The sequence below is a fragment of the Streptomyces sp. NPDC006602 genome, from assembly GCF_042870385.1.
GTDB lineage: Bacteria > Actinomycetota > Actinomycetes > Streptomycetales > Streptomycetaceae > Streptomyces.
Genome location: NZ_JBIAHG010000034.1, coordinates 24,908 through 76,174, shown reverse-complemented (window position 1 = coordinate 76,174; position 51,267 = coordinate 24,908). Strand labels below are relative to the sequence as shown.

At 69.0% G+C, this 51,267-nt stretch carries 38 protein-coding genes and 1 pseudogene; 27 read left to right on the top strand and 12 right to left on the bottom strand.

All coding sequences use genetic code 11. The features are described 5' to 3' along the window. Positions 1 to 171: 171 nt before the first annotated feature. Positions 172 to 2,949: an AAA family ATPase gene (locus tag ACFYO2_RS41520; RefSeq protein ID WP_388360403.1), complete on the bottom strand. Its 2,778-nt coding sequence runs from the start codon at positions 2,947 to 2,949 to the stop codon at positions 172 to 174. A 791-nt stretch (positions 2,950 to 3,740) separates the two neighbouring features. Between ACFYO2_RS41520 and ACFYO2_RS41515 the strand changes: the two genes are divergently transcribed. Further along, positions 3,741 to 4,481, top strand: a complete 741-nt coding sequence (locus tag ACFYO2_RS41515) for a response regulator (protein WP_388360400.1) — start codon at positions 3,741 to 3,743, stop codon at positions 4,479 to 4,481. Between the two features lie 117 nt (positions 4,482 to 4,598). Next, a complete protein-coding gene (locus ACFYO2_RS41510) occupies positions 4,599 to 6,257 on the top strand; it encodes a DHA2 family efflux MFS transporter permease subunit (RefSeq protein WP_388360397.1) in 1,659 nt (552 codons plus the stop codon). Positions 6,258 to 6,510: 253 nt separating this feature from the next. On the opposite strand, the gene ACFYO2_RS41505 is transcribed toward ACFYO2_RS41510, so the two are convergent. Continuing rightward, complete coding sequence (locus ACFYO2_RS41505; RefSeq protein ID WP_388360395.1) at positions 6,511 to 7,095, bottom strand: hypothetical protein; 585 nt, start codon at positions 7,093 to 7,095, stop codon at positions 6,511 to 6,513. A 1,106-nt stretch (positions 7,096 to 8,201) separates the two neighbouring features. Further along, positions 8,202 to 8,702 (bottom strand): PaaI family thioesterase, encoded by a 501-nt coding sequence (locus tag ACFYO2_RS41500; protein WP_388360392.1) that lies wholly within the window; start codon positions 8,700 to 8,702, stop codon positions 8,202 to 8,204. A 104-nt stretch (positions 8,703 to 8,806) separates the two neighbouring features. On the opposite strand from ACFYO2_RS41500, the gene ACFYO2_RS41495 reads away from it, so the two are divergent. Continuing rightward, positions 8,807 to 9,274: a winged helix-turn-helix transcriptional regulator gene (locus tag ACFYO2_RS41495; RefSeq protein ID WP_388360390.1), complete on the top strand. Its 468-nt coding sequence runs from the start codon at positions 8,807 to 8,809 to the stop codon at positions 9,272 to 9,274. 508 nt (positions 9,275 to 9,782) lie between these two features. Here the strand turns inward: ACFYO2_RS41495 and ACFYO2_RS41490 are convergent. From ACFYO2_RS41490 to ACFYO2_RS41480, 3 genes are all read right to left on the bottom strand, one after another. Continuing rightward, positions 9,783 to 10,700, bottom strand: a complete 918-nt coding sequence (locus ACFYO2_RS41490) for an alpha/beta hydrolase (protein ID WP_388360387.1) — start codon at positions 10,698 to 10,700, stop codon at positions 9,783 to 9,785. Between the two features lie 66 nt (positions 10,701 to 10,766). Further along, positions 10,767 to 11,831 (bottom strand): alkene reductase, encoded by a 1,065-nt coding sequence (locus tag ACFYO2_RS41485; protein WP_388360384.1) that lies wholly within the window; start codon positions 11,829 to 11,831, stop codon positions 10,767 to 10,769. A 262-nt stretch (positions 11,832 to 12,093) separates the two neighbouring features. After that, entirely contained in the window at positions 12,094 to 12,885 is a 792-nt protein-coding gene (locus ACFYO2_RS41480; RefSeq protein WP_388360380.1) for an SDR family NAD(P)-dependent oxidoreductase, read from the bottom strand. A gap of 392 nt (positions 12,886 to 13,277) precedes the next feature. Here ACFYO2_RS41480 and ACFYO2_RS41475 point away from each other — a divergent pair, with 392 nt between their 5' ends. The 3 genes and pseudogenes from ACFYO2_RS41475 (at position 13,278) to ACFYO2_RS41465 (ending at position 14,409) form a co-directional block, all read left to right on the top strand. Then, positions 13,278 to 13,844: a TetR/AcrR family transcriptional regulator gene (locus tag ACFYO2_RS41475; protein ID WP_388360378.1), complete on the top strand. Its 567-nt coding sequence runs from the start codon at positions 13,278 to 13,280 to the stop codon at positions 13,842 to 13,844. Between the two features lie 84 nt (positions 13,845 to 13,928). Continuing rightward, a pseudogene (locus ACFYO2_RS41470) lies at positions 13,929 to 14,126 on the top strand (ABATE domain-containing protein); the annotation flags it as partial. Continuing rightward, the gene (locus ACFYO2_RS41465) at positions 14,050 to 14,409 is read left to right on the top strand and encodes a CGNR zinc finger domain-containing protein (RefSeq protein ID WP_388360375.1); all 360 of its coding nucleotides are present in this window, start codon (positions 14,050 to 14,052) and stop codon (positions 14,407 to 14,409) included. The pseudogene ACFYO2_RS41470 and the gene ACFYO2_RS41465, both read left to right, overlap by 77 nt. Positions 14,410 to 14,461: 52 nt before the next feature. Here ACFYO2_RS41465 and ACFYO2_RS41460 read toward each other — a convergent pair whose 3' ends face one another. Beyond that, complete coding sequence (locus ACFYO2_RS41460) at positions 14,462 to 14,863, bottom strand: winged helix-turn-helix transcriptional regulator (protein WP_388360372.1); 402 nt, start codon at positions 14,861 to 14,863, stop codon at positions 14,462 to 14,464. Between the two features lie 270 nt (positions 14,864 to 15,133). Here ACFYO2_RS41460 and ACFYO2_RS41455 point away from each other — a divergent pair, with 270 nt between their 5' ends. Further along, on the top strand, positions 15,134 to 16,147 hold the full coding sequence (locus ACFYO2_RS41455; protein ID WP_388360370.1) for an NADP-dependent oxidoreductase: 1,014 nt from the start codon (positions 15,134 to 15,136) through the stop codon (positions 16,145 to 16,147). Between the two features lie 434 nt (positions 16,148 to 16,581). On the opposite strand, the gene ACFYO2_RS41450 is transcribed toward ACFYO2_RS41455, so the two are convergent. Further along, complete coding sequence (locus ACFYO2_RS41450; RefSeq protein ID WP_388360367.1) at positions 16,582 to 17,592, bottom strand: enoyl-CoA hydratase/isomerase family protein; 1,011 nt, start codon at positions 17,590 to 17,592, stop codon at positions 16,582 to 16,584. 68 nt (positions 17,593 to 17,660) lie between these two features. After that, positions 17,661 to 18,821 carry an iron-containing alcohol dehydrogenase gene (locus ACFYO2_RS41445; RefSeq protein ID WP_388360364.1) on the bottom strand — a complete coding sequence of 387 codons (1,161 nt, stop codon included), beginning with the start codon at positions 18,819 to 18,821 and terminating at the stop codon, positions 17,661 to 17,663. 128 nt (positions 18,822 to 18,949) lie between these two features. Between ACFYO2_RS41445 and ACFYO2_RS41440 the strand changes: the two genes are divergently transcribed. The 3 genes from ACFYO2_RS41440 (at position 18,950) to ACFYO2_RS41430 (ending at position 23,325) form a co-directional block, all read left to right on the top strand. Continuing rightward, positions 18,950 to 19,912 carry a LysR family transcriptional regulator gene (locus ACFYO2_RS41440; protein ID WP_388360361.1) on the top strand — a complete coding sequence of 321 codons (963 nt, stop codon included), beginning with the start codon at positions 18,950 to 18,952 and terminating at the stop codon, positions 19,910 to 19,912. Positions 19,913 to 20,357: 445 nt separating this feature from the next. Beyond that, complete coding sequence (locus ACFYO2_RS41435) at positions 20,358 to 21,269, top strand: alpha/beta hydrolase (RefSeq protein ID WP_388360358.1); 912 nt, start codon at positions 20,358 to 20,360, stop codon at positions 21,267 to 21,269. A 166-nt stretch (positions 21,270 to 21,435) separates the two neighbouring features. Then, a complete protein-coding gene (locus ACFYO2_RS41430; RefSeq protein ID WP_388360356.1) occupies positions 21,436 to 23,325 on the top strand; it encodes a propionyl-CoA synthetase in 1,890 nt (629 codons plus the stop codon). Between the two features lie 507 nt (positions 23,326 to 23,832). Here the strand turns inward: ACFYO2_RS41430 and ACFYO2_RS41425 are convergent. Further along, on the bottom strand, positions 23,833 to 24,240 hold the full coding sequence (locus ACFYO2_RS41425) for a hypothetical protein (protein ID WP_388360353.1): 408 nt from the start codon (positions 24,238 to 24,240) through the stop codon (positions 23,833 to 23,835). Between the two features lie 1,113 nt (positions 24,241 to 25,353). Between ACFYO2_RS41425 and ACFYO2_RS41420 the strand changes: the two genes are divergently transcribed. The 4 genes from ACFYO2_RS41420 to ACFYO2_RS41405 all read left to right on the top strand — a co-directional run bounded on the left by ACFYO2_RS41420 (position 25,354) and on the right by ACFYO2_RS41405 (position 30,754). Next, positions 25,354 to 26,586 (top strand): class I SAM-dependent methyltransferase, encoded by a 1,233-nt coding sequence (locus tag ACFYO2_RS41420; protein WP_388360350.1) that lies wholly within the window; start codon positions 25,354 to 25,356, stop codon positions 26,584 to 26,586. A gap of 110 nt (positions 26,587 to 26,696) precedes the next feature. After that, on the top strand, positions 26,697 to 27,038 hold the full coding sequence (locus tag ACFYO2_RS41415) for a hypothetical protein (protein ID WP_388360347.1): 342 nt from the start codon (positions 26,697 to 26,699) through the stop codon (positions 27,036 to 27,038). Positions 27,039 to 27,126: 88 nt separating this feature from the next. Continuing rightward, complete coding sequence (locus tag ACFYO2_RS41410; protein WP_388360344.1) at positions 27,127 to 28,980, top strand: amino acid adenylation domain-containing protein; 1,854 nt, start codon at positions 27,127 to 27,129, stop codon at positions 28,978 to 28,980. After that, entirely contained in the window at positions 28,946 to 30,754 is a 1,809-nt protein-coding gene (locus ACFYO2_RS41405; RefSeq protein ID WP_388360341.1) for a hypothetical protein, read from the top strand. Before ACFYO2_RS41410 ends, ACFYO2_RS41405 begins: the two co-directional genes overlap by 35 nt. Before the next feature lie 60 nt (positions 30,755 to 30,814). Here ACFYO2_RS41405 and ACFYO2_RS41400 read toward each other — a convergent pair whose 3' ends face one another. Then, on the bottom strand, positions 30,815 to 31,888 hold the full coding sequence (locus ACFYO2_RS41400; protein ID WP_388360338.1) for an AIR synthase-related protein: 1,074 nt from the start codon (positions 31,886 to 31,888) through the stop codon (positions 30,815 to 30,817). A 148-nt stretch (positions 31,889 to 32,036) separates the two neighbouring features. Between ACFYO2_RS41400 and ACFYO2_RS41395 the strand changes: the two genes are divergently transcribed. From ACFYO2_RS41395 to ACFYO2_RS41335, 13 genes are all read left to right on the top strand, one after another. Then, the gene (locus ACFYO2_RS41395) at positions 32,037 to 32,708 is read left to right on the top strand and encodes a DUF402 domain-containing protein (protein ID WP_388360335.1); all 672 of its coding nucleotides are present in this window, start codon (positions 32,037 to 32,039) and stop codon (positions 32,706 to 32,708) included. Between the two features lie 174 nt (positions 32,709 to 32,882). Continuing rightward, positions 32,883 to 33,938: a nucleotidyltransferase family protein gene (locus ACFYO2_RS41390; protein ID WP_388360332.1), complete on the top strand. Its 1,056-nt coding sequence runs from the start codon at positions 32,883 to 32,885 to the stop codon at positions 33,936 to 33,938. 116 nt (positions 33,939 to 34,054) lie between these two features. After that, the gene (locus tag ACFYO2_RS41385) at positions 34,055 to 35,398 is read left to right on the top strand and encodes an MFS transporter (RefSeq protein ID WP_388360330.1); all 1,344 of its coding nucleotides are present in this window, start codon (positions 34,055 to 34,057) and stop codon (positions 35,396 to 35,398) included. 16 nt (positions 35,399 to 35,414) lie between these two features. Then, positions 35,415 to 36,671: a DegT/DnrJ/EryC1/StrS family aminotransferase gene (locus tag ACFYO2_RS41380; protein WP_388360327.1), complete on the top strand. Its 1,257-nt coding sequence runs from the start codon at positions 35,415 to 35,417 to the stop codon at positions 36,669 to 36,671. Between the two features lie 88 nt (positions 36,672 to 36,759). After that, complete coding sequence (locus ACFYO2_RS41375; RefSeq protein WP_388360324.1) at positions 36,760 to 37,320, top strand: isochorismatase family cysteine hydrolase; 561 nt, start codon at positions 36,760 to 36,762, stop codon at positions 37,318 to 37,320. Then, positions 37,317 to 39,467, top strand: a complete 2,151-nt coding sequence (gene nrdE, locus ACFYO2_RS41370; RefSeq protein WP_388360322.1) for a class 1b ribonucleoside-diphosphate reductase subunit alpha — start codon at positions 37,317 to 37,319, stop codon at positions 39,465 to 39,467. The genes ACFYO2_RS41375 and nrdE overlap by 4 nt, the downstream gene beginning before the upstream one ends. Before the next feature lie 41 nt (positions 39,468 to 39,508). Continuing rightward, positions 39,509 to 40,519: a hydrogenase expression/formation protein HypE gene (hypE, locus tag ACFYO2_RS41365; protein ID WP_388360320.1), complete on the top strand. Its 1,011-nt coding sequence runs from the start codon at positions 39,509 to 39,511 to the stop codon at positions 40,517 to 40,519. Beyond that, entirely contained in the window at positions 40,519 to 42,858 is a 2,340-nt protein-coding gene (hypF, locus tag ACFYO2_RS41360; protein WP_388360317.1) for a carbamoyltransferase HypF, read from the top strand. Before hypE ends, hypF begins: the two co-directional genes overlap by 1 nt. A gap of 24 nt (positions 42,859 to 42,882) precedes the next feature. Continuing rightward, positions 42,883 to 43,851 (top strand): class 1b ribonucleoside-diphosphate reductase subunit beta, encoded by a 969-nt coding sequence (gene nrdF / locus ACFYO2_RS41355; RefSeq protein WP_388360315.1) that lies wholly within the window; start codon positions 42,883 to 42,885, stop codon positions 43,849 to 43,851. A gap of 15 nt (positions 43,852 to 43,866) precedes the next feature. Beyond that, entirely contained in the window at positions 43,867 to 45,282 is a 1,416-nt protein-coding gene (locus ACFYO2_RS41350) for a hypothetical protein (RefSeq protein ID WP_388360312.1), read from the top strand. Further along, positions 45,279 to 46,718, top strand: a complete 1,440-nt coding sequence (locus ACFYO2_RS41345) for an MFS transporter (RefSeq protein WP_388360310.1) — start codon at positions 45,279 to 45,281, stop codon at positions 46,716 to 46,718. The genes ACFYO2_RS41350 and ACFYO2_RS41345 overlap by 4 nt, the downstream gene beginning before the upstream one ends. Before the next feature lie 451 nt (positions 46,719 to 47,169). Continuing rightward, positions 47,170 to 48,072 (top strand): LLM class flavin-dependent oxidoreductase, encoded by a 903-nt coding sequence (locus ACFYO2_RS41340; protein WP_388360418.1) that lies wholly within the window; start codon positions 47,170 to 47,172, stop codon positions 48,070 to 48,072. Positions 48,073 to 48,885: 813 nt separating this feature from the next. Continuing rightward, positions 48,886 to 50,067: a PP2C family protein-serine/threonine phosphatase gene (locus ACFYO2_RS41335; RefSeq protein ID WP_388360415.1), complete on the top strand. Its 1,182-nt coding sequence runs from the start codon at positions 48,886 to 48,888 to the stop codon at positions 50,065 to 50,067. 117 nt (positions 50,068 to 50,184) lie between these two features. On the opposite strand, the gene ACFYO2_RS41330 is transcribed toward ACFYO2_RS41335, so the two are convergent. Next, positions 50,185 to 51,129 carry a MerR family transcriptional regulator gene (locus ACFYO2_RS41330; protein WP_388360412.1) on the bottom strand — a complete coding sequence of 315 codons (945 nt, stop codon included), beginning with the start codon at positions 51,127 to 51,129 and terminating at the stop codon, positions 50,185 to 50,187. Positions 51,130 to 51,267: the final 138 nt, after the last annotated feature.

Below are 51,267 nucleotides of genomic sequence, written 5' to 3'. Positions count from 1 at the left end.
GGTCGTACGGTTCCAGCACCGGGGCGCGGAGTGGCGTGACCGGGTCACCGCCAACCGGGCGGTGGCCTACCGCATCCACCACGACACCGGGCGCGACCGTGACGGAGACCTTCCCCACGCCAAGAATCCGAGCATCGGCGAGCCACCCCGGCTGCCCCGGGATACCGCCGGTCATCCCATCAGACGCAGCCCGTCCTCGAAGTCGACGCGCGCGAGGTCGGCGCGCGAGACGATACCGAGCTTGGGGAACACGTTGCCCAGGTGATGGGCCACCGTACGAGGACTGATCAGCAGCTGTGCCCCGATCTCCCGGTTGGTGAGTCCCTCCGCGGCCAGCCGTACGACTCTCAACTCCTGCGCGGTGAGGGTTGTTGGGGTTTCCTGCGCCCGTGCCCGCGCGGAGTCCCGGCACGGTTGCTGCCCCGTCAGCTCCTGTTCGGCCCGGGTGCGGGCAAGCAGGGGCGCTGCGTCCAGTCGCCGGAAGATCTCCGCGGCTTCGGCGAGCTGGGTCCGGGCGTCGGTACGGCGGCGGGCCCGCCGCAGCCACTCGCCGTACAGCAGGCGGGTGCGGGCGTAGTTGAAGGGCCGCGACCGGGCTCCGGGGACCTCCAGCGCGAGCCAGAACTGCTTTTCCGCGTCCGCTCCGGAGGCCAGCAGGGCATGGACAAGGTGCGTCGCGGAGATCGCCCACGCCGCCCCGGTCCGTTCGGCCCACCGCCGCAGCAGCCGCGCCTGTTCCTCGGCCGTCGCCCGCTGCCCTGTTTGGAGGGCGGCCTCGGCGGTGTCCGCAGCGGCGAGCACGGCGATGGTGGGGTGTGCCGCGTGGTGCCCGTGCTCGGTCAGCCGGACCAAGCGGTCCAGCGCCTCCTCGGCCCGGCCGGCGAAGAGCGCCGTCATGCCGAGGTTCCACTCCGCGCCTGCGCTGAAGACGCGCACCCCACGCGGCACCCATACCTCGATGAACCGGGCGGCGAAGTCTGCGACGGTCTGCTCCTCGCCTCGCGCGGCCGCCAGCCATCCGAGACCGGCGCGGCACTGCGCCGCCAAGTGGTCGTCGCCGGTCCCCTCGGCCACGTGGAGCCCCTCCAGGGCGTTCGCCGTGGCCGAGGTCCAGGAACCTTGCGCGATGTCGGGCGCCACGGTCTGGGCCAGCGCCTGGGTCAGGGCAGTGACCTGGTCCGTGTGCCGCAGCGTGTCGATTTCACGGCGAAGCGCCTCCTGCAGGGCGGACTCGATTCCCCAGGCCACCGCCAGCGGTGCCGGTGGCATCAGGAGCCAGGAACTGCCGCTGAGCCGGGTGAGGATGTCAGCGACGGGGGCCACGACCTGGTCGCGGTCATCGGTGCCGCCGCCCCGGTCCTCCGTCCACCATGCGCGCAGCAACGGCAGCAGATCGGCGTTCGGGAAGTTCCCTTGCGGGAGCCGCCGCTCGAGCCGCTGGAGCGCCTCGCGCTGAAGTGCGCCATGACCGGCCGCCCACGCCGCCCGCAGCGCCATACTGCCGAGCCTGAACGCCTGCCCGGGATCGGCCACCCGCTCCATGTCCCGGGTCAGCTGCCGGCAGGCGGTTTCCAGATCGCCGTGCGCGAACTCGATCAGCCCGCGCAGCCCCTCGCTGAGATCCGCGACCGTGGACGCGGAGGAAAGCCCTTCGGCCCGCTCCAGCATTGCCCGCGCCACGTCGACGTGGCCGGCCTCCCAGGCCGCCTTGGCCCCGTGCGCCAGTCGTCTGGCCGCGTCGTCCGTCGAGGGGGACAGCTTCGCCGCACGCCGCAGGGCACGAGCCGCCGTGGCACAGCCACCGCGCGCCCAGGAACGGTGGGCCGACCCTTCCAGCAGCCGGGCCACCTCCTCGTCGAGTCGGCCCACGGCTTCCAAAGCCGCGGCGAGGTGCCAGGGGCGCAACTCGTCGGCGTTCTCACCCGTCAGGACGGAGGCGAGCGCATGATGCACGGCCTGGCGGTTCGCGGGCGGCGCCTCCTCGTAGACCACGGCCTCCATCAGTTGGTGGCGGAAGCAGATCCGCCCGTCAGAGCGCGTGGTGAGCAGGCCAGAGTGCATCGCCTCGTCCCACGCGCCCACGTCGAGGCCGAGCACAACCCCGGCCTGGCGCAGGGTGTTGCGATCACTACGGTCGTCGGCGGCGGCGAGAAGGAGCGCGGTGCGGGCAGGCGCGGACAGCCTCTCGATCCGGGCGCGGAAGGCACGGCGCAGGCGTGGCCCGACGGCGATCTGCTCATCGGCAAGAGGGTTCGTCGAGATGTCGCCGGCCGCCACGGACGGGGTCAGCTCGTGGAGTGCGAGGGGATTTCCGGCCGCCACGCGAACCGTGCGGCGGATCACCGCCTCGTCCACGTGCGGAGCGACGGCACGGGCAAGGAGCCGGGCGTCCTCGTCGCCCAGCTCCCGGACCTCCATGGCCGCCAGCTTCTCCCAAGGACCCTCACCGGGATCCTCGTGTCCAGTGAGGAGCATGACCACGGGCTCGTTGTGCAGTCGGCGCGCGACGAAGGCCAGGCACTGTGCGGAGGACTCGTCCAGCCACTGGGCGTCGTCGGCGACGATGAGCACCGGCCGTTCCCTGGCCAGCTCGCCGACGAGCGTCAGTACGGCCACGCCGATCAGAAACCGGTCCGCCGCGTCGCTGCTGGTACCGAGCGCCCCGTTCAAGGCGTTGGCCTGCGGCTCCGGGAGCGTACTGATCCGCTCCGTCACCGGCCACAGCAATTCGTGCAGCGCGGCGAACGTCAGCCCCGACTCCAGGCGGGTGCCCCCGCATCGCAAGACGGTGAAGTCCGCAGCGGCGGACTCGGCCACGTATTCCAGCAGGGCGGTCTTGCCGATGCCGGGTTCGCCCCACAGCACCAGCGTTGCCCCGTCGCCTTGCCGAGCACCGTCAAGGATCCGGTCAAGGGCTGCCTGCTCCTGGCGGCGTCCGTACAGGTCCATTTGCTTGAAACCTTAAAGGGCTACGGTCGCCCGGAGCCACTCCCGGTACCCGCGTTCCACCAGATTTGGCAGTTCCATGACCGATACGGTGACGGATCCGCTGCCATCCCTTCATCAGTAGGGTCGGAAACCTGATCAGCGCCTTCGCGAAACCGCCCTACGCCGTCGGCCCGACCACCGGAGGCATCAGCACGCTCCACCATGTCGTTCCCGCCCGGGACTTCGACAGGCAACTCCGCACACTCAACCGGCCGGCCGATGTCGACCGCGAAGCAACCACCAAGATCTCGAAGCAACGGCAGCAAGGAGAAGTACGCCGCTCACGCCGTCTGTCATCCGCGACGACGGCGAGAAGCCGGACGACACCCCGTACACATCCCAGTCGGGCCTGGTCGACCTCGACGCCCGGTTGCGGTGGGCCCACGCCGCCGGCCCCACCGCAACCCCGCACACCGAGGGCGGCACGGCATGCCTCATCCTGTGCCCCGGCTCGCCGTCCACCGCATCGTCCTGTAAGTCCTGACCAACGTCGCCAAGTACGCCGCCCCCGTACACCGCGGCGCACGTCATCGGCACCCCGGCCCTCGACGCGGTAGACGTCACCGCCGAGGGCACCGGACCGTCGTGCACCCCACGGGTGGACGGCCATGACGGCGGCGACCAGAGGCCGGTCGGCATACGCGAGCGGGCCGCCCTCTGCCACGGAGAGGTCACCGCGGGGCCCAACTCCCGCGGCGACTGGACCGTCCGTGCCCTTCTCGTCCCCACCACCGCCCACACGGAGACTTGGCATGACCACCGTTCTCATCGTCGACGACCGCGCCCTTCAGCGCTTCGGCTTCCGGATGCTTCTGGAACAGCACCCCGATATGACCGTGGTGGGCGAGGCCGCCCATGGCGCCGAAGCGGTCCGCAAAGCCGCCGAACTGCGCCCCGACGTCGTACTCATGGACGTACGGATGCCCGGCATGGACGGCATCGAGGCCACCCGCCGCATCGTGGAGTCCGGAGGCCGCTCCCCTGTCCTGGTCCTGACCATCTTTGACATCGAAGAGCACGCCTACGACGCCCTGAGCGCCGGTGCCAGGGGGTTTTTGCTGAAGGACGCGCTGCCCGACGCACTCGTCGCCGGTATCCGATCCGTTGCCGCCGGGGACGTGGTCATCGCCCCCGGCCTGACGCGCGAGCTCATCGACGCCTTCTCCGACCGGCTGCCCGGCCGCGCCCCCGGCCAAAAGCGGCAGCTCGCTTTCCTGACCCAGCGCGAGCCCTTGACCCAGCGCGAGCGCGAGGTACTGATCGCCATTGCCTCCGGCTGGAGCAACCTCGAGATCGGCGAACGGTTGTCGTTGGCCGAGTCCACCGTGAAGACCCACGTCAGCCACATCCTCGCCAAGATCGGCGCCCGCGACCGCGTCCAGGCCGTGATCTTCGCCTACGACACCGGACTGGTCAGGCCCGCACGACCAGCACCGCCGCCCGCAGTCATCGCCGACCGCAGAGGTCCTGACGCTCTGCCCGCAGCCGGCTGAGGTCCAGTCACGCGGGGATCCGCACTCAGCCTGCCGCTGACGGGGCTCGGTTTCACGCTGAGCCCCGGCGGCGTCATCCAAATGATCAATTACCAACCCAGTCCGTCAAGGGAAGTCATGGAACAGCAAAGCCAGCAACCGGCCCGGCGCGGCAGCGCCGTGTGGGCCGTGGTCATCACCAGCGCGGCGGGATTCATCACCGCGCTCGACAACCTGATCGTCACCACCGCTCTGCCCTCCATCCGCGAGGACCTCGGCGGTGGTCTGGAAGACCTCGAGTGGACGGTGAGCGCGTACACGCTCACCTTCTCCGTGCTGATGATGTTGGGCGCTTCCCTGGGTGACCGTTTCGGCCGCCGACGGCTGTTCGTCCTCGGGCTGGGCATCTTCACCGCCGCCTCCGCCGCGGCCGCGCTCGCACCGGGCATGAACGAACTGATCGCCGCCCGCGCGGTGCAGGGCTTCGGCGCCGCGATCATCACCCCGCTCACCCTGACCCTGCTGTCGGCCGCCGTCCCTACCGAGCGGCGCGGTGTCGCCTTCGGCATCTGGGGCGCGGCCAGCGGCATCGCCGTCGCCATGGGACCACTTATCGGCGGCGCGCTCACCGAGCACCTCTCCTGGCAGTGGATCTTCTGGGTCAACGTCCCGACCGGCCTGGCGCTGATACCGCTCGCCCTGCTGCGCCTGAACGAGAGCCATGGCCCCAACCCGAGCCTGGACCTCCCCGGCACGTTTCTGGCCAGCGGCGGTCTGTTCGGCATCGTCTACGCCCTGATCCGCGGCAACGCCGAGGGGTGGACCAGCACCCTGGTACTGGGCGGCCTGATCGGCGGCGCTCTCCTGCTGGTCGCCTTCGTCGCCTGGGAACAGCGCGCCAAGCACCCGATGCTGCCGATGCGCCTGTTCCGTCACCCCTCGTTCAGCGCCATCAACGCCGCCAGCCTGCTGATGTTCCTGGGCATGTTCGGGTCGATCTTCCTGCTCAGCCAGTATCTGCAGACGGTCGGCGGCTACTCGCCGATGGAAGCCGGCGTGCGGATGCTGCCCTGGACCGCCATGCCCATGATCGCCGGACCGCTCGCAGGGGCGCTCTCCGACCGCATCGGCGGCGGACCGGTCGTCGCGGTGGGGCTTGCCCTGCAGGCCGTGGGCCTGGGCCTCTGGGCGCTGGCCGTCGAGCCGCAGGTGTCGTACACCGCTCTGCTGCCGGCGCTGATCGTCTGCGGAATCGGCATGGGCATGTTCTTCGCCCCCACCGCCAACCTCGTCATGAGCACGGTCCACCCGGAGGAAGAGGGCATCGCCTCCGGCGCCAACAACGCCATCCGAGAGGTCGGCGGCGCCATCGGTGTCGCGTCCCTGGCGGCCATCTTCTCCGCCCAGGGCGGCTACGAATCCGCTTCCCGGTTCGTGGACGGACTGATTCCGGCGCTCTGGTTCGGCGCCGGTGCGCTGGTCGTGGCGGCGGCACTGACGTTCCTGATCCCCAGTCGGCGCAAGACCGGTGGCCCAGCTGCCGACCTGCCCCAGGGGATACTCCGGCCCGCGCCCCAGCCGCCACCTGAGCTTCGCCCCACGCCCAGCGCGCCTCGTACGCCCGCATCGTCGAGGATATCCAGACCGCCGCCGACGCACGGCTATGCCGGACAGACACCGGATCGTGTGGATCACCTGCCGGTGGCAGTAACCCTCCGGCGCGAAACGTGGCCCGCGACTCCGAGCGCGGGCCGACGCGATCCCCGACCCGCTGTTCACCGGTGTGTCGGCCGGTAGGTGCCTCAAGGCCCGCAGCAGACGCTGCGGGCCTTGAGGCACCTCACACCTCCCCCTCCGTACGAACTCGCGGCATTCCGCCCGGCTCCCAGCCGTCGCGTCCGACACACCGCAGTGCGCAGGTGATGGACGCCCTGGTTCCCCGACTCGGTGCCCACCTCGCCTTGCCGGTGGGAAGGTTCGGCTGCGGGACCTACGGGGCCTCACTGGAGGCGGCGGTCATCGGCGAGGGAGACGCTGTCGGACGGTTTACTCACAGTGCCGGTACCGGGAAGAGCAGCGACACATTGGCCCCCGTTTCCCGTGCCGGCGCCGGGCTCATGGCCCGCACCGTGGTCCGGGTCCGGCCACCGGCGAAGACGAACACACGCAGCACCAGGAAGCGCCCGGTGCCGGCGAGCCCGGCGGCGGTGAGGTAGACGACCTGCTCGTAGAGCACTCCGGCCGCCGGCTGCACGAGGTGCAGGACGAGCACCGCGGTGGAGGTCACCACGTAGGCGGCCGTGGCCGACCCCGCGGACTGCCAGTGCTGGCGCCATCCGGCATGGCCTGCCCCGAAGGTGAAGCGTGCGTGGAGCTCCGTACTGAGGAGAGTCGAGGCGACGGTGATCACAGCGTTCGCCACAGCCCATGGCATCAGTCCGGCAAGCCCGGCCACGGCAATGCTGGACGCGACCCCGACACCACCACCGAACAGGACGAACCGGGCGAAGGAGGCGAGGGGACCGGGGGCACCCGGGCTCCGTCGCGCCGCGGCCGTCTCGGTGTCCGTCCGTTCCGCACCCCGCGCCTCGTCCACTGCCCCAGGCGTCGTCTTCGGCAAGACCAGCGACTTCATGGGAAGTCCCTTTCGACTGAGAGAGTGCTGGGCCTCTTTGGCCCTCGGGTTCGCAGGACGCGCCGCCCGCACGCTCATTGAGCTTTACATTACGACCATACGATCATAAGAAAGGGGTCGGCCTGCGAACAAGGGTCTGATCAGACTTTAGATTATGACCGTACTCACATGAGTGGCGGGAAGCACGCTCACCACGGCGCTCGCGCCCGGTGCGATGACCGCTCAGCACTGCGAGGCCGCCGGCCCGGGTGGCCTCGCATCCCTGCCCGCGGCTTCTCTCCGATGCCCCTCCTTGCGCAACCTGCCGCGGCACGGGAACAGGGCTGCCGCCGAACCGGGGAGACTCCGCTACCGACCGCCGCACGCAGCGGCCCGCGTGACGCCCTCGCCCAGCTCTCTTCGCGCCCCTCTTGCGCGGCGGCATGAGCAGGCGGATGCCTACGCCCATCTCACGGCCCTGCCACGAACGGCCTCCTCATCTGGACGTCACGCCGCATGAAAGGCCGGACGAGCCTGACTTGGCCGGGTCAACTGACCCAACGCGAAACGGAGGCCCAGGTGGCGCCGGTTCTGACGGCGCTCTGGTGCACCGGACCCCGAATTCTGCGCCTCCTCGGCTTCGGCTCGCCCCTCCCCTCTTTCCAAGACCTGCGCCGCCCCGGGAGAAACCCGCGAGACCGGAGTAACTCGTCCCGGCCCAGGCGCGCCAGGACGCGGGACCCGGGTGCGCAGCACTTTGCAGGTGACGAGGCCCTGTAACGGGAGGATGTTCGCAGGCGTGGGAGGTGAGCCGGCGCTCGACGGAGTGGCGCTCGCAGGCTACAAGGACCTGCCATGCCCCGGCCGGCACCGACATCGCACCAACACCTTCTACGGCGGCGGCGCTGCCTGCTCCACCAACCACCCGTCCACGCCGCCTGAGCACAGCACGAGGCGCCCGAGGGGGGCATATCCCCCGGGGCGCCCAGGCATGTCTGCGACACACACCGGCCTCACAGCCGACGAGCCACCAAGGGGCAACGGGCCGCCGCCGAGTGGAACGTCGACGCACCCTCTGTTGTGCCGGCTCCCCACGGGCCCACGGACGGAGGGCCCTGCCCGCGGAGTCACACCCGAGGGGCGGGCACCGGGAAGAGCATGCAGCTGCTGGTGGCGTGGGCGAGCAGTCGGTCCGTCGCGTCGACCAACTGGGCCTGGGCGAGGGCGGTTTGGCGGCCCTTGTTGACCACCGTGCCGATGGCGCGCACCGGGCCCGTGTCCACGGTGATCGGTCGCAGGAACTTCACCGTCAGGTCGAGCGAGGTGTACGCCATGCCCAGCGGGAGGGTGGACTGGACGGCGCAGCCCGCCGCCGAGTCGAGCAGGGTGGCGAAGATGCCGCCGTGCACGCTGCCGATCGGATTGTAGTGCTCCTCGCCAGGCGTCAGGGAGAAGACCGCCCTGCCGGGCTCCACCTCGTCCAGGGAGAAGTCGACGGTGTGGCTGATCGGCGCCCTCGGCAGTCGCCCCGCCTGCACCTCGCGCAGGAAGTCGATGCCGGCCATGCGCCCGGCGGCCTCCGCCGAGATCGCGGGATCGTCCCAGTGATACGTACGCGTTCGCCCCACGGTCCAGCGCCCTTCCCTCTGATTTTCTGCTGACTTTTTCCAGCGAAGCTAGGCTTTGGGTCACCTGACTGTCAATGGCGAAGGCAGACCCTTACGATGGCGGGATGGAGTGGCTTGAGGCGAGCACGGAGAACTGCCCCGTCCAGCGCACGCTCGACGTGATCGGGGAGAAATGGACGCTGCTGATCCTGCGTGACGCCGTCAATGGTGTCCGCCGCTTCGACGACTTCCACCGCCACATCGGCCTGTCGGAAGCCGTTCTCAGCGACCGCCTCCGCAAGTTGACCTCGGCCGGCATCCTGAAGACCGTCCCCTACCAGGAGCCCGGCAGCCGCTCCCGCAACGAATACCGCCTGACCCGCAAGGGCTGGGACCTGTGGCCCGTCCTGATGGCGCTCAGCCAGTGGGGCGAGGCATACACCCTCGGCTCCGAGGGGCCTCTGCTGGACGTCCGCCACACCGAGTGCGACGCCCCGGTCCGCGTCGTCGTGGAGTGCTCCACGGAACACTCCACCCTCAGTCCCCGCGACGTCACCGCCCGGCTGGGAACAGGTGCCCGCCTCCGGTCGTGAGCCATCGACCTCGCGGTCGTGGGCCAGGCAGCGGTGAGACATCAGCCGAGTGCCGTGCACTCCGCCGCCCGTTGCCCCGCAGGACATGATCGACTTCGCGCCCCGCCGAACCGACCTCGATGGCCTCCCGCGTATACGCCCGGGCCTCACCCGGTCGCCGAGACGTGATCCCGGGCTGAGCGGACGACAGTGGAACCAGGCTCGGATTGCCGACGGCTGCGGCGACGTCATTGTCGCTGTCGCTGCCGCTGTCGCTGTCGCTGTCGACCGGACGAGACGGATCCACGGCCCGGACGGCGACGGAAGTCGGCGAGCTACGCGCGCGACGATGCGCGCGCATAGCTGAAGCCGCCGTCTTGGTCGGCAGTCCGGACCGTCGCCTGCCGGACCGGGACGAGGCCGCGGGCGCAGCGGACCTGCGCGCCGCTGCAGGCCATGCCGGCGTCCGTCCACCGTCCCGATCCGGCAGGCGCGCAAATCGTGCAACTGCCGCGCCGGTACCATTCGGTCAGATCTTCGTCTTCTCCCGGACCCACGCGCCGATCTGGGCGATGGCGGCGTCGGTCTCCGGAATCCGGCCGGCACCGTAGACGTACGAGTGCTGGCCGCCGGGGACCACCACGGTCGCCGTGTCGATTCCGGCGTCCTTGACGCGGGCGGCGAACTCCTCGTCCTCGCCGGCCAGGACCTCGTACGTGCCCCAGGAGACGAGGGTCGGGGGAAGACCGCTCAGGTCCGCCCGGTTCAGATTGATCCGGGTGTCCGTGAACTCGATGCCCGTGCCACCGATCCAGGCGTCCCGGAAGAACTCCAGCAGGTCCTTGCTGAGGATCTTGTCCGTCCCGGCGTTGGCCGCGATGGTCTCGTTGGCGATCTCGAGGTCGCACCAGGGGGAGATCGACACGATGGCGCCGGGCAGGGGCTGCTTCTTGTCGCGGAGGCGAAGCGCCAGGGCGACGGCGATGAACCCGCCGATCGAGTGGCCGATCGTGATGATGTTCCCCGGCTCGTACCCTTCGGAGAGCAGCCAGTTGAAGGCCGCCTCCGCGTCGTCCACCTGAGCCGGGTACTTGTGTTCCGGTGCCCGCCGGAAGTCCAGGACCAGTACGGGGGCACCGGCGGCCTTGGCGATATGGCCTGCGAGCTTCCGGTCGACGACCGCCGACGAAAATACGGAACCCCCGGCGTGACTGTGCAGGAGGACGTAGTCGGTGTTGGAGCCGACGGGTTCGCACCAGATACCCAGCACGCCACCCGCGTCCACCTCCCGATAGGTGACACCTTCCGGCTCCCGTGCCATGAGATGGGAGCTCTCCACCCGGGTGCGCGTCGCGTCCAGTTCGGACTCGGGAATCACCATCGCGGCGAAAAAGTCCGCGAATTCGATCGCTTCCGGGCTCAGTTCAACAGCAGCGTGCTCAGACACGTGGTTGCCTCCATGGGGCCATTTGGGCGTACCGGCCCCGCCAGGACCGGTATGGCGGGGGTTTTGTCAGGCGGTGTGGGTGGGGTAGTCCGTGTAGCCGGCCTCGCCGCCGCCGTAGAAGGTGGCGGGGTCGGGCGTGTTCAGCGGCGCGCCGGTGCGTATGCGCTCGACCAGGTCGGGGTTGGCGAGTGCCATCGAGCCCACGGTGATGACGTCGGCGATGCCGTCTTCGACGTCCTTGGCGCGGGTGGCGATGTCGGTGCCGGCCCGGTTGAGGACCAGGGTGTTCGGCCACAGCTTGCGGAGGGTGGCAAGGAGTTCGTCGTCGCCGCCGTGGTTTCCGATGTGCAGGTAGGCGAGGTTGAGCGGGGCGAGGGCGCGCACGAGGGCGGGGTACAGCTCGTGGGTGTCGCTCTCGGCGATGTCGTTGAACGGGTTGCCGGGGGAGATCCGGATGCCGGTGCGGCTGGCGCCGATCTCGTCGGCCACGGCGGTGGCGACCTCGACGGCAAAGCGGATGCGGTTCTCGACGGAGCCGCCGTACTGGTCGGTGCGCTGGTTGGTGTTGGTGGCGAAGAACTGGTGCAGGAGGTAGCCGTTGGCACCATGGATCTCGACGCCGTCGGCGCCCGCCGCGACGGCGGCCGCGGCGGCGCGTCGGAAGTCCTCGACCGTCGCGGCGACTTCCTCGGTGGACAGTTCGCGCGGTACCGGCATCTCCTGGAGCCCTGAGGCGGTGAACATGGTGCCCGCCGGCTGGACCGGCGAGGGGGCGACCGGCTGCCGGTGGTGGGGGGTGTTGTCGGGGTGCGCGATCCGTCCGGCGTGCATGAGCTGGATGACGATGCGTCCGTCGGCCTTGTGCACGGCGTCGGTGACCTTGCGCCAGCCGGCGATGTGCTCCTCGGTGTAGATGCCCGGGGTCACCGGGTAGCCCTGGCCGTCGGCGCTGGGCTGGGTGCCTTCGGTGATGATGAGGGCGTGCGAGGCGCGTTGGGCGTAGTACTCGGCGTTCAGCTCGGTCGGCACACCCTCCGGGGTGGACCGGTTCCGCGTCAGGGGGGCCATGGCCAGCCGGTGCGGCAGGGAGATCTCGCCGGCGACGATCGGGTTCCACAGGGCGTTCAACATGGATGTTTCCTCAAATAAAGGGTGAGAGAGAGCTGCGAGGTGGCGGGCTGCCTGCCCCGCGGGGTAGCGCGTAGGCGGTGACCGGCCGGATGGGTCCAGTGACCTTCCACCGTGGAAGGCGGACTGCGGTGGAGGGGCAGTCGACGGTACGGCGGGATTGCCGCGTACATGACTGCCCCACGCCACAGGGCGCATCAGTCGTGTGCGGCAGCGGCCGGGCCGTTGTCACAAAGGGACTGCCGCACCGGAGTCGGTGCGGCGGTCAGCCGCGGTAGCGAGCGGCCGGGACCCGCCGCGACAGGTTCGGGACGAGCGTCTGCCGGGCCTTCTCGAACGACTCCCAGTCGCTGATCTCCGGCAGTGACGGGATGGTGACGGGCTCCCCGGCGTCCAGGCCCGCGAGCGCCGCGTCGACGGCGTCGTCCACGCTCATGATCCACTCGTCGGGGAACGCCTCAAGGTCGGCGCCGGAGCCGTCCCAGAACTCCGAACGGACAGCGCCCGGCAGCACGGCCTGCACCGTCACGGGGCTCTCGGCGAGCTCCTGCTGCAGAGCCTGGGTGAACGTCAGCACGTAGCTCTTGGTGCCGCTGTAGACAGCGCTGACGGGCAGGATGTTGAGAGCCAGGGCAGAGGAGACGTTCACCACGGTGCCGTGCCCTCGGGCCGTCAGGCCCGGCAGGACAGCGGTGGTCAGCCTGGTCAGCGAGGTCACATTGAGGTTGATCAGCGCCTCGGAGGCCGCGGCGTCGGAGGTTGCCAGCGGGGTGAACAGCCCCCCGCCGGCGTTGTTGATCAGTACCTCGATGCTCTCGTCGGTGCGCAGACGCTCCTCGACCACGGCGATCTGCGCCGCATTGGTGAGGTCGGCGGTGACGACGTCCACCGCACGGCCCGTGCGGCTGCGGATGTCCGACGCCAGCGTTTCCAGCCGCGCGGTGTTGCGGGCCACCAGGATCAGGTCGTAGCCCCGGTCGGCAAACCGCTGCGCGTAGGCGGCACCCAGGCCGGCGGATGCGCCGGTGACGACAGCGGTCTTGTTCTGCATGGACATGAGGTGGAACTCATTTCTGGGCTGGCGGATGAGTAGGGGCCGAAGCGTCGACCCCGCTTTAGATTACGATAAGTATCTAACGCGGTCCAGTCAACGGCCCCGACGCCCCCAGTGACCGCCCGCGGCCGAAGACTGCTCGACGTGCACCCGTGGCTACAGGGTTGGCGGCCGATCAGATTCGGATGGAGACTCCTCGGGCTCATGGTCGCCGTGGACCACCGCCCTCAGAGGCATCACACGGCCGAAAGCCGCTCCAGGTTCGGATGCGGACCCACGAGCTCCTCGCCTTGCGACCGCGAGAAAAAGCCGTACGGAAAGAGGGCACCGCGACCGCCCGCCCGCACGTCGCGTATGATAGATGCACTTCACTATCTAACATGGGCAGGTGACTGATGAGTCGCGTTTCGCAAGCACAAGCGATGGAGAACCGCAGGCGCGCGGTCGCCGCGGCCTCCCAGCTCTTCCGGGAGCGCGGCGTGAACGGCATCAGCGTCGCCGATCTGATGAAGTCCATCGGCCTGACCACGGGCGGCTTCTACAAGCAGTTCCCCTCCAAGGAGGCCCTGGTGGCCGAGGCGGCTGAGGCCGCTTTCGGGGACCTTGACCTGCTCCTGGCTTCGTTCGATACGGCCCACGGCGATCACGACACCGCGCGCGGCGCCCTCGTCGACTTCTACCTGTCGGCCGAGCACCGCGACCAGCCCGGCACCGGTTGTCCCACCGCGGGATTCGCAGGGGACATGGCTCGCGAGCCCACAGCTGGGGAAGTGCGCGAAACGTATGCGGCCGGAGTCGAGGAATTCGCCGGGTGGCTGTCTACCGACGCCAACGACGGCCTTCCCATGGTGGCCACGCTGGTCGGCGCAATCCTGCTTGCCCGAGCCACGGCGGGCACAGAACTGTCGGAGAAAATCCTGGAGTCGACCCACAAAGCCCTGACCGCACCGCACCGGCCTTGACCGAAATCCTGGACACGGGGTGTGCGGCTGGGCCCAACGCCAGGTAGTGAAGGGCGTGTTGGGCCCGTCAAGGGGATTGGTTCCATGCGTCGGCAAGGACGTACTTCCCATAACCGATCTTGCGGAGCCCCGCCCGCTGCCGCCGCCCCGACGTCGGGCCGACGACTGCGCGAGGCGGTCGACCGAGCCGTACGCGCGGCTGCCGGTGGCCGGCTACCCGCATCCAGCGACGTCACAACGCTCAACCGAGCAGCAGCCGAGGCCCCGACCCACCCTGCACATAGCCATCACGGACGGACGCCTGGAGCCTGCCGGCACCACGAGCATCGCCACCGGTCCCGCAGCCGCGCCGGCACTGATCACCCAGGACGCCGTCGACCTGCTCCTGTCCGCCGAGATCCGGCGCGTACGCGTCCGCGGCGCGGACTTGTGCGCCGCACGCCTCCTGGACCGCTCCCCCGCCCACAACCGCCGCTGGTGCTCCATGTCCCGCTGCGGCAACGGCACGAAGGTCCGCCTCCACCAGGCCAGGGCCAGACGAAGTGGGCACACCCCGGCAGGCTGAGCCCACCGGCAGACTGAGCCCACCACGAACTCCTGGCGCAACCGCGCTCAGCTCACTCGACGGTCCTCATCCGAAACGCAGGGCCGGGGACGCTCTCGATGTCTTCCGCCTGCACGGCGTGGCCCCGTTCGCAGCGGATCTGGGCGTCGACGTGCGCGCCGCATCCGCGGTGTCGCGCCAGCACGGCCGGGCCCTCCGGGTCGGCGCGATAGCGGTCGCCCCACTGCAGGAGTCCCGTCACGGCCGGGACCAGATCCACACCCTTGGGTGTGATCACGTACTTCGGCCGACCCCGCGAGCCCGGTTCCTTGTAGGTCTCGGTGGCCAGGATCCCTTCCTCCACGAGCATCCGAAGCCGCGCCGCGAGAAGATTGCGAGGACAGCCGAGGACGCGTTCGAAGTCGCTGAAGCGGGACGAGCCGTACCAGACCTCGCGCAGGATCAGGATCGTCACTTCTCACCCACGACCTCAAGGGTCCGGGCGATCGAGCAGTTCGACATGTCCCGGTCGAGACGGGAGTCCATGCCGGCGTCCTGAAGCGCTTCGGCCCTCGCCTTCATGGGGGTGACCTTAACAGCACCTGAGTTTACTTTTCTATACTCAGTAGGTAGCGTCATGACCAGCACATCAACCCGGCCGCACGCGAGAAACGGGCGCGCAGGGGGACCTGCGCGAAGAATCAATCGACACCACCAGAAACACCCACATGGAAAGGCGGCCGGCATGAAGGCATTCGTCGTCGAGAAGTACGGCAAGGACGGCGCACGCGCCGCAGAGGTTCCCGAGCCCACCGTCGGAGACCGCGACGTCCTGGTCAAAGTGAGCGCCGCCAGCATCAACCCGCTGGACAAAATGGTCCGCAACGGGGAGTTCAAACAGCTCCTGAAGTACAAGCTACCGTTCGTGCTCGGCCACGACGTGGCCGGAATCGTGACACGGGTCGGCTCCGCCGTACACGGCCTCAAAGTCGGCGACGAGGTCTACGCCCGTCCGCGCGACCTGCGGATCGGAGGCTTCGCGGAGTTCATCGCGATCGACATGGACGACGTCGCGCCCAAGCCGACCTCCCTCACCCTCCAAGAGGCAGCCGCAGTGCCGCTGGTGGCCCTGGCCGCCTGGCAGGTTCTCGTTGACCGCGCCCATGTGAAGCCGGGTCAGAAGGTACTCATCCACGCCGGTGCCGGCGGCCTCGGCTCGACAGTCATCCAGCTCGCCAAGCACCTCGGCGCCACGGTCGCCACGACCACGAATACCGACACGGAGAAGCTGGTCAGGAGCCTCGGCGCCGACGTCGTCGTCGACTACACCAAGGAGGACTTCTCGAAGGTGCTGTCCGGCTACGACCTGGTGCTGGACTCCCTGGGTGGAGCGAACCTCGAGAAGTCGCTGACCGTGCTGAAGCCCGGCGGCCTGGCCATCAGCGTCGTCGGCCCGCCGGACGCCGGCTTCGCCAAGCAGCTCGGAGCCCCATCGTTCATGGGCGTGGTCATGAACGTACTCAGCCGCAAGATCCGCAAGCAGGCCAAGGCACTGGGGGTGCGCTACCAGTTCTTCTTCATGCAGGCCGACGGCTCCCAGCTGCGCAAACTCGGCGCCCTCTACGACAGCGGGAAGCTCCGCCCGGTCATCGACAGCACCTTCCCGTTCGACCAGACACTCAAGGCGATGGCACACGTCGAGCAGGGCCGCACCAAGGCCGGCAAAGTCGTGGTCTCGATGGTGCCCGACAACGACTGAGACCGTGCCGGCCACAGCCCCTCCGTCCGGCACGGTCACCCGAGGGGCGACGACAACGTCGGCGATCCAATGTCGACTACGGTCGCCGAGAGCCGACGCTGTAGGCGTCTCGATGCCATTCCGCCCGCCAAATGGCTCGCGACACAGCGCTCCACACGGCTCTACGGCGCCCCGAGCCCTGGTCAAGGCCCCGCATCCGCTGGGTGTCAGGAGAGTGATCACGCCGGACGAACCGCCACGCCCGCCTGAGTTCGCCCGGGCAGAGAGACGAGGATTTGCCAGGTCGGGCGACACGCACCGACGGCTCGCAGCTCTCGACGCTCACGACGGACGCATGACTGACCAAAGCGCCTTCCGCTCCCGCGCACGAGACAACCAGTCGGCGGGGCCCGCGCTCCCGTCTCGTTGAAAAGTCCTGCTCACGGCGGACTTGCTCAGGACGGCAGCGTCGGTCCGCCGAGCGACGCACGTCGCCAGTTGGGGGTGCGGTCCTTGTCGACCAGAGCGGCGCGGACGCCCTCCAGGAAGTCCGAGGTGCGGATAGTGGTGCGCGTGAGGGCGAGTTCGGCGTCGAGGCATTCGCGCAACGTGCGCTGCCTGCCCCGGGCCAGCAGAGCGTGAGTGATCTCCAGGCTCTGCGGCGATGCGGACTCCAGGGCAGCCAGCGCGGCTGCCGCCCACGGGGTGTCGAGGTGGCGCAGGCGTTTCTCGATCTCGCCGAGGGTCGGCGCGCCGAACGCCCAGTCCACATCCCCGCGTACCTCCGCCAGCCTGCTCTCCGCGACCGGGGAGCGGCCGGCAAGGCGGTTCAGGACGACGTCCACCGGGTCACCTGGGTTGTCGGTCAGGGCCTCCCCGACCGCCTCGAGCCCGTCCGCGGGGACGAAGTGCGTGGCCAGCCCCGCGTACAGGGCGTCGGCCGCATCGAGTCGGTGCCCGGTCAGTCCCAGGTACATGCCGATCGCGCCGGGCAGCCTAGGCAGAAAGTAGCCGGCCCCGACGTCGGGAAAGAACCCGATCCCGGTCTCGGGCATCGCCAGCACCGCGCGCTCGGTGACGACGCGGAACATGCCGTGGACGGACAGACCGAGGCCGCCGCCCATGCACAGGCCGTCGATCAGCGACACGATCGGAACGGGATACTCGGCGATCCGGGCGTTGAGCCGGTACTCGGAGGCGAAGAACCGCTCGCTGGCCTCGGCATCCCCGGCGAGGCTGTGCTCGCGGATCGTGCGGATGTCCCCGCCGGCGCAGAACGCCTTCGCGCTGGTACTGGCGAGCACCACAGCGGACAACGGTATGTGCTCCCACCCGGCGAGCGCACGGTCGATGGCGGCGACCATGCCTGTCGTCAGGGCGTTGAGCGCCTTGGGCCGGTTCACAAGGATCCGGCCGACGCCCCGGTGGACGTCGGCGAGAACCTCGGCCGCGGCGGTATCAGTCATCGGTCGTCATCTCGTCTCCGCGCGGACCTGGCTGTCCTGGCCATCAGGGTTTCCTCACTCGCCGGGTGTCAGGCGTAGATCTGCGCGTAGAGATCCTGGATCTCGACCACGGTGGGTACGACGGGGTTGTTGGCGGGGGATCCGGACGCGAGCGCCTGCTCGGCCATGAGGGGCAACAGGCGGAACCACTCGTCCTTGTCGATGCCGTGGGCTTGAGGGGTGGGCACCTCAAGATCCTGGCACAGGGCTCGGAGCGCCTCGACGAGCTTACCGGCGGCCAAGGCGTTGCTGTCGCCGTCGGTGGCGGCTCCGAGGGCGCGGGCGCAGTCGGCGTACCGGCTCTCGGCGGCGGGCGCGGAGAACGCGGTCACCGCGGGGAAGAGCATCGCGTTCGACAGACCGTGGGCGACGTGGAAGTGAGCGCCGATCGGGCGGCTCATGCCGTGCACCAGCGCCACGCTGGAGTTGGAGAAGGCGATGCCGGCCTGGGTCGCGGCGAGCATCATCGCCTCGCGAGCCTTGAGGTCTCCCCCATCGGTGTAGACGCGGCGAAGGTGGTGACCGATGGTCCGGATCGCGTTCAGAGCAAGGCCGTCGGAGAACGGATTGGCCTTGCGGCTCACGTAGGCCTCGACGGCATGTGTGAGCGCATCGACGCCGGTGTTAGCGGTCAGCCGGGCCGGCATCGACAAAGTCAGTTCGAAGTCGACGACGGCGGCGACCGGCAGAAACGCCGGCCCCGGACAGAGCATCTTCTCGTCCGTGGCGCTGTCGGTGATGATGGTGAACTGGGTGGCCTCCGAGCCACTGCCCGCGGTCGTCGGGACCGCGATCACCGGGAGCGCCGGGCCGTGGTTGGTGTGCGGGGCCTTGTAGTCCCGCATCCGGCCGCCCTGGACGCCCAACAAACTGAGGGCCTTGGCGGTGTCCATCGGGCTGCCGCCGCCGAATCCGATCACCGAGTCCGCCCCGTGTTCCCGCAGCACGGTCAGGCCCGCGTCGAGCGAGTCGGTCGTCGGATCCGGGACGGTGCCGGCGAAGAGGCGCGGCTGCACTCCGGCATCCCTCAGCGTCGCCGTCAGTCGTTCCGCCGCACCGGTTCCGGCGAGGAACGCGTCCGTCACCAGCAGCGGGCGGCGCAGTCCCAGCCCCGTGATGACGTCGCCCAGTGCGCCGACGGCACCGCCGCCGACGCGCAGGATCCGCGGGAGGGAAAGGCTGGCGACCATGGCGGCCCTTTCGGCAAGAACAACGGGGCATGTCGCGCCCGCTGCCCTGACTGTGCGGTCCGGGGCCGTGTGCAATCAACCACCAATAGCGCACAGCCACTGTGCAGAAACGCAGATATGGTCGGGCCGTGCACCCCCGCTCCCAGGATGAGAACCCCGCCCCGCGGCCGGCCGACTCCCATCGCTCCGTCGATCCGCGCAAACTCCGGGCGGACGATCTGCGCTACCTGCTCGCGGTGTCCCGTACCGGACGTCTGGTGACAGCCGCCGACGCACTCGGCGTGGACCACACCACCGTGTCACGCCGTATCGCCGCATTGGAGAAGAGCATCGGCCTGCGCCTCATCGAACGCGGCACGGAAGGATGGACGCTGACGGACATCGGACGAGCCGTCTCGGAGAACGCCCGCGCGATCGAGGAGGCCATCGACCGCGTCGTCGACACCGTGGCGGGCCAGGACTCGCCGTCCCTGCGCGGTACGGTGCGCGTCAGCGCGCCCGACGGCTTCGGCACCACCTTCGCCACACCCGCCCTCGTGCGGGTGCGCCGCCAACACCCTCAGCTCCAGGTCGAACTCATCACCGCGACACGGCAGCTCGCCCTGCGCCCGTCCGGTTTCGATCTCGCTCTCGTCATCGGCGTTCCCTCCAGCAGCCGCCTGGTGACCGAGCACCTCACCGACTACACGCTGGGTCTCTACGCCTGTGACGACTACCTCACCAAGTACGGCCGGCCGGAGACGGTGGCCGAGCTGCGCGAGCACCCGCTCATCTTCTACATCGAGTCGATGCTGCAGGTCGGCGACCTCGACATCGAACGCCACCTTCCCGGAATGACCCCGGCATTCTCCTCGACGAACGTCTTCGCCCAGCTCGAAGCCACCCAGCAAGGAGCCGGCATCGGCGTCCTGCCGGCCTTCCTGACCCAGCGGACGCAGCTGCGCCGGCTCCTCGCCGACGAGATCGACATCCGGCTCCCCATCACCCTGGCCGTCCGCCGCGAGGCCGTGACGCACCCTGCCGTACGCGCCCTGTGGACCGCCCTTCGGCATGAGGTCGCCGAACGGGCCGCCGAACTGCTCCCGGAGTGACCGCCAAGGAGCTTCCGGTGCCGTGAACGCGCGCCGATCACACCCTCGTGTACGGCGATTCAACAGGCGGCGCCGAGTTGGGAATTGGGACACCTCGGGGCTCCCCGCAGGTGTCGTCGCCGCGTTGACGGCCTGGAGGTGAGGTCGGGCTCGTGGGCGGCCCAGCCGACGAGGTGGTCGATGCAACCGCTTCGACCCAGATCAGATGCAGTCTCCGCGAGCACTCCCGTGAGACGAGCCGCACCAGACCTGGCGCGGGAGCAGGATCGCCCGCATCGCTCCCACCGATGCCCCGGAAGAGCCTCCTCGCATCCATGGGATGATTCCAACCTCATCTGAGTTTACTTTCCTATACTCAGCAAGTAGCGTCATGACCAGCACAACCCGGATGCCGCAGGGGAACCCGGCACGGCACCCGCCTGAGAAGGAGAGAAGGAGCACCACCATGGGAGTGAGCCCAGAGGCGCACGAGTTCGCGGAGTTCCTCGCGAGTGTGAGCGCGAAGTCGTCGACACCCGGCCTCGACCTGGCCGTCATCCGGGACATCGTCGACTCGAACCACAAGGCGTCGACCGAGCCGGAAGGCGTCACCTACGCCGAGGTGGACGCGGACGGCGTCCCCGCCCTGTGGGCCATCCCCGAGGGCGCCGCCCCCGACAAGGCGCTGCTCCACTTCCACTTCGGCGGATCGGTCACCGCCTCGATGCACTCGGACCGCAAGGCCGCCGGCCACATCGCGAAGGCGGCCGGCGCCCGCTCCCTCGTCGTGGACTTCCGCCTCGCGCCCGAACACCCCTACCCCGCGCAGCTCGACGACGCCGAGACCGCCTACCGTTGGCTGCTCTCGCAGGGCTACCAGCCTCAGAACATCGGCAGCACCGGCCACTCGATCGGCGGCACCCTCGCGGTGATGCTCCCGCTGCGTCTGATCGCCAAGGGCGAGGCGGCCCCGGGCGCGATCGTCAGCGTCTCGCCGTGGACCGATCTCACCATCCAGAACGCGTCGGTGGACGCGAACGAAGAGAACGACAAGATGCTCAGCAGGAACACCCTCGAGCTCTTCCGGGGAGCCTGGCTGCAGGAGCCCGGAGTGGACTTCGCCGACCCGCAGATCAGCCTCGTGAACGCCGACCTGACCGGCCTGCCGCCCACGATCGTCTATTACGGCGAGTACGAGACCCTCGCCGACGACGGCGCCCAGCTCGGACGCCGACTCGCGGACTTCAAGGTCACCACCGAGGTCCACTCGATGCCCGAAGGACAGCACTCGTTCGTCCTGGGCGCGGGACGCGTACCCGAGGTGGACCGGGCGATCCAGCAGATGGGTCAGTGGCTCCGCAAGCACCTCGGCGCGTGAGCGAAAGCTGCGCCTGACGGCCGGGCCGACCACCGCGATATCGGTGACCGGCGCGGCGGACTCCGGCATCCTGCTCGACCATGCCGTCCGGCATACGGTACTTGTGTCCGACACGGTTCCGCACGCAGCCCCACCACCGTCCCTCGATGCCACAAAGGAGTGCGCGATGGGAACGTACGAGGATGTCTTCCGCGCCAGTACCGAGGACCCGGAGAGCTTCTGGCTGAAGGCGGCAGAGGGCATCGACTGGGATGTCACTCCGCACCGCGCCCTGGACTCCTCGAGCGCACCCTTCTACCGCTGGTTTCCCGACGGGCGGCTCAACGTCTGTTTCAACGCGCTCGACCGGCACGTCGAAGCCGGCCGAGGCGAACAACCCGCGCTCGTCTATGACTGCCCCGTGACCGACACCCGCCGCACCTACACCTACGCCCAGCTGCGCAACGAGGTGGCGGCCTTCGCCGGAGCGCTCGCACAGCTCGGCGTGGGGCACGGCGACCGCGTGGTGATCTACATGCCGATGGTCCCCGAGGCCGCCGTCGCGATGCTGGCCTGCGCGCGCATCGGCGCGGTCCACTCGGTCGTCTTCGGCGGGTTCGCCCCGCACGAACTCGCCCTCCGCATCGACGACGCCGCCCCCAAGGTGGTCGTCTCCGCCTCCTGCGGTATCGAGGGCAAGCGTGTCATCGCCTACAAGCCCCTGCTCGACCGGGCCATCGAGCTCGCCGTCCACAAGCCGGAGACGAGCGTGATCCTGCAACGCCCGCAGGAGCCGGCCGCGCTGGGGCCGGACGATCTCGACTGGGCCGAGCTGGTCGCCGCCGCGTCGCCGGCCGACTGCGTTCCCGTCGCCGCCACCGATCCCCTGTACATCCTCTACACGTCCGGAACGACCGGAAAGCCCAAGGGAGTCGTACGTGACTGCGGCGGCTACGCGGTCGCCCTGCACTGGTCGATGGACGCCGTGTACGACGTGGGCCCCGGCGAGACGATGTTCACCGGCTCCGACGTCGGCTGGGTCGTCGGGCACTCCTACATCGTCTACGCGCCCCTGCTGGCCGGCGCCACGACGGTCCTGTACGAAGGCAAGCCGGTCGGCACACCGGACGCGGGCCAGTTCTGGCGCGTCGCCGCCGAGTACCGGGCCAAGACCATGTTCACGGCGCCCACCGCCTTCCGGGCCATCCGCAAGGAGGACCCCACGGGGACGCTCACCGCGGACTACGACCTCTCCCACCTGCGCTATCTCTTCCTGGCCGGCGAGCGCCTCGACCCCGAGACCTATCACTGGGCGAGCGACCTGCTGGGCGTCCCGGTGATCGACCACTGGTGGCAGACCGAGACTGGGTGGCCCATCGTCGCCAACCCGGTGGGCATCGAGGCCGCTCCCCTCAAGCCGGGCTCCCCGACCCGCCCGCTGCCGGGCTGGGACGTCCGCGTCCTCGACCCCTCGGGCGAGGAGGCGCCCGCGGGCGTGGACGGCGCGATCGTCGTGAGGCTCCCTCTGCCGCCCGGCGCCCTCCCCACTCTCTGGCAGGACGACGACCGCTACGTCGCCTCCTATCTCTCCGCCTATGACGGCTACTACCTCACCGGCGACAGCGGCCACATCGACGACGACGGCTACGTCTTCGTCATGGGCCGCACCGACGACGTCATCAACGTCGCCGGACACCGTCTGTCCACCGGCAGCATGGAAGAGGCCCTGGCCACCCACCCCGACGTCGCCGAATGCGCCGTCATCGGCGTCGCCGACGAACTCAAGGGACAGATCCCGCGCGGCTTCGTCGTCCTGAAGGCCGGCGCAGCCCGCGAACCGAGCCAGGTCGAGGCCGAACTCGTCCAGCTCGTACGCGAGCGCATCGGCGCCGTCGCCTCCCTCAGGGACGTCACGGTCGTGGCCGCCCTGCCCAAGACCCGCTCGGGCAAGATCCTGCGCAAGACGATGCGCGGCATCGCCGACGGCCGCGACGAACCCATCCCGTCCACGGTGGACGACCCAGGCGTCATCGAGGTCCTGCGCCCGGTTCTCCGCCGCGCCGGTCACACCCCGTGATCGGGCGACAGGGCCCTGGCCGACGGTGGGCGAGCGCGTCCACGGACTCCGCGCGGTACGGCCCGTTCCGAGGGCGGAGGTACCTGGGGACGTGTCCGGTGGCGGGTCCTGCGACGCTCCGCCGCATCGCTGGGACCGCGCTCCATGCTCCTGGCCCCCCTGTGGGCCCGCGGGGACTCGCAGAGTGAGCGGCGGTCCGGCCGGTGCTGCCGGTGCTGCCTGGCTGCGCGGCCGGGGCGGGCAAGGGCGCCGAGTGCGTGTCCGCGTCCGCTGGGCCGGGAGCGGCCTCCTCATCAGCGATGTTGCCGCCGTCGGGAGCTACGGAGTCTGGGCCTCCTGGTGCTGAACTACCTCGCTCCGACATCCTGCTGAGGTCGACCACCGCGGCGTGGCAGGGCCCGAATGGAGGGTCCGAGCCCTGCCTACGCCGCGGGCCATCTACAGGGCTCCCCCGGGGCAACCAGAACGCTCAGAGGCCGACGTCGGCTGAGTGGCTCCTGACCCGGCTCAGATACGGCGCACGGTGTGCAGTGTCTTGGCGTATGTCCCCGAGCCGTCGAGCAGAGACTCGCCGCCCAGGTCGGACATGGTGGGCCCGTTGACCGTCTTGTGGCTGGAGAAGAAGCGGCGTTTGCCGCCGTCGTCGAGACCCAGGTAGATGCCGACGTGGTCGACGGTCGGGCTGACCCCGTCGTCACTGGAGTCGGCGTTGAACAGCACCAGGTCGCCGGGCTGGAGGAGGGCCGCGGCGGGCGGGGTGGTCCCGGTGGCGCGGTCGACGACCACGCCCGGCGCGTAGTCGACGATGTGCCGGGACTTGCGCGGGATCCGGGTGCCCGAGGTGTCCTCCGCGGCGGCCGCGATGCCCGGTGACCGCAACGGCGACCAGGAACCCATCTGGTTCGCCGACTCCACACTCGCACCCGACCTGTCCCTGCCCAAGATCCGCAAGCGGTTCACGCACACCGCCACCGAGGCCGAACACCCCACCCCCGCAACGCCCTTCGGCCGGTCGGCGCCCGCCCGGGCCCGCCTGTTCGCCACCGAGGCTACCGAGAACGTCCTGGTGGCGATAGGCTCCGCCGACGACGGGACGGTCGCCGCCCACATGAAGGGGGTCGGCGAGGTCCTCGACGCGCTCGTCCAGACCTCGCCCGCGTACACCCGCACCGAACCGCGAGACGCTGCACGGTATTTCGAGCGTGCCACCCGCTCCCACATCCAGGCCCGTGACGCGCAGATGCAGGGCTTGCGCCGCGCGGCCCGCCAGATCATCCACTCCGGCCCCGCCCTCGGTCGCGGCCCAGACGGGACCGCCACCGCCGTGGTCCTGGACGTCCTGCTCCTAGCCGCCATCGCCGCCGCCCGCTGGTACGCCGCGCGCGGCCACGCACAGCAGGCCGAAGCCTCCCAACGCACCGCTGAACACCTCCGTGCCGCCTACAGCGGCGGCCCAGGCGCCCATGGCGGTGATGCACGCGAACGGGCAGCGCCTCCCCGCTCCGCTACAGCGCAGGCACGCGCGGACCGTCCTGTCCGTGCTGCCGCCGGAGGTGGCCCGACGGCTCCAGGACGAGCCGGGCTGGCCCGCCCTGGCAGCCAGTCTCCAGGAGGCGGAACAGGCCGGGCGCAACGCCGCCGCGCTTCTGAAGCAGGCCGTGGACTCGCGGGAACTGTCCACAGCGGGGTCCGTCAGCGAGGTCCTAGTCTGGCGGCTCCGGCGGCTTGCCGACCTTCCCGCTCCGATCGCCGCACCTCGCCAGGCTGCCCAGCGCCCTGGCCCTGCCCCTGCTGCCGAACCCACACCTCCACAGCCGGGTCAGGCGTCAAGGCGCCGGCGGTAGTCACTCCCCGGCAGCGAGCGGCATTCGCAATGTGGCACGAACGTTGCGCGGATGTGGCTGTACGTGACAATCATCGGCAAGATCTTGATCGCTGAAATCCCCTGTGCGACCGTCGGTTCATCCAACGAGCAAGGGCTTTCCGGCAGCAATCCACCCTCCTTCACAGGGAGTTAGGAGTGAAGCGTTGGCACGTGGGACGGAAGTATCCGAATCGGTCCTCGGCGAAACTCTCGAAAAACGTGTTGAAGACGCTTTGTTGGTGGGCCGGAGTGTCGGCGGAGTTTCGTCGCGTGTCCTCTACGTGGTTGACCGCCGGGATTCCACCGCGACGCCGGCGGCGCGTCAGCCTGCCTTCGGTACTGTGGACATGTGGGCGAGGGTCTTCGACGAGGCGTACTCCGACGAGCCCGCCGACCTAACGTTCGACACCTCGAGCTGGCGAAGCAAGGTCACCGGCGATTCCTTCAGCACCGAGGAGATGAAGGACTGGGTCGAGTGCACGGTGGCCCGGATCCGGGCTCTCCGCGGACGCCGGATCCACGAGATCGGTTGCGGGACCGGGCTCCTCCTGTGGCATCTGATCGAGGAGTGCGATCACTACAGCGGTTCCGACATCTCGTCGGTCGCCGTCCGACGTCTGCGGGCCGAACTGAAACGCCGGGGAGCCCGGGTCCACGTCACCTGCCGTGAGGCCACCGACCTCGGTGACCTGCGCGGCGGTGAGATCGATACCGTGGCCCAGTACTTTCCCAGCCAGGACTATCTGCGTCGGGTACTCGACATCACGCTTGACGTCCTCTCGCCCGGAGGGCAGATCTTCGTGGGCGATGTCCGCAACTTCGACCTGCTCGACGCCCTGCACATGGCCGTCGTCCTCGGCCGGGGCCAGGACATCGGCCCCGGTGTTCGCCGTCGGCAACGGCTGAATCACTCGATCGCCACTGAACCGGAATTGCTGTTTTCGCCCCAATGGTTCGTCCGGTACGCGAGGGAGCACGCATTGGACGTCAGTGTCATGCCCAAGATCGGGCGATTCAACAACGAACGCAACCGCTTCCGCTACGACGTCGTCCTTCGCCTGCCGCACGGGAAGGACAGGCCGAGGGATAGTCCGGACTTCGAGCTCTCCGAATGGCCGTCGGACGGAACGGTCCCGAAAGGCTTCGCACTGCCCTCAACAGTGGCCGGCCGACCGTATTCCGCGCCATACCTCATCCGGGCGTGGACGAACTCTCATGGGCCGCGTACGCGACGCTCTACGGACGGCCCGGTGAGGTGTCGGATGAAGGCTCACCGCACGACCCGTGTCGTCCGGACCCCGTCCCGTCGAGATCGCGCGAGCTGCCGCCGAAGAGCGGGACGCTCAGCCGCCTTCAGCTTCGCCCTCGGCCATCCGCACGGCGCGTTGACGTGCTGATAGGGGCGGACGACGCGTTCGGGTCGCCCGCCGTCCGCGGTACCCGGACCTCGGTGTGCACGGTGCCACGGTGACCCAGCGAATACGGCGCCGGACGTGTGGCGGCTGACGTGCTGAGGCTGGCACGGTCGAGGCCGCTGCCGGACAGGCCCGCGGCCGTCGGCGGGGTGTCCTGCCTCGACGAGCCGCTGCCGCTCCTGACCGCCTTGGACGCCGTCGACGCCTACCTACTGGCGAGTTCCAGCCGACAGCGGACGCTGGCGAGAGCCTCGCTGTCGGCGCTGGCGATCGAGCAGGTGGGGGTGCACGACGCCTTCTCGCTTCTCGGCGGCACGAGGCTCACCGCTGGGCAGGTGGTGCAGACCGCCGTCGACAAAGCGTTGACCGTCTCACCGGACGACCTGTTGAGCGGGCGAACCATCGCCGAACTTCTCGGCGAGAGCCTCTCCTGATCTCGGGTCCGACGTTCGTACCAAGAAATCCGCACCGAGAAATCGGCATGGGCGCCGCACGTCTGCGGCCAGATCTGAGGAGCGCGGAATGAGCAGAGCCCCACTGACCCCGGACACCCTCGCCGGGCGCATTCTGGCGCACGGCGCACTCCGGCCGGAGTCGGTCGCCGTGCTTGACGACGGCCGGGACGTCACCTATCGGAGCCTGACTGTACGCTCGGCCCGCCTGGCCGAGGAGTTGCGTCGCGTCACGCGCGGCGAGCGACCCCCGGTGGTGGCAGTGGCCCTGTCCCGTGGCGCCGACCTGCTGACGACGATCCTGGCTGTGCTCCGGCTCGGCGCCGTCTACCTACCAGTCAACCCGGAGCAGCCGCTGTCGCGGCTCAAGTCGATCGTCGACGACGCGCGTCCCGACGTCGTCGTCGCGGCCGGTGCACCGCACCCGGCATTCGCCGACGTGCCGGCGGTGGACCCGCGCGCTGTCGGCGAACAGGACGGCCCGGATGGTGAGTTCGACGCGGATCCTGCGGGTTTCCGCTACCTGCTTTACACGTCGGGATCCACCGGAACCCCGAAGGGCGTGATCAGTGGTCATGCCGGCTTGTTGAACCGACTGGTCTGGATGGAGGAAGAGTTCGGGCTCGGCCCCGCCGACCGGGTCCTCCACAAGACCCCCACTACGTTCGACGTGTCGCTCTGGGAGCTCATCTCCCCGCTTCTTGCCGGGGCCACCGTCGTACTGGCCAAGCCGGGAGGACACCTGGACGGACGCTACCTGCACGACCTGATCGCCGCGCAACAGGTCACCGTCCTGCACTTCGTACCATCCATGCTGGCCGCGTTCGCCCAGGCCAACGAGCAGACGGTCAGGCCGGGTGCCACACGCTCGGTGCGGATCGTGGCCACCAGCGGAGAGGCGCTGGGGGCGGCGTCGGCCGCCACGGCGCGAGAGCTGTTCCCGAGCGCGCGGCTGTACAACCTCTACGGCCCCACCGAGGCGTCCATCGACGTCACCTCCCATCTCGTGCGGGACACGGACCTGGCCGAGGCGACAGTTCCGATCGGGCGCCCCATCACCGGCATCCGTATCCATGTCGTGGATCCGGACGGCCGACCGGTACCGGCCGGAGACCCCGGTGAACTCTGGCTCGCGGGCATCGGGCTGGCGTACGGCTACGTCAACCGCCCGGAGGAGACATCCGCCGCGTTCGTCTCCGCTCCGCCGCACCTGCCCGAAGAGCGCGTCTACCGGACCGGCGACCTGGTCCGGGAGAACGACCGCGGCGAACTCGAATACCTCGGCCGCAACGACCGACAGGTCAAGTTCCGCGGTGTGCGCATCGAGCTCGCCGAGATCGAGTACGCCCTCGACCGCTACCCCGGTGTGACGACGTCCCGAATCGTGGCGCGTGGTGCGGCCGACCGTCTGGTGGCCGTCGTGCAAACGAGCGACCTGCCGGACGAGCCGACGGACCAACCGGTATTCCGCTGGCCCGAGCTGGCGGCTGAGCTGCACCACCATCTGGCCGCGCTGCTGCCAGCGTCGATGCTGCCGACGCACTTCCTCTTCACCGAGCGCTGGCCGGTGACCGAGCACGGAAAGCTCGACCTGGGCGCGTTGTCGAAGTGGATCGACGAGCAGGAGAAGTCGACGCCGTTTGACCCCGCGGGACGCGATGGCACGGCGTCGGACGGCACGCTCGTCGACCGGGTACTCGCGATCTTCCGCACGGTCCTGGGCATCGAGGACATCGGCGAGAACGACAGCTTCTTCGACGTGGGCGGCGACTCGTTGGCGGCAGCCACCGCCGCATATCGGGTTGAGGAGTACATCCTCGCGGAGTTCTCGCTCGACATATCCGGCGACGCCTCGATCTTCGTCCATCCGACTGCCAAGGAGCTTGCTCATGACATTGAAGCGCGCCTTTCTGGACGGCCGTGATGCGTTCGATCCCGTCGACGCCTACCTGCTGAGAGCCATCGGTGACCGTGCGGAGGGCCGGGCGCCCGGCGAGCCCCCCTGCTCTTGGGACGAGCTGTACGACCGCGCGGAACAGCGCAGGGTGAACCATCTGTTCCGGGTGAACGATCTCGCCCGGACCGGGGCTGAGGCGGCGGCGCCTTACGCGACGGCACGCCGCCTCTCGAAGCTGATCGCGGAGAAGAGCGTCGGGACCTGGGATGAGGTGGCCCGCGCCTTCGACGCGCATGGCCTCCGCATCGCCGGCTTCAGGGGACCGTTCCTGAACACCGTGCTCGGACGGCCGCTCGACGAGGCCCCGACGAGCACCGCCCTGGACCTGATCGTCGATCGCGACACGCTTCCTCAGACCGTTGCGTTGCTGGAATCGCTCGGCTTCGTGAAGGGCCTAGGTATCAGGGACCTGCGGTTCTACCGGCTCGGCCGGCAGGGTATCCGGGACCTGGAGGACCCGCCAGGTTCGTACGGGCGGATCGCCCCGATGGCCCGTCTGTTGGAGCTGCCCGAGCTCGGCAACGTAGGGGACGACCTAGAACGCTGTTTCCCGCAACGCCAGTTCGTCCGCACGGCGAACGGGGTGCGGTCCCTGTCGAGCATCAACCTGCATGTCGACCTCGGGTACGTGGACGAGGAAGGCGAGCACAGCATCCCGACCCGGGACATTCTGGACCACGCGGTGAGTTCTGGCCATCCGGGTACGGAGTTCAGGACCGTCGACCTCCTGACTCACACCTGGCTGCTCGCTAACCACGCCTTCCTGGACTCGGCCCTGTTCGGCGGGCGATGGTTCGAACTCTTCGCGGACGTCGCCGTGTTGCTGCGGCAGGGTGGCTGGTCACGGACCGGGGTCGAGGAGGCATACCGCAGATATCCCTTCATCGAGGGCCCTATCGCAGCGACCTTTGAGTTCCTCGCCACGGAGTGCGGTGTCGAGCCTCTGGACACCGCACCTGCGAGGTTCGCCCGGACCACCCCCGGGCAGCAGACCGCGCTGGAGCGCGCCCCGGGCGGTGCGGCACACCCGGATGCGGTGAACCCCCGCGGACTCATCCTGGTCTGCCACGGCTGGGGCACCCCCCTCCACTCGTCCCCTCTGCTGCGCAGGCTGCGCGCCAAGGAGGCCGGGAAGCGCGTGGACGTCGTCGAGGTCGCCCCGTTCACGGATCCCGACCCCACGGACGTCAGCCGGGTCGCCGCGCGGCTCGCGGAGCACATCAGTGCCGCGCGACGCAGTGCCCCGGACCTGCCCATCGCCCTGCTCGGCGTGAGCCTCGGCAGCAGTGCTGCGATCAGCGCCGTGCTCGCCGGAGCGGAGGCGGACGTCCTCGTGACCATCGGTACCTGCCTCAGCGCGGACGTCGCCATGCCGGAGAGCCCGGAGCGGATCCTCGAACGGCATCCGGAGGCCGACGACAGCACGCTGGTGCCGTTTCTGTCCCGCACGGCCCGGCTGGGATTTTTGCGGGACCTGGTCGACAGCGCCCCGCTGCACCGCCTGGCCGACCTGCGTACGCCCACGCTGGTCCTCGAAGGAGGCAAGGACAACCCGTGGCGGCACCGCGACGGTGAGACCCTGCGGGCGCACACGGAGAAGCTGCGGAACGGTTCCCGGTTCCGCAGCTTCCCTGCTGGCGGCCACACGCTGGACGACACGGCGATCGGGGCGGCTGCGGAGATCGTTGACTGGCTCGATGCAGTCGGCTTCCACACGCCTCAACCGCAGGCGAGCGCCTGAGGTCGCCGCCTCAACGGCGACCCGCGCCGGTATGGCGCCCGGCTTCGGCTTCCCGCTGGCTCAGAGAGCGGAAACCCGGTCGCGCCAGCGCTGGACACGGTCGTCGCCGTGATCGGTCTGGTCGGACCAGAACTCGGGCAGACCCACGAAGTCACCGGCGGTGCGTGCCAGTTGTACGCCACCGCCTTCCACCACCGTGCCGAGAACGGTGAAGGCGCTGCCATGACGCCGGAAGACGGCGACGGCGTCGTCCAGATGCTCGGACCGCACCGTGTAGCCATGTGCGTAGGGAAAATCGTAGCCGGGATCCAGGGCGAGCAACCCCGGACGGATGTCCAGCAGTTCCGCCGTACGGCGCACCAGCGGATGGGTGCCGAGCGCGCTCTCGTCCACGACGACCCCCAGCCCGTTGCGGTGGGCGATGGTGTGGCAGAACTCCAACGGGCCGTCACTGAGGTCCATGCCCGAGGTGATGTAGCCGGCTTCGGCGCATTCGAGAATCGCTTCGATCGGGGCTCGCGTCCGGTCGTGATAGCGGTCGGCCTCCTCCGCCAGCTCCGGTGCGATGTCTGCCCGCAACCCGAAACGCTGCATCAGGTGTCCCGCCCAGCCCCGGCCCAGTTCGCAGGTGACCAGTATGCGGTCGCCCACGGCTGCGCCGCCCCGGCGGATCAGTCGGTCGTGCCGACCGACGCCCCAGGCGATGCCCACGATCTCGAGTGCGTTGGCGTCGACGTTTCCGCCGCTGAGCCGGGCGCCGTAGTCGTCCAGTACCTCGCGCAGCCCTTCGTAGATCGCCTCGACCTTGGTCACCTCCAGGTCGAGTGGAGCCGACAGATCCACCGCGAATCCGGCGGGACGCACCCCCATGCTGATCACATCACCACAGGTGGCGGCCGCCACCCAGCGACCGTAGAACCGGTAGTCCGCCAGATCGCGGAACTTGCCGCGTACATAGGATGGGTGGTCGACGTTGAGCACCACCACCGGCCGGTCAGGAGCGTCTGAGCCGAGCTCGATGACCAGGCAGTCCTCGAACTTGTCCCGCTCGGCGGTCTCCGCGAACCGTGCCAGGACGGAGGAGATGAATTCCTTCTCGGGCAGGTCACCGATGGTGGTTGCGGCTGGTGTCACTGGAAGTCTCCCGTGCTCGAGTCTGTGACGGCCAGGCGGAAGGGCCTGACTGTGGGCACCCGGGGCGATCACCGAATCTAGGTGCGGGTTCGTTCAACTCGCAAGATCAGCCACAGAGTTGCAACAATGCGCTGACACCATGATCCGCATGGATATTGAACCTGGGCGCGTCCTTCGCTGGAACCTGTATCTCGGTGGTCACCTGAGCACCTGCACAGCGGTGCGGGTCGTCGAATCCGGCCCCGAGGGGCTGCTGTTGTGGCTCGCGGTGGGGTCGCCGGCGTGGCATGCCGTACTGCCGTCCGGCGCGCATCTGAGGGACATCCCCCCGGAGGAACGGCCGGCCGGCGGATATCCGCTGCAGGCCGGGCGCTGGCACCGGGGCAACGCTCTCATCCACCAGCCCTCCGGCGCCTCGCACGCGGTGTGGTGGCTCTTCTCCTCGCACGACGGCAGCGGCGGTTTCAGCGGCTGGTACGTCAATCTGGAGCATCGCAGGCGGGACGCGGACGGCATCGACGTACTCGATCTCGAACTCGATGTCACTGTACGGCCGGACCGTACCTGGGAGTGGAAGGACGAGGAGTCCTTCGCGGCCAAGACCGGGCATCCGTCGTACTGGACAGCGCGAGAGGCCGAGGACATCCGAGCCGAGGGGCACCGTGTGGCCCGGCTGGCGGAGAGCGGTGTCTTCCCCTTCGACGGCACCTGGTGCGACTTCACCCCACCGTCCTCCTGGACGCTTCCTGAACTGCCGCCTCGACCCGCCAGCCCCGTACTCCGCGCTCACGAAGGCAATGTGGCGCGAACATTTCGCTGATGTGGCTGTACGTGACAATCATCCACAAGATCTTGATCGCTCAAATCCCGTGTGTCACCGTCGAGTTGACAGGCAAGGGCTTTCCGACAGCAATCCACGCTCCCTGCAATGAGTTTGGAATGACGCGTCGAAAAGCGCGCGAGTGACCATGGGGGATTGGTGGAATTAAGAAGGTTGTTCACGGAAGACAGTGACGGATTCGACGAGCTGGACCGCTTCCTGCTGCGCGCTATCGCGGACCGCGCGCATGGACGCGAGCCCGCAGAGTCGCCGTACACGCGGGACGTCCTGTTTGAACGTGCCGAACAGCGAAGTGTCACTCACCTCTTCTTCGACATGCCCTTCGAAGAGACCGGGATCGAGGCCGCTGGTCCCTCTCCCTTCGAGGCCGCACGTACCCTCGCCCGGGGCGCACTGACCGAGAACGTGCGCAGCTGGGGTGAGATCGCTCGGACGTTCGCTGACGCGGGAGTCCGGGTTGCCGGTTTCAAAGGGCCGTTCCTCAACGCCGTCCTCGGCCGGCCGGTCGAGCGCGCTCCGATGAGCGTGGACCTCGATCTCTTGGTCAGCCGGGACACACTCGACCAGGCCGTCGGCCTGCTGGAGTCGCTGGGGTACGTGAAGGGGCTGGGCATCAAGGACCACCGCTTCTACCGCCTGGGGCAGCACGGGATTCAAGACCTGGAAGACGAACAGGGCTCCTACGGTCAGATCGCGCCGATGGCCCGACTCCTGCCCCTGCCCGAGCTGGCCCCCTGGGCCGACCGGCTGCCCGCCTGGTTCCCGAAGCGCGACCTGGTGCCCGCCTCGGCCGGGGTGCGCTCCCTGACCAGCATCGACCTGCACTTCGACCTGGGGCACACCGACCGTGGCGCAGACCATCCCGTCCCCGCCGACGAGCTGCTCGACGGTGCCGTGACGGCGGACTACCTCGGGGCCGAGCTGACCACCCTGGACCTGCCGACCATGACATGGCTGTTGTCCTACCGGGCCTACTTGGACTCCGCCCTGTTCGGAGAGCGCAGGTTCAAGCTCTTCGCGGACATCGCCGTGACGCTCCGCAGCGGCGGTTGGTCGGACGCCGTCGTGGCGGCAGCCGTCGACCGGTACCCGTTCATCAGAACGCCGATCGAGGAGACGCTGAGCTTTCTCCGCACGGAGCTCGGTGTGGAACCGGCCACGTCCACCTTGTATGCCGGAACCGGGAACGTCCCCGCGGCGAAGAGTTAACCGCCAGGCGAGGGTGTCGGCCGAGGAGACCGCCCGGTCGGTGTGTCCTGGCTTCACCTGCGCCCCTGGTACCCGCGCCTCCCCCCACTCGCTCCGTTCGAGAGGACCGCCCCGTCATGCCCGCAAGTCCAGCCGTCGGTCCGGCCGGCGAAACGCCGCCCGCGGAGCCGGACGAGGAAGCCGCCGAGAAGCTGCCCCATCCCGCTTCGGCGTCGGGAGGGCTGTGGTCGGCACTCAGGTCTCTGAAATACCGGAACTACCGGCTCTTCGTCGTGGGCCAGTGCGTCTCCATCACCGGCACGTGGATGCAGCGTGCCGCCCAGGACTGGCTCGTCCTGAGTCTCACCGGCAGCCCCACGTCCCTCGGCGTCACCATCGCCTGTCAGTTCCTGCCGTATCTGTTGGTGGGCCTGTGGGGCGGAGTGACCGCGGACAGGTATCGCAAGCGTCACCTTCTGATGGTCACGCAGAGCGTCATGGCCGTACTGGCGCTGTTCCTCGCCGTACTGACGCTGACGGGTCAAGTGCGGGTGTGGGAGGTCAACCTCCTGGCTTTCTGCCTGGGTCTGGTGAGTGCGGTGGAGGACCCGGCCCGGGAGACGTTCGCCGCCGAGATGGTGGGCGAGAAGGATCTCGGCAGCGCCGTCAGCCTGAACTCGGCGGTCTTCCAGCTGGCCCGCATCGGCGGCCCGCCGGCCGCGGGTCTGCTGCTGGGTGTGGTTCAGGCGGGATGGATCTTCGCCGGCAACGCCGTGTCGTATCTGGTCGTGTTGCTGGCCCTGCTGCGCATGAACCCCGCCGAACTCGCGCCGCACACCTCGGCGCCGCGCAGTCCCGGGCAGCTGAAGGCCGCTCTACGTCATGCGGCCGGCCGTCCCGAACTACGTTACCCGATTCTCCTGATGGGTTTGATCAGCGTCTTCGCATTCAATTACCCGCTCATTCTGGCGAGTTTGACGAATTACTATTACCATCGAGGTCCCGGAACGTACGGTTTACTCAACACCGTCTTCGCCCTGGGGTGCCTGGGGGCCAGTTTCCTGGTGGCTCCTCTTCAGGAGCGCGGCGGGCTCCGGCTGGTCGTCGCGGCTGCGGTGGGCATAGGCGTTGCACAACTCGTTGCGGCCGCAGCTGCGCCTTCCCTGGTGCTTTTCGCTCTGGTCATCGCCTTGGCGGGAGTGGTGGGGCAGTCCTTCGTCATCAGTGCCAACACCTGGGTCCAGATGAACTGCGAACCCGAGTGGCGCGGCCGGGTCATGGGGATCTACATGCTCGTTTTCATGGGTGGAAATCCCATCGGAAATCCCGCGCTCGGGAAAATAACTGAGGAATTCGGCGGTCGTTGGGCGCTGTTCTTCGGCGGCGGTGCGGCAGCCCTCGGCGCCCTGTGTATCGCGGCTCTTGTCCGGCGGTCACAGCTTACCGTGCCGAACCATCCGTCATCCGTACGCAGCACGTGAAAAGGGAGGCAGCAGAATGGGGAGCCTCGCGATATCCGGCGGAGACCCCGCGATCGCGGGTCCGTACCGGACCTTCGCCCATCCCCGGATCGACGACGGCGACTTCCGACGCCTCGCCGACCTGGAACTGCGGGACCAGGTGGTCTCGTTCGACGGTCTCGGCCTGGTCTCCAGAGTGGAGGACACCTTCCGGGACGTGCTCGGGCTCGGCGGGTACACCATGGCCACCAACAGCGGGACGAGCGCGCTCTACGCCCTGTACTACGCGGCGGGTCTCGGCGAAGGGGATGAGGTCCTCGTCCCGGCATACACGTTCTTCGCCACCGCCATGCCACTGTTCCGCCTCGGCTGCCGCCCGGTCCTTGTGGACAGCACGGACAACGGAAACATCCACCCCGCCGACATACGGCGGAAGATCACCCCCGCGACCAAGGCCGTCGTGATCACCCACATGTGGGGCGTCCCCTGTGACATGGACGAGATCCTCGCCGTCGCCGCCGAGTTCGGCCTGCCTGTTCTGGAAGACGCATCGCACGCCCACGGCGCCACCTATCGGGGCACCGTGGCCGGCGCGTTCGGCAGCGGGGCGGCCTGGAGTCTTGGTGCAAAGAAGATCGTGACGGGGGGACAGGGCGGCATCCTGCACAGCCCCGACGGCGAGTTCCTGGAGCGCGCCTTCCTCGTCAGCCGCGCCAACGACAAGCAACACGACCGGGGGATCACCTCCGCCCACCTCCAGCCCTACGCCGTGACCGGCAGCGGGTTCAACCTCCGGATCCATCCCTTCTCGGCATTCGTGGTGGAGGGACAACTCCGGTCACTGCCACAGCAACTGACCGAGCGTCGCGAATCCGCCGCCTTCCTGGCTCGCGAACTGGGTCGGCTGCCCGGACTATCCGTCCCCAGGGTGCCGGACGGCGCCGAGCCGGCGTGGTACGCCTTCCCGCTCCAGTACGACCCCGAGGCGCTCGGCGGCCTGCCCCGCGAGGACTTCGTCCGCGCCGTCGTCGCCGAAGGGGCGGTGGAGGCCGACATCCCCGGCTCCACCTGCCCACTGACCAGGTTCCGCGCCTTCACCGGCGAGGACGGCACCTACCCGGCCGCGCCGGTCAGCCGAATCACCCACGACGAGGCGGACTTCCCGGGCGCCCACCGCTTCCACGCCGGCATCGTCAAGTTGCCCGTCTGGTACGGCGAGCAGCGTCTGGCGTACGCCCGCGCCTATGTCGACGCCATCACCAAGGTCGTCGAGAACGTCAAGGACCTCCTGTAGCTGCGTACGGCGGCCCGGGAACGGCCGGCCCCTTCCGACGCGGCTTCTCTTCCGCTCGGCAATGCTCAGCAACGAAAGGCGATACGTCATGCCCTCATACGCCATCGTGACCAACGACCTGCAGGTGGCAGCGGCGACCCTGAACGAGGAACGCAAACGGGCCGTCGCGGCCTTCCTGCCCCGGCAGAAGGCATTGCTCGACGGCCTGCGAGCGCTCGACGTCCCCGTCATCCATCTTCAGCTGGTCGTGTCGGACGACGACCCGCGCAACGCCACCACCCCGGACGAACTGCGCTACACCCGCGGCTCCGCCGGCGTCCGGCTCCTCGACGAGACCCTGGCGGAGAGCGACCTGGTGATCGAGAAGCCCAAGGACAGCGGCTTCTTCGAGACGACCCTCGACGAGACGCTCAAGAAGCTTGGGGTGGACACGGTGATCATCAGCGGAATGCAGGCCCAGATCTGTGTCCAGACCACTGCGGCCGACGCCCACTTCCGCGGCTACCGCGTCGTCATCCCGACGGACTGCATCGTCTCGAGCAACCCCGAGGACACCAAGCAGGCCCTGAAGTGGATGTCCGAGTACTTCGCCACTCTGCTGCCGTCGGACGAGATCGAGCAGCTCGTTCGCGCGGGGAGGGACGAGTGACCGCGACCAGTACTCTCCCGATACCCGACACGCTCACCGGGGCCGACTACCACGCACTCAACGCGCAGCTGAACCTCTGGGGACCGAACGGCGAGATCCAGTTCGAACGAGACCGGGAGGCGCTGGAGGCGTATCTGGAACAGCATGTTCTGCCGAACTCGCCGCGCTTCCCGAGCAGGAGGGCGCGACTGGACCATCTCGTGGGGGAGGGCTACTACGAGCGGGACGTCTTCGAGCGGTATTCGCCCGGCTTCGTCGACGCGCTCTTCGAGCGGGCGCATTCCCTCGGGTTCCACTTCGAAAGTTTCCTGGGCGCGCTGAAGTTCTACACGACGTACGCCCTCAAGACCCTGGACGGCCAGCAGTACCTGGAGCACTTCGAGGACCGGGCCGCCGTGATCGCGCTCGCTCTGGGGGACGGCGACGAAGGTCTCGCCACGGCGATCGTCGACGAGATCGTCTCGGGCCGGTTCCAGCTGACCACTCCGACGCTGCTGAACACGGGCAAGGTGCGGCGCGGTGAGTCCATCTCGTGCTTCCTGCTGCGCGTCGAGGACACCATGGAGTCGGTCTCCCGCGCCGTGAACGCCGCTGTCCAGCTCTCCAAACGCAGTGGTGGCGTTGCATTCAGCCTGACCAACATCCGCGAACAGGGCGCACCCATCAAAGGCCTGGAAGGCCAGGCGCCCGGCATACTGCCGATCATGAAACTGCTGGAGGACTCCTTCTCCTACGCCCACCAGCTGGGCAGCAGACAAGGGGCCGGGGCCGTGTATCTGCACGCCCACCATCCCGACATCCTCAGGTTCCTGGACACCAAGCGGGAGAACGCGGACGAGAAGACGCGGATCAAGAGCCTGTCCCTCGGGGTGGTGATTCCGGACATCACGTTCGAACTCGCCAAGAACGACGATGACATGTACCTGTTCTCTCCGTACGACGTGGAGCAGGTCCTGGGGCTGCCCCTCTCTGAGATCAGCGTCACGGAGAAGTACCACGATCTGGTCCGGGACGAGCGCATACGCAAGAACCGGATCAGCGCCAGGGGCTTTCTCCGGACCGTCGCTGAACTCCAGTTTGAATCTGGCTACCCGTACATCCTCTTCGAGGACACGGCGAACAGGGCCAACCCGATCGCCGGCCGGATCACCCACTCCAACCTGTGCTCGGAGATCCTCCAGGTGAGTACGGCATCCGCCTTCGAGGAGGACCTGTCCTACGCACACGTCGGCAAGGACATCACCTGCAACCTGGGGTCGCTCAACATCGTCCGGACCATGGACTCGCCGGACTTCGCCCGCACTGTCGCCATTGCGATCCGGGCGCTGACGGCCGTGTCGGACCAGGCGGCGCTCGACTGCGTGCCCTCCCTCGCCCGGGGGAACGACGAGTCGCACGCCATCGGGCTGGGCCAGATGAACCTGCACGGCTACCTGGCCCGCGAACGCATCCGCTACGGCTCCGACGAGGCCCTCGATTTCACCGATGCCTACTTCCGGACCGTCGCCTACCACGCCATCCGTGAGTCCAACCGCCTGGCGATCGAACGAGGGCGTCACTTCGCGGGGTTCCCCGAGTCCCGGTACGCCTCCGGCGAGTACTTCGAGCCGTACACGCGGCAGCCCTGGGAGCCCGCAACCGAACGCGTACAGGCCCTGTTCGCCGAGGCCGGGGTGTGGCTGCCGACCCAGCGGGACTGGCAGGAACTCAGGGACTCGGTCGTGGCCCACGGCCTCTACAACCAGAACCTCCAGGCCGTCGCCCCCAACGGCTCCATCGCCTACATCAACCACGCGACCGCCAGCATCCACCCCGTGCCCGCCAGGATCGAGATCCGCAAGGAGGGCAGGGTCGGGCGCGTCTGCTTCCCGGCGCCGCACATGACCAACGACAACCTGGAGTTCTTCCAGGATGCCTACGAAATCGGCTACGAGAAGATCATCGACACCTACGCGGCCGCGACCCGCCATGTCGACCAGGGGCTGTCGCTGACGCTCTTCTTCACCGACGACGCCACCACGCGGGACATCAACAGGGCCCACATCTACGCGTGGCGCAAGGGCATCAAGAGTCTCTACTACGTCCGGCTGCGCCAACTGGCGCTGGAGGGCACCGAAGTGGACGGCGTCGTCTCCAGTACGCGGTGACGCTGCCCCGCGTGCCGACCGAAACCCCAGGAACAGGTGACATGACCGAAAAGATCGTGCTTGATCACGGTGCCGGCGGCGGACTGAGCCACGAGCTGATCGCCGACACCATCGCCGGGACACTCGGCGACGTCTACGTCGGCGAGATGGAGGACAGCGCCTCGGTGGAGGTGGAGACCGGCCGCATCGCCGTCACCACCGATTCGTTCGTCGTCGATCCCGTCTTCTTCGGCAACGGAGATATCGGGAAGATTGCCGTGGCCGGAACGGTCAACGACCTCGCGGTCAGCGGCGCGGACCCCCGGTACCTGACGCTGGCCGTGATCCTGGAAGAAGGCTTCGCGGTCGCGGACTTCCAGAGGATCGTCGACTCCGTCCGGCGTACCGCGGAGCAGGCCGGAGTGAAGATCGTCGCCGGAGACACCAAGGTGGTGCGGCGCGGCGAAGCCGACAAGATCTTCCTCAACACCACCGGAGTGGGCCTACTGACCCGGCCGTACCGGCTCTCGAGCCGCTCGCTGCGCGAGGGCGACCACGTCATCGTGACCGGGTTCCTCGGCGACCACAGCATCCACCTCCTCTCCCTGCGGGAGGGGCTCGGGTTCGAGCAGCGAGTGCAGAGCGACTGCGCGGTGCTCAACCACGCCATCTCCGACGTGCTGGACGCCGTAGGACCCGAGGTCCGCACCATCCGCGACATCACCCGCGGCGGACTCGGCACCGTGCTCAACGAGTTCGCGCAGGGCTCCGCACGCACCATCGAACTGTCCGTGACGGCGCTGCCGGTCCGTCGTGAGACCGCGATGGCGGCCGAGATGCTGGGCGTCGACCCGATGTATCTCGCCAACGAGGGCAATCTCTGCATCGTCGTCTCGCCGCAGGCCGCCCCGGATGCCCTGGCGGCGCTGCGCGGGCACCCGGAGACCGAACGCGCCGTGATCGTCGGTGAGGTATCCGGTGCCGACGACAGCCGCGTGTATCTCACGGAGCCCGGCGGCAGACGCCGCACGGTGGACCTGCTCTACGGCGCCCAGCTGCCGAGGCTGTGCTGATGACCGGGCAGCACGCGGTACGGCGTACCCTGCGCGTCGTCGGCCTCGTCCAGGGGGTCGGATTCCGCCCGTTCGTCTACCGGCTGGCCACCGCGCACGCCCTGGGCGGGTGGGTGCGCAACGACGCCCAGGGCGTCACCATCTGCCTGGAAGGCCCGTCGGCGGTGGCCGACCTGTTCGGTGCCGAGCTGCTGGCCGGGCTCCCGGAACTCGCGCGCATCGACTCCTGCACGGTCCTCACCGATCAGCCGATCGCAACCTGGTCGGCCGACTTCGGCATCCGGCACAGCGAGTCCGACGGTGGGTCCGGCGCCCTGGTGACACCCGACAGCCATGTGTGCCGGGACTGCCTGCGGGAGCTGTTCGACCCCGGCGACCATCGCCACGGCTATCCCCTCATCAACTGCACCAACTGCGGGCCGCGCTACAGCATTATCCAACAGCTGCCCTACGACCGCCCGTTCACCACCATGTCCGCTTTTACCATGTGCGAGCGGTGCCGAGCGGAGTACGAGGATCCGGGTGACCGCAGATTCCACGCGCAGCCGGTTTCCTGCTGGGACTGCGGACCCCAGGTTCGGCTGCTGGACCGCGAGGGCCGCCCGGTGGACACCGCGGACCCCGTCGCCGCAGCAGCGCGCCGACTGGCCGACGGCGGCATCCTGGCCGTGAAGGCCATGGGCGGCTACCAGTTGGTGGCCGACCCCACCGTCCCCGAGGCCGTCGCGGAGCTGCGTCGGCGCAAGGAGCGAAGCGCCAAGCCGTTCGCCCTGCTCGCGACCGACACCGCGGCGGTGTCCCGGTACGCCCACGTCGACGACGCCGAACGCCGGCTGCTGGAGTCGACGGCCCGGCCCATCGTGCTGCTCGAAGCCCGCCCCGGGGCCGGTCTGTCTCCCGAAGTGGCTCCCGGTAGCAACACGCTGGGCTTCATGTTGCCCACCACCCCGCTGCAGTACCTGCTGCTGGCGCACGGCGGCGACGTGCTGATCGCCACCAGCGGGAACGCCCCCGACGAGCCGATGGCCCGCACCGAAGACGAGGCGTTCGACCAACTCGCCCCTCTCGTCGACTGGTTCCTCGTCCACGACCGCGAGATCCACATGAGGGTGGACGACTCGATCGCACGGGTCGTCCGTGCCCCGTCCGGCCCCGCCACCACCGTCATCCGGCGAGCTCGCGGCTACACCCCCGACCCGATCACCGCCCCCGTGCCCGTCACTCCGGTCCTGGCGCTCGGCCCGGAGCTCAAGAACACCGTGTGCGTCGGTGAGGACCGGACCCTGCAGCTCAGCCAGCACATCGGCGACCTGAAGACCACCGGGAACCAGCAGTTCTTCGAGCACACCATCAACCACCTGCGCTCCGTCTTCCACCTCACCCCGCGCCGGATCGCGCACGACCTCCACCCCGACTTTCACAGCACCCGGTACGCCGCCAACTGCGCCGACCTGGCGGCGAACGTGGAACTCGTTCCAGTCCAGCACCATCACGCGCACATGGCGGCGTGCATGCTGGACAACGGCCTCGACCGGCCGGTGATCGGAGTCGTCTTCGACGGCACCGGCTATGGCACCGACGGGACCATCTGGGGCGGCGAGTTCCTGGTCGGCGACTACCACGGGTTCGAACGCAGGGGCCATCTGGACCGGTTCCGCCTGCCCGGCGGCGACCGGGCGGTCCGGGAACCCTGGCGGGTGGCCCTCGCCCTGCTCGTCCAGCACTTCGGGCCGCAAGCCACCCAGCTGAGCCTGGACCTCTTCCAAGACCGGGACCCGTTCGAGATCGACGTGCTCACCAAGATGGCCGCCCGCGGCATCAACGCACCCCAAACCTCCAGTATGGGACGGCTCTTCGACGCGGTGTCGGCGCTGCTCGGCGTCTGCGACACGGTCGGCTACGAGGGGCAGGCGGCCATCGAACTGGAGCAACTCATCGCCTGGGACCCCAAACCCTGCGAGCCCTGGCCGTTGCGCCTGCTACGGCAGGACGGGCGACTGGTGATCGACCACGCGCCGTGGCTGCGCGCGGTGGTGGCCGACCTTACGGACCGCCGGTCGACACCGGCACAGCTGAGCCGGTGCTTCCACGAGAGCGTGGTGGGCGCGATCACCGAGGTGAGCGCGCAGCTGAGCAAGGACACAGGCATCCGCGACGTGGTCCTCAGCGGCGGAGTCTTCCTCAACCAGCACCTGCTCGTCCGAGCTGAGCAGGAACTGACCGGAGCCGGCCTACGGGTGCACACCCATCGCTCCATCCCCACCACGGACGGCGGAGTCGCCGCCGGCCAGGCCATGGTCGCGGGCGTCGGCGGGGCATCGTCCCGATCCGCTTCCTGAGCATTCCCGGAAAGGATTCCCTACTTGTCCGAAAAGCCCATCTCCTATGTGGAGGCCGTCAACTGGAACCGCCTGGAGGACGAGAAGGACCTCCAGGTGTGGGACCGGCTCACCGGCAACTTCTGGCTCCCCGAACGGGTGCCGCTCGCCAACGACGTGCCCTCCTGGAACACCCTGTCGGAACCGGAGCGGCAACTCGTCATCAGGGTCTTCGCCGGACTGACCCTGCTGGACACCGTCCAGGGAACCGTCGGCGCGGTCAGTATGATCCCCGACGCGCTGACCCCGCACGAAGAGGCCGTCTACACCAACATCGCCTTCATGGAGTCGGTGCACGCCAAGTCGTACTCCTCGGTGTTCTCCACACTGTGCTCCACCCAGGAGATCGACGACGCCTTCCGGTGGTCGGTGGAGAACGACAACCTCCAGCACAAGGCCAGGATCTTCGTCAGCTACTACCGGGGCGACGAACCGCTCAAGCGCAAGGTCGCCAGTGTGTTCCTGGAGTCCTTCCTCTTCTATTCGGGCTTCTACCTGCCTCTGTACTTCTCCACCCGGGCCAAGCTCACCAACACCGCCGACCTGATCCGGCTGATCATCCGCGACGAGGCAGTGCACGGGCACTACATCGGCTACAAGTTCCAGCGCGGTCTGGAGAAGACCTCGACCGCGCAGCGAACGGAGCTGAAGGACTACGCGTTCTCCCTGCTCGACGATCTGTACGCGAACGAGCTCAATTACACCCGCGACCTCTACGACGGCACCGGCCTCACGGAGGACGTGGAAAGGTTCCTGCGCCACAACGCCAACACGGCACTGTCGAACCTCGGCTACGAGCCCCGCTTCCCGGCCTCGGACACCCGGGCCAACACGGCCGTCCTCGCCGCGCTGTCCCCCAACTCGGGCGAGAACCACGACTTCTTCTCGGGATCGGGCTCCTCCTACGTCATCGGCAGGTCGGTCGGCACCCAGGACGAGGACTGGGACTTCTGAGAAGGGATCCCCGAAATGGCTCGCACTACTACCATTCTGCTCGTCGGAGGCTCCGGACACTGGGCCGGCAGAGAGAACCACGCGCCGGCGCTGCTGGAGATGAAACGTTCCGGCTGGCCGGTCCGCGCCGCGGTCGTCTGCGACCCCCGGGATCCGGAGAAACGCGCCCGCGACGAGGACATGACACCCCTGCGGGAACTGCTGCGGATCGACACACCGGAGTGGCTCAACCCCGACGGACTCGGCCGCGCCGAACTCGAAGCGGTCCTGGACCGCGCTCACGCCACCCACCGGTTCTCCCTTGTGATCATCGCGTGCAACCCCGTCCATCACCGCGACTACCTCCTCTGGGCGATCTCCCGAGGCATCAGCGTGCTGTGCGACAAACCCCTGCTGGTCAGCGAGGGCGCCGCCTACGACCCGGCGGCCGCCGAGCTCATCATTGGCGGATACGCGGAACTCGGCCGTGCGCTCACCCGAGCCCGCACCACGAGCCCTGTCCACCTCGCGATGCCGCTGCGCCGACGGGCCAATGACGTCTACCGGTCGATCGCCTCGGAGATCGCCGAACTGCACGGGGAGCACGGGCAGGGCATCACCTCGATGCAGCTCATCAAGAACGGAGGGCTCTTCCGGCACCCCGAGGAGTACCTCTACGGCGACGCGCACGGCTACCGCAATGGTGTCGGAGCGCTCTCCTTCTCCAGCTATCACTACATCGACCTGCTCGCCTGGTACCTGGAACTGGCCCCCGGAGAGGCAGTCGCCTTACGGATCACCAATCCGTACGTGCGCAGGGTGGGCGAGTTCCTGCACACCCGTCAGGCCACCGCGCTCGCCGACCGCATCGACACCCGGGGCGCCCGGATTCCCGACCTGCCGTCGGAGGTACTGGCAGCCGAAGCCGACTTCGTTTTCCACTTGGAGCTCCTGGGAGCGGCCGGCCAGAAGGCGGGGCTTGTGACGTACGCCTGCCACTCGAACACCTACTCCCACCGCACGGTCGGGCTCCAGGAGTTCGACAGGGCCAACCGGCAACCGTTCCGCGAGAAAGGCAGGATGTCCCAGTTCACCCTGGACATCAACCAGGGCAGCCTCCAGCACATAGGGGTCTTCAAGAACGATGTCGTCGGCGAGGACTACCGGATTCGGGTGCAGCGACGCCGCAACCCGGTCATCAGCCCCGAGCCGTACACCGAGGAGGTCTTCCACAACGCCCACGCGGGGAGCTCGGTGACCCCGCAGGACGTGCTGCGCGCGATGGTCCGCCTGGCAAGCGGTGAGGTCGCCCCCTCACAGGTGGCCGACCGGATCGCCTTCTTCGAGGACCAGCGGCTGAGCCACCACTTGTTCGGCACGTTCTACGAGCTCATCGCCGCCAGGGCCGACGCGGCCGGCCCGGCGGAGCGCGTCGTCGAGCTGGCCGGGTGACCGGGGGGCCTGCCCAGCGGCGAGGGATCCTGGCAGCGCTGCTGCTGGTGATGTTCCTCGCCGCGATGGACAGCTCGGTGACGGCCACAGCCGCCCCGCAGATCGTGATGGACTTGGGCGACGGAGCCGCCTTCAGCTGGCTCCTCGCCGCGTACGTCCTCGCCGTGACCGTGTCCGTGCCCCTGTACGGGAAGCTGGCCGACACCCATGGCCGGCGGCCCGTACTCGTCGGCGGAACGCTCCTGTTCCTGGCGGGCTCCGCGCTGTGCGCCGTCGGCTGGAGCCTGCCGAGCCTCATCGCCTTCCGCTTCGTCCAGGGGCTGGGAGCGGGCGCCATCCAGGGGACCGTACAGACGGTGGCCGGCGATCTGTACGAGCCGCATGAGCGAGGCCGTATCCAGGCAGGGCTCGCCTCGGTCTGGAGCGTGGCGGCTCTGACGGGCCCGGCCGTGGGCGGAGCGCTCGCCCAGTACGGTCACTGGCGGGGGATCTTCCTGCTCAACCTTCCTCCCGGTCTGGCGGCGGTGTGGCTGCTGGTCCGCCGCTTTCCCGGGGAGGACGTCCGGAGCAGCACGCGCGGCCCGATGGACTGGCCCGGCGCCCTCGGCCTTCTGCTGACCTGCGCGACGCTCATGACGCTACTGGTCCAGGGAGGTACCGCATGGCCCTGGAACTCCGTCCAGAGCTGCGCGCTGCTCACCGTCTTCCTGCTGCTCGTCCTGGTCACCGCTCGGATCGAACGGCAGGCCGTCGAGCCCTTCATGCCGGGCTGGGTGTGGCGACGGCGAGAGTTGGCGATACCGAGCCTCGCCCTGGGGCTCCTCGGAGTGATCATGACCGCGCCACTGCTCCTGCTGCCGGTCTACGCGCAGGCGGTCCTGGGACTCGGTCCGGTGGCCGGTGCGGCCGTTCTGGCCGGAATGACCTTCGGCTGGCCGACGGCAGCCGTCTTCAGTAGCCGCCTGTACCTGCGCATCGGATTCCGTGCGGCCGCACTGACCGGCGCCACGACAGTGACCGTCGCTCTCTCGGCCACGGTGTATCTCACTCTCTCCGACGCGCCCACCGTGCTGTTCGTCGCGATGTCGACGCTGCTCGGGGTCGGCCTCGGTCTGCTCCAACCTGCTCTGCTCGTCGGCGTCCAGGCGGCTGTCGGATGGGACGGCCGTGGTGTTGCGACGGCGAACCTGATGTTCTGCAGAGAGACGGGCCAGAGCGTGGGGGCGGCTCTCTTCGGTGCCCTGTTCAATGCCGCCGGAAACAACGGCATCGCGGTGGCCGCCAGCTGTGCGACCGTCTGCGAGGAGCATGTTGCTGCGGGCCTGCGGTACGCGTACCTCGTGGGCGTCGGCTTCGCAGCCGCCATGGTGCTCCTCCTGCTCAGGATGCCGCGTATGTCGCTGAGGTCTCCAGCGAAACTCGGCCAGGAAGCGTGAACGGCCCGAAGCCCCTTCCCAGCTTTTCCCGGTTCGCGTCTGCGTGCGACGGAGGTTGGTCAATGGAGCGTCAGGGAAATCCGGACGCTCACGCTGTGAGTCGCTGTCGGAGGCCAGTGCATCGGCTCCGGCATGGGGAGCTGACCAGCCGGCGGCTGGAGAGTTCCGTGCGGAGCCGGTGCGGGTGTCGGGCATGAAACTGCCTACGGGGTGCGATCCGGGATGCCGGCCCTTCCGTCCACCTCTCTGACGCCATTGCGTCCGTTCGCAGGAGCGGCGTCGGCCTGTCCGCTCGGCTGACAGGCCCACCTGTTCGTCCGGTTCGCTTCGCCTCTGCCTTGGCCTCTGAGTCGGCCCGCGCTCTCCCCTCACCCGAGTTCCCCAGAGGCCAAGGCCGGGGGTCGGTACCGAGCTGGGAGTGTCTCAGGCTCGTCGAGCATCGCCGTAGGCTCTGAGGCTGTGCCTGAGCACCGTGATCCTTCCGTACCGCCGCTGGCATGAGGGCGGCCGTTCAGCCTGGCAGCGCGCAGAGGAACTCGGCTTCCACACCGCGTACACCTACGACCATCTGTCCTGGCGGAGCTTTCGCGACGGACCCTGGTTCGGAGCCGTCCCCACCCTGACTGCTGCAGCCGTCGTCACTGAGCGGATGCGTTTGGGCACCCTCGTCACGTCGCCCAACTTCCGTCACCCTGTGACCCTCGCCAAGGAACTGATCTCGCTCGACGACATCTCCGGCGGGCGCGTGACGCTCGGCATCGGTGCGGGCGGCACTGGCTTCGACGCCACGGCGCTCGGCCAGGAGCCGTGGACGCCGCGCGAGCGGGCCGACCGCTTCGGCGAGTTCGTCCCGCTGCTCGACCGGCTGCTCTCCGAGGGCTCCGTTTCGTACAGCGGCGATCACTATTCGGCGCACGAGGCGCGCAACATCCCGGGATGTGTCCAGCGGCCCCGCCTGCCGTTCGCGGTGGCGGCCACTGGCCCGCGCGGTCTGAAGCTCGCGGCCCGGCACGGGCAGGCATGGGTGACCACGGGCGACCCGAAGCTCTTCGAGACAGGCACGCCTGCGGAGTCCCTGGGGGCGATCCGAGACCAGATCGAGAAGCTGGGCAAGGCGTGCGCCGACATGGGAAGCAACTCCTACGCCATGGAGAAGATCCTGCTCACCGGCTTCACTCCGGACCGTCAGCGCCCGTTGGAGTCCCTTGACGCGTTCGTCGACTTCGCGGGCAGTCACGCGGACCTGGGAATCACGGAGATCGTCATTCACTGGCCCATCCCGGACTCGGACTTCGCGGCCGACGAGAAGGTCTTCGAGCGCATCGCCACCGAGGGGCTTGCCCAGCTGCATTGAGGGTGCAGGAAACCACCCAACCGTGGCGGTCCGGAACCTCTTGCCGCCTGAGTGCCTGGCGCCCAGCGGCGCCATGGTCACCCACGAACGGGCCGAGGACAGGCCGCCCGGCCCCGGGAAGGCCGGCACGTCCGCCTCCGCGGCGGCACGCGCCGGGGCGGCGGCCAGACCCGTGAGCGGGGCAGCGGCGGCAGAGGCCGCGAAGGCGGCGAGGAGTCTTCGTCGAGATGTGTGAGACATGTGTTTCATGATCCTTTGCCATCCATCGACGCGTGGCGGCACCCCCAACTTCGGCCAGACCAAGTGAAATGGGCGGTGCGGCGTGGTATGACACGCGGACTGACACGCGGGTGTCAGCTCAATGAGCCGCCTCTCCCGACGGTCGAGGACACACCCGCGGGTGGGTGTTGGGGTGTGTCTGGTGAGACACATATCGGCTTGGAACGTTGAGCTCGGGTGAGGTCATGGCCCGAAGTCGCACCAGGTCAGTCGGCTCGACGGGCAGCTCGATCCGCGCCTTCCGGCCCGGCTGGATCGTGCCGCGCCGCCGACGCAGGTTGTCCATCCGGCATGCATGACCATGCGCACCGCAGGTCCCGAAACACAGGTCCTCCAGAGGCCGTCTCATGGGGGCACGTGGCGGTGCCTACGAGGCGAGGGCAGGCGATGCGCCCAGATGCAGAGGACGCCCACGAACGGTAGAACGTAAGGGTGAGGGACGAGAACAGCCCTGATGAGGATGCACGGCCACACCGTGAGGCGAGGCCGGGGATCGACTACCAGGCGCTGTTCACGGTCACCCCCAGCCCCTGCATGGTGCTGGGCCCGGACCTGGTGCTCGCCGACGTCAACCAGGCGGCCTGCCGGGTGACCGGCCGTACTCGGGAGGATCTGCTCGGGCGGTACCTCTTCGATGCCTTCCCTGAGAATCCGGCGGACCCGGATGCTGACGGGGTGCGGAATCTGCACGCTTCCCTGCACTGGGTCCTGCGCTCGAAGGAGCCGGACACGATGGCGCCGATGAAGTACGACATTACCGTGGCCGACCGGCCCGGCGTGTTCGAGGAGCGGTGGTGGTCCGCGATCAACACACCGGTACTCGGGCCGGATGGGCAGGTGGAGTGGATCATCCACCGGGGGGAGGACGTGACCTCGTTCATCCTCTCCCACCCTCGTACGCGAGGAGGCGGGGCGCTCAGCGACGTGGAGGCGATGGAGGTCGAACTGTACGCGCGGGCGCGCGAGCTCCATCGGCTGAACGAGGAACTCCGCCAAGCCCACGCCCGGGAACGCCAGATCGCCGTCACCTTGCAGGAGGCCATGCTCCACTCACCCCACCTGGCCCGGCACCTGGACACCGCGGTGCGCTACCTGCCCGCCGCCGGGTCACTGAACGTGTGCGGCGACTGGTACGAGGTGGTCGACCTGCCCGAGAACAGATTCGCCGTCGCGGTCGGCGACGTCGTCGGCCACGGCCTGGAGGCCGCCGCCGTCATGGGCATGCTCCGCAGCGCGTTGTCCGCCGTCGTCCGGGCCGTCGACGGGCCCGCGAGGGCCCTGGACGTCCTGGGCCGGTATGCACGCTACGTGGAGGGCGCGCTGGCCACCACCGTCGTCCAAGCCGTCGTCGACACCCGCGCTCGCCGCATCCTGTACAGCAGCGCCGGCCACCCGCCCCCCATCCTGCTCCACCCGGACGGCACCTGCGATCTTCTCGACCAGGCCACCGACCCTCCGCTGGGGGCCCGCCCCGAACCCGTCCCCCGCATCCAGGCCGACCTGCCCTACGCCCCTGGCGACACCTTCGTGCTCTACACCGACGGTCTCATCGAACGCCGCGGCGAGGACATCGATGCCGGCCTGCAACGCCTCACCGACGCGCTCGCCCGCCACGCCCGCCACAGCCCCGAGCGTCTCGCCGACGCCCTGCTCGCGCGCCTCGGTCTCAGCAGCGGCGCCCGCGACGACATCGCCCTGATCGTCCTCCGCCTATGACCCGCGCGTCGTCAGCCGAGCGCCACAGGTGGCGAACCCGTGCGGGGTGTTCACGGAGGAGGGGGTCAAGGCCGCTGCACCCCCCATCCCGAGATCGACATGGCGTCGGAGATCTGTCTACGCCGCTTTGGCGTTGTCCCGCTCCAGTGCCGCGCGCAGCCAGTCGTCCGCGGAGCCCGGGGTCGGCTCCGGCCGGCCGCCCGGCGGCGTGAGCACCACGGCCGTCAGCTCCCAGTACCGGTCCAGACGCGGGCCGGCCGCGAGCCGCGCGGCCAGCAGGCGGCGGAACTCCCGGGTGTCCCGGCTGCCGTACGCGCTCGCGTACACCGCCACGTAGGCGTCCAGCGCCTCACCCGGGAACGGATCACGTGCTCGGCGCAACTGCGGGCCCGCGAGCTCGAACGCCTCGGCGAGGCCCGCGTACAGCACGGCCGCCCCGCGGGCCCCGGCCACCCGGTGAACCTCCGGCTGGGGCTGCCGGCCGGCCGGACAGGGGGCTGTCGTCATCGCGTGCAGCTGGGCGAAGGCGAGCACCTGCGCCGGGTCCGGCTCGTCGGGCGGCTGCGGAACAGCCACCTCCAGAAACGCCGCTGTCGCCCGTGCCGGCATCCGCGGCGGCAGCCAGCCACGCCAGAACCGGGCCAGCGGTGCCGTGCTCGGCGGGGTGCTCACCGCGCCGAGCAGCCGCAGCCGGTCGGCCCGCTTCGCGGGTGGACAATCCTGCACCAGCCGCAGCGCCGCCTCCCGCCAGCGCAACGCCTTCACCTCGCTGCCCAGCTCGCGCAGGCGGCCCGCGACGGCGTCCTCCAGCACCCGGCCCGCCGCGCCCTCGTCCTCCAGAACCCGGCGCACCTCGGGCAGCGGCAGATCGAGGGCGCGCAAGGAGCGGATGAGCCGCAGCCGCTCCAGCGCCTGGGGGCCGTACCGGCGATGCCCGCCACCGCTGCGGGAGGCTTCGGGCAGCAGACCCCGGTCGGAGTAGAAACGAACGGTCTTCACGGTGACACCCGCCCGCTCGGCGAGCTCGCCGATGCTCCAGAGAACCTCGTGGGACGTGGACAGTTGAACCTCCCTCTGGGGGAGTTCCTACGGTACCGGCGCGGGGGGGGGGGGGGGGGGGGGGGGGGGGGGGGGGGGGGGGGGGGGGGGGGCGGGGGGGCGGGGGGGGGGGGGGGGGGGGGGGGGGGGGGGGCGGGGGTT

Bases quoted from the DNA above. Each gene is read 5' to 3' on its own strand.
- hypE (WP_388360320.1), top strand. From the start codon at position 39,509: ATGACCGAAAAGATCGTGCTTGATCACGGTGCCGGCGGCGGACTGAGC.
- ACFYO2_RS41445 (WP_388360364.1), bottom strand. From the start codon at position 18,821: ATGGTCGCCAGCCTTTCCCTCCCGCGGATCCTGCGCGTCGGCGGCGGT.
- ACFYO2_RS41435 (WP_388360358.1), top strand. From the start codon at position 20,358: ATGGGAGTGAGCCCAGAGGCGCACGAGTTCGCGGAGTTCCTCGCGAGT.
- ACFYO2_RS41450 (WP_388360367.1), bottom strand. From the start codon at position 17,592: ATGACTGATACCGCCGCGGCCGAGGTTCTCGCCGACGTCCACCGGGGC.
- ACFYO2_RS41410 (WP_388360344.1), top strand. From the start codon at position 27,127: ATGAGCAGAGCCCCACTGACCCCGGACACCCTCGCCGGGCGCATTCTG.
- ACFYO2_RS41495 (WP_388360390.1), top strand. From the start codon at position 8,807: ATGGAGTGGCTTGAGGCGAGCACGGAGAACTGCCCCGTCCAGCGCACG.
- hypF (WP_388360317.1), top strand. From the start codon at position 40,519: ATGACCGGGCAGCACGCGGTACGGCGTACCCTGCGCGTCGTCGGCCTC.
- ACFYO2_RS41455 (WP_388360370.1), top strand. From the start codon at position 15,134: ATGAAGGCATTCGTCGTCGAGAAGTACGGCAAGGACGGCGCACGCGCC.
- ACFYO2_RS41480 (WP_388360380.1), bottom strand. From the start codon at position 12,885: ATGTCCATGCAGAACAAGACCGCTGTCGTCACCGGCGCATCCGCCGGC.
- ACFYO2_RS41510 (WP_388360397.1), top strand. From the start codon at position 4,599: ATGGAACAGCAAAGCCAGCAACCGGCCCGGCGCGGCAGCGCCGTGTGG.
- ACFYO2_RS41335 (WP_388360415.1), top strand. From the start codon at position 48,886: ATGGTGCTGGGCCCGGACCTGGTGCTCGCCGACGTCAACCAGGCGGCC.
- ACFYO2_RS41485 (WP_388360384.1), bottom strand. From the start codon at position 11,831: ATGTTGAACGCCCTGTGGAACCCGATCGTCGCCGGCGAGATCTCCCTG.
- ACFYO2_RS41395 (WP_388360335.1), top strand. From the start codon at position 32,037: ATGGATATTGAACCTGGGCGCGTCCTTCGCTGGAACCTGTATCTCGGT.
- ACFYO2_RS41385 (WP_388360330.1), top strand. From the start codon at position 34,055: ATGCCCGCAAGTCCAGCCGTCGGTCCGGCCGGCGAAACGCCGCCCGCG.
- ACFYO2_RS41350 (WP_388360312.1), top strand. From the start codon at position 43,867: ATGGCTCGCACTACTACCATTCTGCTCGTCGGAGGCTCCGGACACTGG.
- ACFYO2_RS41430 (WP_388360356.1), top strand. From the start codon at position 21,436: ATGGGAACGTACGAGGATGTCTTCCGCGCCAGTACCGAGGACCCGGAG.
- ACFYO2_RS41515 (WP_388360400.1), top strand. From the start codon at position 3,741: ATGACCACCGTTCTCATCGTCGACGACCGCGCCCTTCAGCGCTTCGGC.
- ACFYO2_RS41375 (WP_388360324.1), top strand. From the start codon at position 36,760: ATGCCCTCATACGCCATCGTGACCAACGACCTGCAGGTGGCAGCGGCG.
- ACFYO2_RS41380 (WP_388360327.1), top strand. From the start codon at position 35,415: ATGGGGAGCCTCGCGATATCCGGCGGAGACCCCGCGATCGCGGGTCCG.
- ACFYO2_RS41475 (WP_388360378.1), top strand. From the start codon at position 13,278: ATGAGTCGCGTTTCGCAAGCACAAGCGATGGAGAACCGCAGGCGCGCG.
- ACFYO2_RS41405 (WP_388360341.1), top strand. From the start codon at position 28,946: ATGACATTGAAGCGCGCCTTTCTGGACGGCCGTGATGCGTTCGATCCC.
- ACFYO2_RS41520 (WP_388360403.1), bottom strand. From the start codon at position 2,949: ATGGACCTGTACGGACGCCGCCAGGAGCAGGCAGCCCTTGACCGGATC.
- ACFYO2_RS41505 (WP_388360395.1), bottom strand. From the start codon at position 7,095: ATGAAGTCGCTGGTCTTGCCGAAGACGACGCCTGGGGCAGTGGACGAG.